General features: G+C 48.2%; 21 protein-coding genes. All 21 read left to right on the forward strand.

The features are described from left to right. Positions 1 to 114: 114 nt before the first annotated feature. The 21 genes from ACG2E4_RS15210 (at position 115) to ACG2E4_RS15310 (ending at position 43,605) form a co-directional block, all read left to right on the forward strand. Positions 115 to 1,641 (forward strand): arylsulfatase, encoded by a 1,527-nt coding sequence (locus ACG2E4_RS15210; RefSeq protein WP_395277093.1) that lies wholly within the window; start codon positions 115 to 117, stop codon positions 1,639 to 1,641. 184 nt (positions 1,642 to 1,825) lie between these two features. Beyond that, on the forward strand, positions 1,826 to 3,760 hold the full coding sequence (locus ACG2E4_RS15215; RefSeq protein ID WP_395277094.1) for a family 16 glycoside hydrolase: 1,935 nt from the start codon (positions 1,826 to 1,828) through the stop codon (positions 3,758 to 3,760). Next, positions 3,760 to 5,826, forward strand: a complete 2,067-nt coding sequence (locus tag ACG2E4_RS15220) for a plastocyanin/azurin family copper-binding protein (RefSeq protein WP_395277095.1) — start codon at positions 3,760 to 3,762, stop codon at positions 5,824 to 5,826. The genes ACG2E4_RS15215 and ACG2E4_RS15220 overlap by 1 nt, the downstream gene beginning before the upstream one ends. Positions 5,827 to 6,102: 276 nt before the next feature. Continuing rightward, complete coding sequence (locus ACG2E4_RS15225; RefSeq protein WP_395277096.1) at positions 6,103 to 7,107, forward strand: PmoA family protein; 1,005 nt, start codon at positions 6,103 to 6,105, stop codon at positions 7,105 to 7,107. Positions 7,108 to 7,126: 19 nt separating this feature from the next. Further along, positions 7,127 to 8,545: a sulfatase gene (locus tag ACG2E4_RS15230; RefSeq protein ID WP_395277097.1), complete on the forward strand. Its 1,419-nt coding sequence runs from the start codon at positions 7,127 to 7,129 to the stop codon at positions 8,543 to 8,545. Between the two features lie 12 nt (positions 8,546 to 8,557). Beyond that, positions 8,558 to 10,063 carry a sulfatase gene (locus ACG2E4_RS15235; protein WP_395277098.1) on the forward strand — a complete coding sequence of 502 codons (1,506 nt, stop codon included), beginning with the start codon at positions 8,558 to 8,560 and terminating at the stop codon, positions 10,061 to 10,063. A 139-nt stretch (positions 10,064 to 10,202) separates the two neighbouring features. Then, positions 10,203 to 12,026, forward strand: a complete 1,824-nt coding sequence (locus ACG2E4_RS15240) for an arylsulfatase (protein WP_395277099.1) — start codon at positions 10,203 to 10,205, stop codon at positions 12,024 to 12,026. A gap of 127 nt (positions 12,027 to 12,153) precedes the next feature. Beyond that, the gene (locus ACG2E4_RS15245; protein ID WP_395277100.1) at positions 12,154 to 13,701 is read left to right on the forward strand and encodes a sulfatase-like hydrolase/transferase; all 1,548 of its coding nucleotides are present in this window, start codon (positions 12,154 to 12,156) and stop codon (positions 13,699 to 13,701) included. Positions 13,702 to 14,446: 745 nt separating this feature from the next. Continuing rightward, positions 14,447 to 15,040, forward strand: a complete 594-nt coding sequence (locus tag ACG2E4_RS15250) for an RNA polymerase sigma-70 factor (protein WP_395277101.1) — start codon at positions 14,447 to 14,449, stop codon at positions 15,038 to 15,040. Between the two features lie 752 nt (positions 15,041 to 15,792). Continuing rightward, entirely contained in the window at positions 15,793 to 16,836 is a 1,044-nt protein-coding gene (locus ACG2E4_RS15255; RefSeq protein WP_395277102.1) for a FecR family protein, read from the forward strand. 37 nt (positions 16,837 to 16,873) lie between these two features. Beyond that, positions 16,874 to 20,401: a SusC/RagA family TonB-linked outer membrane protein gene (locus tag ACG2E4_RS15260; RefSeq protein ID WP_395277103.1), complete on the forward strand. Its 3,528-nt coding sequence runs from the start codon at positions 16,874 to 16,876 to the stop codon at positions 20,399 to 20,401. Positions 20,402 to 20,446: 45 nt separating this feature from the next. Further along, a complete protein-coding gene (locus ACG2E4_RS15265; RefSeq protein ID WP_395277104.1) occupies positions 20,447 to 21,922 on the forward strand; it encodes a RagB/SusD family nutrient uptake outer membrane protein in 1,476 nt (491 codons plus the stop codon). Between the two features lie 442 nt (positions 21,923 to 22,364). Then, positions 22,365 to 23,876: a sulfatase gene (locus ACG2E4_RS15270; protein ID WP_395277105.1), complete on the forward strand. Its 1,512-nt coding sequence runs from the start codon at positions 22,365 to 22,367 to the stop codon at positions 23,874 to 23,876. Between the two features lie 32 nt (positions 23,877 to 23,908). Further along, the gene (locus ACG2E4_RS15275) at positions 23,909 to 25,075 is read left to right on the forward strand and encodes an FG-GAP repeat domain-containing protein (protein ID WP_395277106.1); all 1,167 of its coding nucleotides are present in this window, start codon (positions 23,909 to 23,911) and stop codon (positions 25,073 to 25,075) included. Positions 25,076 to 25,160: 85 nt separating this feature from the next. Further along, entirely contained in the window at positions 25,161 to 26,402 is a 1,242-nt protein-coding gene (locus ACG2E4_RS15280; RefSeq protein WP_395277107.1) for an SGNH/GDSL hydrolase family protein, read from the forward strand. Between the two features lie 95 nt (positions 26,403 to 26,497). Further along, the gene (locus ACG2E4_RS15285) at positions 26,498 to 29,995 is read left to right on the forward strand and encodes a PVC-type heme-binding CxxCH protein (protein WP_395277108.1); all 3,498 of its coding nucleotides are present in this window, start codon (positions 26,498 to 26,500) and stop codon (positions 29,993 to 29,995) included. A gap of 649 nt (positions 29,996 to 30,644) precedes the next feature. Next, entirely contained in the window at positions 30,645 to 31,967 is a 1,323-nt protein-coding gene (locus ACG2E4_RS15290; protein WP_395277109.1) for a Gfo/Idh/MocA family protein, read from the forward strand. Positions 31,968 to 32,363: 396 nt separating this feature from the next. After that, positions 32,364 to 35,234: a glycosyl hydrolase gene (locus ACG2E4_RS15295; RefSeq protein ID WP_395277110.1), complete on the forward strand. Its 2,871-nt coding sequence runs from the start codon at positions 32,364 to 32,366 to the stop codon at positions 35,232 to 35,234. Between the two features lie 494 nt (positions 35,235 to 35,728). Further along, a complete protein-coding gene (locus tag ACG2E4_RS15300) occupies positions 35,729 to 39,178 on the forward strand; it encodes a ThuA domain-containing protein (RefSeq protein ID WP_395277111.1) in 3,450 nt (1,149 codons plus the stop codon). Between the two features lie 713 nt (positions 39,179 to 39,891). After that, the gene (locus ACG2E4_RS15305; RefSeq protein WP_395277112.1) at positions 39,892 to 41,304 is read left to right on the forward strand and encodes a purine-cytosine permease family protein; all 1,413 of its coding nucleotides are present in this window, start codon (positions 39,892 to 39,894) and stop codon (positions 41,302 to 41,304) included. 87 nt (positions 41,305 to 41,391) lie between these two features. Continuing rightward, the gene (locus ACG2E4_RS15310) at positions 41,392 to 43,605 is read left to right on the forward strand and encodes a bifunctional rhamnulose-1-phosphate aldolase/short-chain dehydrogenase (RefSeq protein WP_395277113.1); all 2,214 of its coding nucleotides are present in this window, start codon (positions 41,392 to 41,394) and stop codon (positions 43,603 to 43,605) included. The last annotated feature ends 111 nt before the right edge of the window (positions 43,606 to 43,716 follow it).

Here is a 43,716-nt window from a genome sequence, read left to right on the forward strand (position 1 = left end):
GTGAGAATTAACATCCCTAAGATATTGAATATCAAGCGTTTGCATGGCCTTTCTTAGTTTAAAATTGTTAAAATCCTAACCCCTAAACGCGTTAACTAATATCGGCCTAACGAAATGTCCAGAATAATTACGCTTGTCTCAGTAATTACGGTTTCTTCATTACTACTTGGAGCGCAACTTCAAGGTAGTGACAAAACAGAACAACCTAATATCGTATTTCTTATGGCTGATGATCTGGGATATGGAGATCTTGGCAGTTACGGGCAGGAAAAAATTAAGACCCCAAACCTTGATCAAATGGCAGCCGAAGGCATGCGGTTTACCCAGTTTTATGCGGGGAGTCCCGTTTGTGCCCCCTCTAGATCGGTGTTAATGACAGGACTGCACACGGGGCATACTCCTAAAAGAGGAAATGTGAGAGGAGGAGGCCCCATTGAATATTTTTCTTCTCAGGATAGCGAGGGATACCCGAAAGAGTATCCGATTCCCTATTCAGCAACAACAGTGGCTGAAGTGATGCAAAATGCGGGTTACGCTACCGGAGGATTTGGCAAATGGGGTCTGGGGTACCCGGGTTCGGAAGGCGCCCCCTCCCGGCAAGGTTTTGATCAGTTTTTTGGATTTGTTGCACAACTGCGTGCCCACTTTTTTTATCCGGAATTTTTAATGTGGGAAACCCGTATCGGAGGGGCTGAACGGGTACCGCTGCAAGGTAATAAAGTTATAGAGAAGATAATCGGTTCCGGTCCCGTACGATCTCGCGGGCAATACAGTCAAAATGTAATCACTGCGGAGGCCTTGTCTTTTATCGAAGAACACAGCGATAATCCTTTCTTCCTTTACGTTCCCTTTCAACTTCCTCATGTTGCGCTGGAGGTTCCTGCTCAGGAGAAAAATATATACCAGGATGAAGACGGTAATAGTGTTTTTCCCGAGAATAAATTTGAGTCCGATTACTGGGGTGATCAGCAACAGCCAAGGGCCACATATGCTGCCATGGTCACCCTGATGGATAAACACGTGGGGCAGATTATAGATAAACTGAAGGAGCAGGGTATTTCAGATAACACGCTGGTAATTTTCACAAGTGATAACGGAGCTGAGCTGGCCTCAGGAGGAACGGATCCTGATTTTTTCAAAAGTAATGGTCCGCTTCGGGGCTACAAGCGGGATGTTTATGAAGGGGGAATTCGAGTACCGATGATAGCCTGGTGGCCGGGGAAAATTAAAGAAGGAAGTACCAGTGATCACTTATTCGGGTTTCAGGATATGATGCCTACATTTGCTGAATTGGCAGGTGCTTCTACCCCACCCAATGTTGACGGCATCTCTATTGTCCCCACATTACTGGGCAAGCAAACGCAAGTTCGCCATGACTATTTATACTGGGAATTTAACCTGCAGGGTGGGAAACAGGCAGTCCGCAGTGGCAAGTGGAAAGCAGTACGCCTAAATGTAAGTGAGGATCCGGATGCACCAGTTCAACTATATAACTTGCACTCGGATATTGGTGAAACAAATAATATTGCAGCCAATCATCCGGAAATTGTGGAAGAGATGAGGGAGATCATGGAACAGGCCCATATTCCTTCGGAAACTTATCCTCTTTTTAAAACTGACCTGAAACCAGACTATGAATAAAAAGCCTGATATCCTGAATTTAATTAGTGACAGTTACATAAAATGTTGAGAGCAATTTTATAAGATTCAGAGGACTTAAACTCGGTGATAATACATTAATAACTTCTTTTAGACGTATGCAATTATGGTAGTAAAAACAAGTAAGGTAATTGGGCAAGTTCAGTTCAGCCTGGGGCAGGTAGTCATGCAATGCGCAGTGTGTTCGATACTGCTTGCATTGGGAATATTCGTTATACCCGGTTCACTTCACGGGCAAACCATAGAATTTAAACTGGATGACCTGAGTGAATTTGGTAGCGTGGATGCGGGCTGGCAAATAAAAAGTGATGTTTATACCAATCCGCTTGTCAAGAATGATCAATTTCATATCCGTAGTGGCAAAGGCATCATCGTGGGATCTTCCACAAATGCAAATAAGGGTAGTAAGCTAATATCAAGAGATGATTACGGTGATATAGAGCTGCAATTTGAGATGATGATGGGGCACGACGGCCTGGCTGAAATATATCTGCAGGGTAGATACGGGATCATACTTGCGGACAGCTGGGGGCGGGAAAAACTTACGCGGCGGGACAACGCAAGTCTGATTGAACCGGAGACCCCCAATTATTCCGATAACATTTATCCCAATACTGCTCGAGTGAATGTTTCCTCTGCACCGGGCGTTTGGCAGCGATTTCGCATAGTGTTCAAAGCTCCGGGATTTGACGCAGAAGGGAATAAAATAAAGCCTGCCAAGTTTGAACGGATTGTGCATAATGGGACTGTAGTCCACGAAAACAAATATGTAAGCAAGCCGTATCGGGGCGCATTATTTGAGGATGAAGCTGCAAAAGGCCCGTTAATGGTCAGGATAAAGTCGGGAAACATAGCCCTTCGTAATATTAAGATAAATAAGTTGGCAGGTGAAACCGTCAAATTAAATAATATGAGCTATGAACTTTTTAATAAGACCTTTTTTGAGAGAGAATGGCTCCTTTGGGGAGGCGATCCGGGAAGTACCGTGGAACTGCCCGATCTGGACGCAATAGCTGCCGATGAGCAGGGGAAAACCGAATACCTAACAGGAGATCTGGGAAGCGGAGGGCAATATGCCCTGCGATTTACGGGAACACTTGAAATACCTGAAGATGGCCCCTATACATTTTCTGTTCCCCCACAAAATTTTCAATCGATTTATGAGCCGGCAGACAGCCCCAGCATGGGATCCTTGTTGATTGATGGAGAGCAACTTTTTGCCTGGAACGGACTGCATCATAAGGGGTCAACGCAAAAAACAGTTGATCTGTCCAAGGGAGAGCATTCGTTTACCTTTAATCACTTTAACATTCAAAGCAGATGGAGTGATCTCGAAATTTTTGTTGAAGGCCCTTCCATCCAAAAACAGGCGCTGCATTTACAGAAAGAGGAAGACCATGCATCAAACGAGATGATCCCATTGCTGGCAAATCATAGCCCGGTTATACAGCGAAGTTATCTCAAAACGGGTCCGGAAGAAATTACGACCACGGGCCTGTCGGTAGGGTACCCGTCTCAAATAAATTATTCTGTGGATATGGCCACCGGAACGCTCTTGCAAGCCTGGAAGGGTGATTTTGCAGACGCGGTGAATATGTGGGAGGGTCGCGGGATACCACAGACGCTGGTGTCCCTCGGGGAACCGGTATTTCATGTTGATACCCCTCAGGTACTGGTTTCTTCTGACCGTTCAAAACCGGTTGATATTACTGCTGTTGAAAAAGACCAGTACCAAAGGCAGGGATATAGCCTCTCTGCTGATGGCTCACCCATATTGAATTACAGTGTGGGTCATTTTGCGATCAGAGATCAGATCAAACCAGATCAGACTAACCGTTTTCTGACCCGAAGACTGGAATTTCAATCTAAACAGATTGCAAACTCAGACTCTTATTGGTACTTGTTGATGAAAGGGAAGGATATTAATCGCACCCCCGATGGCCTCTACGTTATAAATAACAAGGAGTTCTACATCGATATTACTTCTGAAGGTGTAGATAAAACTGAGATTCTACAGCAAGAGGAGCATGAGTTATTGCTTGTACCTATTGACAACGCTGCCAAAAAGAAATCAGAATTAAGGTATTCAATTATATGGTGATGATCGCAGATAAATTCTATCAGAAAATAGTATATGGTATCTCAATCGGGATAGTATGGATATTTGTTGGGTTCTCGCTCAGTTACGGCCAACCTGAATCCCGGGGCGGAGAGGCTGATGAGAATGACTATTATAAGATGATAACGGTACCTACGCCTCAAAATGTGGCGTTTGAGATCAGCGGAATGGATCTGCAATCCAGCGGAGATTTGGTTGTGAGCACGCGCCGGGGTGAGATATGGCTGATTGAAAACCCCTATTACCAGGATATCATAGATGCGACTCCCCATTACAGGCGCATCGCCTCCGGCCTGCATACCCCTATGGGGCTGGCTTCTAAAAATGGCAACCTGTATACGGCACAACGGACCGAATTAACGGAACTAAGTGATACCAGTGGGGATGGCATAATTGATATCTACCGCACGTTTCGTGCATTACCTTCCGCGCCTAATTACAATGAGTTTATACACGGGCCGATTGTGCTGCCGAACGGGAATTTCTGGGTGAATATGAGTCTGGCCGATGTCAATTGGTTTAAAAGGATACCCCCATTTGGGGTGTTGCTTCATTTGGCTCCCTGGAAAGGATGGGCCCTGCAGATTACCCCGGACGGGGAACTGGTACCCTATGCCGCTGGTCTACGTTCCCCTGCAGGCATGGGTATTGGAGAAAACGGAGAGATGTACTATACCGAAAACCAGGGAATGTGGGTGGGAACAGGATTCCTTGCCGTGGTTGAGGAGGGGGATTTTTACGGGCACCCTTCCTCCCTTCTGTCTGCTGATCGTCCCGGCTCCCCCATCGATTTAACGCCCTCAGATATACCGATACAAGATAGTTTAATGCTGCATGAAGCCGCGGAACGAATTCCGGAGCTGACCATACCGGCCGTACGTCTTCCGCATGGCGTGCTGGGAACTTCACTCATGTGGGTGCTGGAAGATACTACAAAGGGGGCCTTCGGGCCGTTTGAGGGGCAGCTTTTTGTGGCTGATTGGGGGCAAAGTAAAATGATGCGAGTGGATCTTGAAAAGGTTAACGGCCGGTACCAGGGCGTTGCGTTTAACTTCAGAGAGGGGTTCAAAACCGGTCCGGTTCGTTCTACGTGGGGGGAAGACGGGTCCATGTTTGTAGGACTCAGTGAACGATGGGGACCTGGTCAGACAGAGTTTGGGCTACAGCGCCTGAAGTGGACGGGCAAGATACCGTTTGAAATGAAGACCGTAAGAGCCAAAGTGAACGGTTTTGAAATTGAGTTTACCAAGCCGGTTGATCTACATACCGCGAAGGATCCCTCATCCTATACGGTGCAGAGCTTTGAATATTTATACCACATGGTGTATGGGAGTCCACCGGTTGATTTGGAAGAAAGCGCAATTCGTTCCATACATGTTTCAGAAGACAAGCTAAAGGTTCGCCTGGTGCTCAATAATCTCCGGAGAGGGTATATTTATGAAATTAACGGATCCGGGATTCGCTCAGCCGTAGGCGAAAAAATACTCCATCCCGGGGCCTATTACTCGCTGAACGAAATTCCGGAAAAGGACACCGCCGATTCTGTTGTTTTGAAACAGAACGATGAAAATGCAAGGCAAAAAACTAATGAGCAAGGAAAAATAAATGACGATTTTTCAGGTAATGAAGCTAATTATAAACACCAAACTCAAATGCCTTCCAGTTGGTCGGCTGGTCCCGACCAGGTCATTAACATCGGCACGAAGCCTGGTTTGAAATTTGATACGGAACAGATTAGCGTATCCGCAGGCAGCCGCATCAAGCTTGTTTTCAGCAATACGGATGATATGCTCCACAACTTGGTGATAACAGACCCGGAAAGTGCTACCGAGGTAGGTAAACAAGCTGCTGAGATGGGTATAGCCGGTCCCAAACAAGAATACGTGCCTGATACGGAACAGGTGCTATACTACACCAGCCTGCTGCAACCCGGTACTTCTCAGACAATTTATTTTACGGCCCCCGACAAGCCGGGATCATATGAGTTTGTATGCACGTTTCCGGGGCATTACATGACGATGCGTGGTACGATAGTTGTAGAACCTTAACCCGAATTATTCACGAAAAATTATATAAACACAAATAAGCATCTGTTTTACATGTCATAGGTTAAGATGGGTGATGCTCAGAATTGAGTTACGGTATAAATGGCGGCGAAATTAGACCGTGGTCGGTGTTGAAGCTGCCATAGCGCTTTCAACGTATATAAATACGATTCAATTGCTATGGATGCTTCGCCTTGTCCACGACCAAATTTCTTGGTGAATAATCCGGGTAAAGTTATCCGCGATTTTGAATTACATTTAACAACATTTTCAGATAATATGAAAAATAGAAAAACCTTTTTATTGCTTTTGCTCGTATTTGTATCGCCCTCCCTGGTATTCGGAGTGGGTCCCCAAAACACTGGTGATAACCAACTTGAGGGGCATTTGAGCTGGGAAATACACAATGATGCACTTCAGCTTCTCATCGACGGGGAAGTGCTCTGGAAGCTTGTGTACACCCAGCGTGTGCCCAATAAGCCCTACTTCAGTGTACTCAGGACAGTGGAAGGCTACGATGTGGCTTCCCTGGTACCGCCCGACGACAGGCATCCCTGGCATCGGGGACTTTGGTTTTCATGGAAAGAAATAAATGGAACGAATTACTGGAATTGGAATAAAAACAGTGATGAGTGGATGCCTCCCGGCCGGGTGCGGGTCCACGATATTCAGGCAACACTGAATAATGACTTTTCGGCAACCGTGGATTTTTTTCTGGTGTATGCTCCCAAAGAGGGAGGAGCTGTACTGAGAGAGGACCGCACGCTGCATATATCAGCCCCCGATGAAAACGGGGATTATACCATTGATTGGGAGATGGTGTTTACGGCCGAAAAGGACCTCGTATTTGACCGTACCAAACCGCTGCATGAGGGGGGAGTTTCCTGGGGGGGATACGCTGGTTTAATTTACAGGGCAGCATATCCGGGACTTACGGGTTTCAGGTTTTATGATTCAAATGGAAATACCATTACGGAACCCAAAATGGGATATGGCAAAAAAGCAAAATGGATGGGGGTTCGTGCAGAAGTAAAGCAAGTTCCCGGTCAGCAGGTGGGCCTGACCATTTTTGATCACCCTCAAAATCCCCGTTATCCATCACCCTGGTCTATTTATTTCGAAGATGATAAGGGGGCTCAACATCATCCAGCCTTGCTCTATAATAAACCGTTAGAGTTAAAAGCTGGAGAATCTCTGAAGCTGAAGTACAGGGTGTTGGTGCATTCCGGAGAGAAGGGCAAAAATGAGCTTGAAAACGAATATTCAGAATATATCAATCAGTAACCTAAGACAGGTGGAAAACATGAAAATCTATTTAGCTGGTATACTGCTGTTATTGATGTCGTGCAATAGCAATCAAGAATATAACAACGAAGCTACTGATAGCGCGAGGGAAAAGCCGAATATCATTTTTATAATGGCCGATGATTTGGGATATGGGGATCTATCCTCCTATGGGAGCCCATCGGTGGAAACTCCCAACATCGATGCCCTGGCCGATGAAGGGATGAAATTTATGCGGTTCTATGCTGCCTCAGCGGTATGCACACCCTCCCGGGCTTCCGTGTTAACCGGGAAGTATCCCCTCCGGTTTGATATTACCCGTCATTTTATGGTTGCCAACAGGCACTTGCCAGATGGAACTCCAACGATACCTTCAGTCTTGAAAAAGGCCGGATACGGCACCGCCCACTTGGGCAAATGGCATCTGGGCGGGTTGAGAACCGAGGATGTTGAGCGGCGACAAGAAGGAAAACGTGCTGTGCCTGGTCCTCTTCAGCACGGTTTTGATCATTATTTAAGTCAAAATGAGGGAGAACCTCCTCGGTTGACCTTGATCCGAGAGCGGCAAATGTACCGTAAGGGAGGACATCATATGTTCAGAAATGATAAACAAGCCCCCAAAGATGATAACCATTGGACAGAAATAAAGATAAACGAAGCATCACGCTTGATTGCCGACTGGGATGAAAAGAACCAGCCTTTTTATCTGAATTTATGGTTTACGGTTCCTCATACGCCGTATGAACCGGCTCCGGAGCCTCACTTATCAAAATATGAAAAAATTGGGGCTACGGGAGATCAGCTCCTATTTCGCTCGATGATGTCTCACATGGATGCCCAGATTGGCCGGCTGGTGGATACTTTAAAAGCCAGGAATTTATATGAAAATACCCTCATTGTTTTCACCTCCGATAACGGGCCGGCCTACCAGGGGAGTCCGGGACCGTTTAGAGGAGGCAAAACCGATCTGCACGAAGGAGGGATCCGGGTTCCAATGATTGCCGTTTGGAAAGGCCATGTCCCTGAAAACACAACCTCCTTTCAAACCATGCACATGGTGGATCTATTGCCCACATTCGCCGAAGCGGCCGGTGTGGATCATGGCATTGAAGATCTGGATGGCATGAGCCTGCTGGATCACTTGATGGGCGGGCCCCGCCAGGAACGGGGGGTCCTTACTTGGCAAATGGATCTATATAATCATTTTCAAAATCAGGGCCCCAAGCCTGAGCCCTATGCCACCTCGGTGGCTATAAAAGGAAAATGGAAGTTATTGGCAGATAGCCTGCAACCCACCGAGCTTTTTAACTTGGAGCAGGACCACCGGGAGCTGTACAATCTGCTGGGCCAGCATCCGGAAATTGAGCAGGAACTGCTAGAAGCATTGAAAGAATTTCATGCCGCACCCCGCAACAGATGGCCGGATATTGAATATTAGCAAATTGAAAACATGGATATTAAAATGATATATAATATAAAATGCAAAATATGTTTTTGTCTGTATTTTCTGTTGCTAAGCTTGAATTCGTCTATTTTGGGGCAGACTAATAGAGAAATTAAGGATACACGTCCAAATATACTTTTTATGATAGTTGATGATTGGTCCTATCCGCATGCCAGTGCTTATGGCGATGAAGTGGTTGAGACACCCACCTTTGATCGTATAGCTGAAGAAGGAATTCTTTTTCATCATGCTTTTGTTACTGCCTCTTCTTGTACGCCCTCCCGCTCCTCGATATTAACTGGCCAGCCTATTCACAAACTGGAGGAGGGTGGAGTGTTGGCTTCATTTTTACCAAGCAAGTTCCCAAACTATGTAAATTTGCTCGAAGAGAGTGGTTATATAGCAGGTTTGAACAAGAAAGAAAAAGGATGGAGTCCGGGGATTCCCGAGAAGGGAGGATACACCAGAAATCCTGCAGGTCCAAGATACGCAATCTCTGAATTTATAGAGGAGATTAAAAATAGTGATCAGCCCTATGTTTTCTGGTTTGGAGGATCTCATGGCGACGTTCACCGACCCTATAAACCAAGTTCCGGTCAAGAAGCCGGTTTGGAGATGAACAAGGTGAATGTTCCAGAGTTTTTGCCGGATGTTCCGGAAATTCGCTCTGACCTGCTAGATTATTACTACGAAGTACAACGCTTTGATCGGGAAGCGGCTGCGTTGTTGGAAAAGCTGGAAAACATTGGGAAGCTGGAGAATACCCTGATAGTATATACCAGTGATAATGGGATGCCCTTTCCACGAGCAAAAGCCAATGTATATGACTTCGGAACCAGAATGCCGCTTGCAATTTCTTGGACTGGTAAAGTAGAGGGAGGCAGAAAAACCTCACAATTTGTAAGTTTTGCTGACTTTGCCCCTACATTTTTAGAGGTAGCAGGTTTGGATATTCCGGAATCAATGACAGGCAAGAGCCTTGTCCCCCTGTTTAAAGCTGAATCGGTTGATGATCAAACGACAAACCCGATGGCAAATCATCCCAGGGAGCAAGTGTTCATTGAACATGAGCGCCACGCCTGGGTACGCGCAGGAAACAAGGGATACCCTGTACGAGCCATACGGACAAAGGATTTTCTTTATGTTCAAAATATTAAACCGGACCGGTGGCCGGCAGGCGACCCTCATTGGGTCGCAACGCAGGGACCATACGGAGATATTGATAGCTCCCCGTCAAAAACATATTTAATGGAACATCAAAATGATTCGGAAATTACTCTATTTTTCAAATTGGCTGTTGGCAAAAGACCGCATGAAGAGCTGTATGATATATCGGAAGACCCATATCAATTGAATAATGTTGCGACCAAACCAGAATATCAGAATGAACTAAAGACTCTACAACAAAAACTGAAGAATTGGCAGTACGAAACGTCAGATCCGAGATTCATACACAAGGATTACAGAAAGTTTGAAACATATCCCTATTATATTCCACCAATGAGGCGTTAAATTTCCAATGAGATTCACACTATTGAAGAAATTGAGCCTTCTATTCCTTGGCGGATACTCGGTTAAATTATGGATTCAGGGCTCACTAAACAAATGGAGTGCCTTCAGATAAAAGATAAACTACTAAATAGAATAGGCTATGAAAGTAAGCGATTCGTTACGTGCCACTGGAACTTTACTATGCACCTTGCTCACAATACTGATAAATTCCGCGGGTCACAGTCAGTCCCCTCAAAAACCCAATGTCATCCTCATCATGACCGATGACCAGGGCTACGGGGACCTGGGTTTTCACGGGAACGAGATTATTCAAACGCCCCATCTGGATAATCTTTTCGAAGAGTCGGTACGGGTCACCAACTTCCATGTTTCCCCGACCTGTACGCCAACCCGCGGGGCATTGATGACTGGCCGGTATTCCAATCGCGTGGGCACCTGGCACACCATTGCAGGCCGCTCACTGCTCTATGAGGATGAAAAGACCCTGGCCCAGATCTTTGCGCAAAACGGTTACGCCACCGGCATGTTTGGCAAGTGGCACCTGGGGGATAATTACCCGTTCCGACCGCTGGACCGGGGATTCCAGCAGGCGGTGCGTCACGGAGGAGGTGGCGTAACGCAGGGACCCGATTACTGGGGCAATAACTACTTCGATGATACCTACTGGAAGAATGGAGAGCCTCGCACGTATGATGGATACGTCACGGACATATTTTTTGATGAGAGCATGGCCTTTATCGAGGAACATCAGGAAAGACCGTTTTTTGCTTATATAGCTACGAATGCCCCTCATTCCCCGTTTCATGTGCCCGAGGAGTACTACAATTTGTACAAGGGTGAAGACCGGTTGCTGGAAGATCAGAAGCGATTTTACGGGATGATTACGAATATTGATGATAACATAGGGCGTCTGGAGGACCATATCCGAAAGCTCGGACTCCGGGAAAATACGATACTTATATTTTTGGGTGACAACGGCACGGCAGCGGGATATCGAGTGCGCAATGGAACCGAATATGGATTCAATGCGGGATTGCGGGGTACCAAGAACAGCGAATATGACGGCGGGCACCGGGTGCCCTTTGCCCTGCGCTGGCCAGCCGGCAATATAGGAGAGGACAAAGATCTCGACCAGCTGTTGGCCCATATCGATCTACTGCCAACCCTGGCGGAACTGGCAGACCTGAGATTTGTAGAAACCAATCCCCTGGACGGGAAGAGCTTCGCCCCCCTGCTGCTTGAAGAGAATCCGGAGTGGGAAAACCGGACCCTCATAGTTGACTCCCAGCGCATACTCAATCTGGTCAAATGGCGTAAATCAGCAGTCATGGATGAGACCTGGCGGTTGGTGAATGGTCGTGAACTGTATAACATAAAAGAAGATCGAAGTCAGGAAAATGACCTTGCAAGCAAGTATCCGGAGGTGGTGGACCGCCTGAGGGAAAGTTACGAACAGTGGTGGACCTCCCTGATGGAGCAAAACGTCAATGAACGGTACGCATATATAAAAGCGGGAACACGCTACGAGAATCCAGTTCGCATCAGCTCCCATGACATGCATATATATCCCTACAAGAACGCCTGGCATCAGCACGGGGCGCTGGATGCAACAACAGGGCAGGGCATACTGAAAGTGGAACTGGGGGAACCAGGCCGATATCGCATTAGCCTTCGCCGTTATCCGCGTGAGAGCGGGCTTGCGATCAACGAAAAAGTAGAAGCAAAAAAAGAGACTCTTGAGATTAGTTCTCCCATGCCTGGCAGTAATAATGTTAAGATGACACAAGCCACGCTTTACCTGGGGGATATCGGGGAGACAAAATCTATTCAGCCGGGTGCGGAAGCGGTGCATTTTGAAGGCACCCTGTCTGCGGGCAAATATGACATGACGGCTATATTACAAGACAACGAGGGACGGGTATATCCTTCGTATTATACCTATATAGAAAAAATAGAGGAGTAGGGAATGTTGTTTGTGTTATGAAATCTTGCGGGTTGTAAGCATATGTTTTATACCGCCTAAAAAATTTCCCTTGTAGAAACCCAATAAATATAAACAGTATGAGAAGAGTAACAACCTGGGATTTGCAATGAATTTAAAAGTTGACTTAATCTTAATCCTGGTCTTTCTCATCGGTTTTTCTGGCTGCCAGCCGAAAAATCAAACGGTTGAAAAACGACCAAATATAATTTTTTTGATGGCCGATGACCAGCGATCTGATGCGTTTGGATTTATGGAAAATGAATATGTTATCACCCCGAATTTAGATAGACTGGCTGGCGATGGAATATCTTTTGACAACGCTTATCATGTAGCTCCCATTTGTCAACCCAGCCGAGCTTCTGTAATGACAGGTCAATACTTGAGTACACATAAAGCGGGTTTTGACAGACCAACTGACTATATCATTACAAAAAGTGAGTTTGAAGCAAGCTACCCGGTTCAATTGCGCAACGCTGGATATTATACCGGTTTTATCGGCAAGTTTGGATTTGCTGTGGGCGGAGAAGAAAAAGTAAAAAATGATGGATTTGAAAATCGAAGTGAGTATATGCCATCTGAGTATTTTGATCGGTGGAACGGGTTCCCGGGACAGGGCAGTTATTTTCCAAGTAACGGCAAATTCAATGGATATAAGAATATATCGGGGGCTGGACATCTCACTGAATTTATGGGAAACCAGGCTACAGACTTCTTGCGCTCAGCCCAAAATATTGACAAACCGTTTGCTTTATCGATCAGTTTTAAAGCACCTCATGCCCCATTTACTCCAGCGGAAGAGTTCAGGAATAAGTACGAAAATGTTGACATTCCACGAATGATGAACGATGATCCGAAATATCACAAGAATTTGCCTGACGTTGTCAAAGAAAAAAGTCGCAATGCCCAATGGTATTTTGGCAGAACCGAGGATTACTACGGCAAAAGCGTAGATTACAGGAAGAATTGGCATATTCAAGTAGATAGTATATACCAGGAATTCATAAAAAATTATTACGCTCTTATTACCGGAGTAGATAACGTGGTTGGAAGAATTCGCAATGAATTGGAACGGCTGGGTATCGATGATAATACCGTTATTATATATACCTCTGATAACGGCTTTTTTGCCGGTTCAAAACAGCTAATGGGCAAGGCTCTTCTGTATGAAGAATCAGCTAAAGCCCCGATGATCATATACGATCCACGAATATCGAAAGAAGAAGGAATAAAACGGGAAAAGGCCCTCATATCACATGTGGATATTGCTCCAACGCTACTGGATATAGCCGGCCTCAAAATTCCCAGTTCTTATCCTGGTAAAAGCATTATGCCGTTGATTTATTCTGAGAAAGAGGAGATCCATGAAGCCGTGTATGGAGAAAATAACTTCGATAATTTCTATCCACTACCTTCCGAGATGGATAATATAGAAGAATATCAGTCGATTCGGTCAAGATTCATCAGAACGCCGGAGTTCAAATTTATACGTTACCACGAGAATCATCCGGTTACTGAGGAATTATTTAGAATTCAAAAGGATCCCATGGAAACAAATAATATTATAGATGATCCTGATTATCAGGAGATTGCAAAAGAGTTACGTAATATGCTTGATGCGTTTGAAAGTAGAATTTCAAATAATCCAGAAACCTGAACAGGCTTCAACAGTAATCATATGTCGGTTTGTAAAATTAAGTCAGGCTTTTCCTTTCTGGGGAAGGAGTTTCAGCCCTCCAATGGTCTGAAATACTCCGATGGGAGTTCGAATCTTGGTATGCTTGATCTTTTCCGGTCTGGACTTTGTATATTGCTAAAGCGTGCTTCCCTTGCTACTTGAACGAAGTGCACGGCCCAATTTCGCAGCTATTTGTGAGGATACCCAAATTTGAGCTACCGGGTATTTCCGCCAGATATAATAATATCATTGGCTTAAGCTGTAATTTGTTCTACTTCGTGAATAATCCGGGTTAAAGCCCTCTAATGGTGAGCCTGCTGCTCAAGCAGATGTATGGGCAGGGCGACGAGAGCCTTTCGGGAGTGTAGTTGATGACCAAAAGACAGTAGATTCGCGTTTTGAACCTCTCTTTAGTACCCAACAGGAAATGTTATCTTGCTAACGGCGTATGAAGTGAAAATGTAGTTATCATAATCTTTATCTTTTTAATCAGTATAAACAACATTGTGACAATCACCGTTATTTGCCTTTATCAATTTATTTCAAAAGCATAACAAATTGTTAAGTATTCCTTCCCATTGATCGAAACGTATTGTACAATGCGTATATAATTGGAATGATATCGAACTCTAAATGGGATGCCAGCATAATTTGCAAGGTATATTAATACTGTCAAAACAAAATATTTTCGCCTATTAGTTAATACACAGATCGGGTAACATTAATGACCAACAAGGCATACAAAAAGAATACCCCGGACAATTCAGAAAATACGGGTTCGGATCAAAGGAAAGATTTTGAGTCTTTTTTTCGGTTGTTCTATACTGACCTTTGTAAATACACCTATAGGTTCACAAATAATCGTGAAATTTCTAAAGACATCGTTCAGTCTGTGTTCTTGAAAGTTTGGGAACAAAAAGACTTCTGGGATGATTTTGATAGCGCAAAGTCCTACCTCTATAAATCGGTTCGTAATGAAGCACTCAACTATAAAAAACATGTGGAAGTAGAGAGGAAAACCAGATCAGAAGTCCGGCAACGTATCAAACAGTGGAAAGAAACCAGCCGACCAGATGATAATGAAAAAAGAATGGATCTTGTCAGGGAAGGTATCAACACTCTGCCGGATAAATGCCAGGAGATTTTCAAACTAAGTCGCGATAGCGGATTAACCTACAATGAGATTGCGGAAGTGCTGGGTTTGTCTGTCAAAACCGTTGAAACCCAAATGGGACGGGCGTTCAAAAAACTGCGCTCCTATGTAAAGGTACACCAGAGTAAGATTATTCTCCTTCTTGCCTTTCTTTTATCCTCCTGATGCTAGCCACAAAAACCCGATAACCACAAACGGGATCTGCTTTGGGTTAGTGTTTGGGTGTAGACTCTTCAACTACGAATATCTAGCCTGCTTTTCTCACCAAAAAGTCTCGACAGATAGTTGCATTCAATAATAATTTAGGTTTGTGGAAGAAATGGAAGATCAATCCTCCTGTCCTCCTTCTCCAAGGAACTCAATGATGAAAAAACAGCTCTTCATGTATGGAATGAGCGACCATAAAGTCCTCTCTTGAGAAGAGGGATTTAGGGAGATTGACCACGCCTTAATTATTTAAGTGGCGTTCACCCCTTATTGGACTTTTTGGACAGCCTCTGGGCCAATCGCGGGTTTTGCGATTTGGTCGGGAGGTGCAGGTCTGACATAGAGAATAACACCCCTCCCGCCTTCGGCGAGGGAGGCTGTCCAAAAAGTATTTTGATAACATAAGACGCCTAAATAAGTAAGGTGAATATAATTTGAGGTACGGGCTATCATCCCCCAATCCCCCTTCGAAGGGGGAATAAGGGGGATGACGCTCGATAGGGAAACAAGATGCCTAAATATTTTCGGCAGCAGTTTCGTTTATTTGACTTTTTGGACAGCCTCATTAAAGGCCTGCCCCAAGAAAGTAAGAAACAATGTTAAAGCTGGAAGCTGTATCGAACTCACATTAAATAAATTTTTTGTGGGGGTACCGGTTTTCTGAGTTGTGTTAGTAGTGAAAGTTAACAACAGAGGACAGGTTCGTTGATATGGAAATACCCTGGAAAAAACTGGGAAAATATTTTTCGGGTAATTGTACTTTGCAAGAACGCAAAGAGATTAAGGCATGGATACATGAGGATGCAACACATCAAAAAATTGCAGATGAACTAGAAGAGATTTGGCAGGATTCGGCAAATAACGGTGAATGGGATATTGACGAAGGCTGGAATGAGCTTTCGAAGAAGTTAGATAGCAAGAAAGATTCACCTTTGCGATTAGTTGAATCACCATTTGAAGAATATCGCAAACTCGATCAAAGGAATCGTAAAAAAAGAAAATGGTCATTTGGTGTGCATGTAGCGGCTGCCGCAGCGGTTTTGGTAATTGCTTTGTCCACTATGATTGTATACGAACACGGGCAGCCTGCTGAACAGCAAGAGACTGTGCTTGCCATGCAGGAGGTAGTAACAGACAAGGGACAACGCAGCCAATTTAAGCTCAGTGACGGCACGCGGGTTTGGCTGAATGGAGACAGCCGGTTAGAAATTCCATCAAAATTCAATTCAGACTTTCGAGAAGTGAATTTAAAAGGGGAAGCCTTTTTTGATGTTGAATCCGATCCTGACAAACCATTCGTGATCCATGCAGGAGAATCGGTGACTCGTGTTTTGGGCACACAGTTTAATCTCCATGCGTATCCCGACGAGGATGTACACATTGTAGTTGAGGAGGGCAAAGTAGCTTTTGGGAACCGCCAGTCTCAGCGAGAGCCTGCCGAGTTAGTCAGAAATCAGATGGCCATATTGACCGATAACCATGTTTCAACCAGTAAAGTAGACGACATCTCATACTATACCGGGTGGCGGCGCGGGCAGTTGGTCTTTAAAGATACACCACTCAAAATAGCGATGAAAAAACTGGAGCGTTGGTATGATATAGAAACCAGGCTCACAGATCCATCCCTGGAATCGCGTACAATTACAGGTAGTTATGAAGAGGAATCGATGACCGAAGTGTTAAACATCATCTCACTTTCAGTAGGTATGACGTATGAAAAACACAAAAGCACGATAACATTCCATCCAAAGTGAATTTAATTACTGATAAAACTCAAAAAGGGGAAATCTTATGAACTTTAGAAGCCACAATAAAGGGAAAGCATTCTTATGGATGCTGAGCATGGTACTGGTGTTGAGCATCAGCAATAGTTCAAGAGCCTGGAGTCAGTCAGCTTCGGGAGTTGAATCAGAAAATGAAGGCCAGGAAGTAGCCAAAGCCTTCTTTGGAAATGCAGATCGGCAAGACTTAAATTCTTCAATAGTGAATAAAGTTGTGTCTCTCCAAATGGAGAATGTACAACTCCTTGATGCTCTTAAACAGGTAGCCGGCGAGCATAATCTGAAACTTACCTACAGCAAAGAAGTTTTACCATTAAATAAAACTGTAACTGTAAATCTTAAGCAAGTTACCTTCAACAAGTTGATGTATTCGCTGCTGGAGGGAACTGGATTGAAATATGCAATCTCGGACAGAGGAAACCTGGTTCTCTTTAAAAGTCAGGAACAGCTTGGAGAAGTGCCTAATCTGGAAACCGTTTCAGGACAGGTCACCGATGCCAGTACCGGAGAAACATTGCCCGGTGTCAATGTACTGGTCAAAGGAACCACGACGGGGACCTCGACCGATAGTGAAGGTGAATTTGAACTCAATGTTCCTTCTCTGCAGGATACATTGGTCTTTTCCTTTATCGGCTATCAGACTTCGGAAGTTCCAATGAATGGCCGCACTGAGATAAATGTATCCCTGCAAACCCAGGCAGTTGCTGGTGAGGAACTTGTGGTTGTCGGGTATGGTGCACAGGAGCAACGGAGGGACTTGACAGGGGCAATTTCTTCGGTTTCTTCTGAAGAGTTGACTTCGCGCCCCGTTACCGATCTGCAATCTGGCCTGCAGGGTAAAGTAGCAGGGCTGAATGTGATGCAATCATCCGGCAGTTTAGACGGGGACTTCAATGTTAATCTACGGGGGTTAAGTTCTACCTCTAATAACAATCAGCCATTGTGGGTTGTCGATGGTATTCCGATATCAGGGGAAACCAATCGAAGTGGAAATGTGGATCTGTCTTTCTTAAACCCTAATTCTATTGAATCAATTGACGTTCTGAAAGGTCCTTCGGCAACGGCTATTTATGGCTCACGCGGATCGAATGGTGTTATTCTGGTAAACACCATTTCAAGTAGCGAAGGTGTAACACGGGTAAGTTTTTCAACTGATTTTGCTGTTACAAATCCCGTAATACCGGATCAGTTTGATTTGGGAACGACGGAACAGTATTTGAGATATCGGCAACAAAGTTATCAGAATGCGGGCATACCCTTGCCTGATATGATCGCTGACGATGCTGCTATTGAGGAGACGGCGGCCTCCCGTCCAAACAATGACTGGAAAGAGCTGGCATTTCGGTCAGGTAATATTCAGAATTACAATTTAAATGTAAGTGGCGGGTCTGAGGATATTCAGTATGGATTAAGTACTTCATTCTCAGATAACAAAGGCACCTTTGTAGGAAGTGATTATCAAGATTATGGCTTGAGAATCAACGTAGATGCTCAAGTTACTGACAAGCTCCAGGTAAGTACCAGGTTAAAAGGAAATCATAACAGTTATAACCGGGGATTCCCTGATTACTCACGAGGTAATACATTCTTTTGGCAGGAAGCGTTAAATAGAATGTATTTTGTTGCCCCATTCACTCCATACAAAGACGAGAATGGAAATTTCGTGACCAAAATACCCAATGATGATCCGATCCTCAATATCAACAATGCCCTTACCTGGAATTTTCTGGGAGGTGGATTTCAGCAATGGGATCTGAAGAATACGGATTATACCTTTTTGGGAGCCTTGAATATCCAGTATGATTTCACAGATAATATCACCTATCAGTTAAACAGTGGATATGAGTATCGCACGGGCCGATTTTATGATTTCAAACCTGTAAACAGTATTGCCGAGGGCAGTAAAAGAGTTCTGACAAGTAATAGAATACAAACGAACGAAGGCTTAACCACGAACCCGTATATCAGTCAAAATTTAACTTACCAGACGGAGTTTGGTGGTGTCCATTCATTTAAAGCGATGGTGGGAATGGAAGGTCAAAAGTTTGTGAATAGAAATGACTGGCTGGTAACTCGCGGGGCAACAGATCCTGCAATTACAAGGCACGGCGGCCAACCTGATATTGTATCTGCAGGTGAAAATGAGCAAAATAACGGGTTGTTGTCATATTTTACGCGCGTAAACTATAATTATGACAGTAAATACTACGTAACAGCAACCTTCAGGCGCGATGGCTCCTCCCGGTTTTCGCCGGAAAACCAGTGGGGTAATTTCCCCTCAGCAGCAGTAAGCTGGAGGTTGTCGGAAGAGCCCTTTTTGAATAACTCTGAAGTGATCAACAATCTTAAACTTCGGGTTGAGTACGGGCTTACCGGAAACCAGTCCATCCCCTCATTCCAATATTTAGCCCTTGCCAATAGCCATGTAGTTTCGGCTAATGACGCAACAGTAGCCGCAACAAGCCCGGCAAACCCCATAAGTCCTGAAATAAAGTGGGAGGAGCAAGAGCAGATTAATGTTGGAGTTGACTTTGGCCTCATTGAAAACCGGTTCTCGGGGTCGCTTGAATACTACAACAAAAAATCAGACGATCTTCTGACACAGGTCCCCGTGCCTCGTGAAAGTGGTTTTGCCGGTGGTATCTGGAGAAATTCAGGAGCGATGGTTAACAAAGGGGTGGAATTTCAACTGAATTCGGTGATACTCTCCGGTAGAAATAGTGACTTTTTCTGGGATACGAACTTAAACATTTCGTACAACGAAAATGAGGTTACAAGGGTAGGTACCACGCCCGGCGGTGATCAGCTCCAGCTGCGCGGCGGTGTTCGCTGGTCTACGTGGAGTACCATCACCCAGGAGGGCCAGCCTATCTCAATGATCAAGGGCTATGAATGGATTGGCACTATTGATGATCCCGATTTAGCCCAGCAATACGGTGTTGAGGTAGGGGCTCTTAAGTACAAAGATCAGAATGGTGACGGTCAGATTAACGATCAAGACAGAGTCTTTCTTGACCAGGGATTCCCGAAATTCACAGGTGGTTTCAATACGACCTTCAGTTATAAAAACCTGGATCTCTCGGTTAGTTTGGCCGGGGCAGCCGGTTACTCACTCATCAATAGCATGGGTGCGGCGTTAAACGGTGGAAGGATGGAGTATAATCAGACCAAAGAGTACATGAACAATTATTATACCCCGGAAAGAAAATCCGATAAATTTCCTGCACCGTCAGAAGACCTGTTTACAGCGCTCATCTGGAATCAGTATCCCAGTACCCGGTGGACTGAAAAGGCAGATTACCTGAGGATTCAGAGCGTGGGGCTTACCTACAACGTACCACAAAATTGGATACAACAGGCAAATCTCACCTCTGCAAGCATTTCACTGATAGGTAACAATTTGCATACGTTCACCAATTTCCAGGGAATGGATCCGGAGGCTACGTATTACAGAAGTCAACCGCTTTCCCAGGGGATATCCTCAGGTCAGTATCCGCTGTCGAGAAGTTTCCACCTAAAAATAGGTCTTAATTTTTGATCGTAGTTCATGAAATTTTTGATAACCTTTAAAAATCCAATTGATATGAAAGCTCAATATCAAATATTGCTGGTAATTCTCACGATATCCTTCATAATTACTGGATGTGAGGATTCTTTTGTACAGATGGATCCGATTTCCGCCCGTCAGATGGAAGATGTGGCAAAGGATGCGGATGGTGTTACCAAGATGACGAATGCCATTTATGGCGAGCTAACAACTCCCTATAACTATGCCCTGGGCATGTTTAACGATCAAATGAGCGATGATGCCTGGAGTGAGAGAACGCCCACATGGGATGATATGGGCACCATGAATAACGGGGTTGAACAATTAGGTGTTTCTTACGAAGGCCTGATAGATGGCGTCGCGCAAGCTAATCTGCTGCTGGATCGAACATCCGAACTTATGGATACATATACGGAGTCAGAAAGAGAAATAATCGAGGTTCGCAGGGGAGAAGCTTTCTTTCTCAGGGGGCTGATTTATTTCAACCTGGTTCGCCTGTGGGGCGAGGTACCGCTGTTAACGCAGCACTATGAAGATCCGTTTGAAGCAGCACAGCCACGAAGCTCCATTGATGAAATATACTCTCAGGTTAAAAGTGATATTGACGCTGCTATCGAAAGATTGCCCGAAAAGGCCGACACCGATAACTGGAGAGCCAATCTTGCAAGTGCCTATACCCTGAAAGCCAAGGTGCACCTTACCCTGGAAGAGTGGTCAGACGTAGTGCAGGCCGCTGACAATGTTATCAATTTGGGCACCTATTCGCTGGTTCCCGGTTCCGAATATGGAACCATGTGGGGAGAAAACAGGGCGGAAAATAACAACAGCGAAAGCATCTTTGAGATTGAATATGACGGTACCAGAGCGGCAAGCAGCTCATTCAATGAGCGATGGCATAAAACCATACATGCTACCGATAATGACAATACTACCGGCTTTAAAGGATCTGCCGGTCCCCATTCATTAGTTCAGGCAGTTCAGCATGCCGACAGCATTCGCCGCTATTACGCCCTGCTGCCTAAAGATGAAATGAGTGACGGTATTGAGAAATTTGCCACCTATGAGTATGCTGGTAACCGCAAATATTACTTGGGTGACGCTACCATACAAGATCCGCAAAATCACGTCGTATTTCGGTATGCCGAGGTACTGATGATGAAAGCCGAGGCGCTAAATGAGATGGGGCAGCCAGATCCGGCGATCGATTTGTTAAATCAAATAAGAAACCGGGTTGATTTCAAAGAATATACAGGGCCTGCTGATAAAGTATCCCTCCGTCATGCCATCTGGTTTGAACGAAGACTTGAGTTTACCAGCGAGCAGAAACGATTCTTTGACTTGAACCGCTGGGGCGTTCTGCTGGATACGCTGCGAACATTTACCGGGTTTAGTGATATGAGTGATCAACACTTCGTAGAACATGATATCACCGGCAAGCAACATTTTTACCTGCCATTGCCGCAAAACGTACTGGACTTGAATGCCAGGATAGAACCGCAATATGGATATTAATCCATGATTTAAAGAGACTCTCGAACTTCCTCCCTCATATACCCCTCTTGTAATACAGGAGGGGTTTGGGAGGTTCGAAGCAGCCGTATATCGAAGGGTTCTGAAAAAAGAGTTTAAAACGTACTGGATTAACTCCAGGATGCCTTTGCAGAACCCAATGCCTGGCTGGGGGACACCGACCCCAGGGGCATTACCACTAAAAAAGTCACATAGGTAAAATGGGTACAGTTAGAATGTACAGCCAAGAATGTCCCCCTTCGAAGGGGGTTTGGGGGATGTAGTGCTCCCACTTAACTGTTCAGCTATATATCGAATTTTGTGGCACCGACCCTAGAGGCACGTTAATCAGGAGTATAACTCACTCAAAACAATTTAATTGATAGTTTGGCATATTCCTCTGAAACGTAATATGAAAATCAAAACATCAGTTTATTATTAATAGATGAAGCTTACGATTGGTTTTTTTAGCAATTTTCGAATTGGATTTTTCCTGCTGGTAGCTGGATTGGTTTTTGGGGGATGTCAGAATAATCAATCTTCCCAATCAGGAATAACGGGAAACGCAGATCAACAGCAGCCCAATATCGTTTTTATTCTGGCGGATGACCTGGGATGGGCCGATCTGCCCAGCTACGGCAATTCATTTAATGAGGCGCCGAATATTACGCGGCTGGCCAATCAGGGGATGCAGTTCAACAACGCTTATGCGGCTAACCCTGTATGCTCCCCCACCCGGGCCAGCATACAGGCCGGACAGTACCCGGCGCGGCTGGGCATCAACGACTTCATACCTGGGCACTGGCGACCGTATGAAAAAGTAACCGTCCCTACGAACGACACACAATACTTGCCCGGTGATATCACGACTATTGCCGAAGCACTCAAGGAAGCAGGCTATGCTACGGGCTATTTTGGCAAGTGGCATCTGGGAAGCGAGCAGCAGCATCAACCGTCCAGCCAGGGATATGACGACTCGCATGTATATGCCGGGGGCGGGTACTATGATTCCAATTTCAGACCGGAAATCACCCCTGAACCGGAAGGTCGCCTGTCGGAGATTCTGACTGATCGAAGCCTGGCCTTTATGGAGGCAAACAGTAATCGGCCGTTCTTCCTGTTTTTATCTCATTTTGATGTACACGTTCAACTGGATGCCGACAAGGAGCTTATAGAGAAGTATCTGGATAAAGAGAACAGCAGTACGTATCCCGGCAATGCCGTTTACGCGGCCATGATCGAGCACATAGACCAAAGTGTGGGCCGCGTGATGGATAAACTGGAGCAGCTGGGCATCGATGAAAACACGATGGTCGTATTCTTTTCTGATAATGGCGGGCTGATTTCCCGTTTTGACAAGATTCCACTGATTGCCCAAAACAGTTTATCTTATTACGAGGATAACCCGCTGCAATATGTGGCCAGCTCTAACGCTCCGCTGCGCGGAGAAAAAGGAACCATCTACGAAGGGGGAATCAGGGAACCGCTGATTGTACAGTGGCCGGGAAATATACCTGCGGGTACCACCAGTGACGCGCTGGTCAGCAGCATCGATTTTTACCCTACATTCCTGGAGCTGGCCGGGGCCGAACTGCCTGAAAACCAGGTCGTAGATGGGAAGTCGATTGTACCCGCGTTGCTTGAAAATAAATTCGATCCCCAGCGACCGATGTATTGGCATTACCCGGTGTATCATCACGATGTGCCGGCAGGGGCCGTGCGCAAAGGTGATTGGAAGCTCGTGGAGAACCAGGTTACGGGAGAAGTGAAGTTATATAATCTGGAATATGATATCAGCGAATCTACAGATATGAAGCAGTGGTATCCCGAAAAGAAAGAAGAGCTTTATGGATTATTAAAAGACTGGCAGAAAAACGTAAACGCTGACCTGCCCACTCCAAATCCTGATTTTGATCCCGAAAAAAGGTATATATGGGGAACACACCCGGATAGATAACTAATATCGATTTGAAAGTACCATTTAATCCTATGAATCATATTTATTTCATGAAGATCGTACTCCTAGTTGGTTTATTACTTATTAGTACAAGAGCATTATCCCAGGAAAGTCCAAATCCCAGTCCCCCCGTCCAGTTCGAAAAAGTACAGGTCGCCTCAGAGAGTTTTGAATCCGTCGGGGTCTTCGACGTCAATAATGATGGAGAATTGGACCTGGTCTCCGGTTCGTTCTGGTACGAAGGACCCGATTTCCCCCAAAAAAGATATATCGGTGAGGTGGAGCGGTACGGCGAATATTGGGATGACTTTGCAACGATTCCCCTGGATGTAAATGATGACGGCCACGTTGATTACGTTACGGGCGGCTGGTTTGGAAAAAGCATCCGGTGGCACGAAAATCCGGGCGATGATTCAGAGTGGAGCGAACATATCATCGACCAAACCGGAAATGTGGAGACGATCCGCAGCTGGGATGTGGACAGCGACGGATACCAGGAAATTGTACCGAACAACCCGAACGACCCGCTCAAATTTTATACGCTGGACCGGGACGACAGCGGGCAGCCGGCCGGCACCTTTACCAGGGTACCCGTCTTCGAGCGCCAGGGACACGGGCTGGGATTCGGTGATATCAACGGCGACGGAAGAGGAGACTTTATCATTAGTGAGGGCTGGCTGGAAGCCCCTGAGGATCTTGAAACTGGTGAGTGGACGCTGCATGAGGAGTTTGACCTGGATGATGCGAGTGTCCCGATACTGGTCGTGGATGTGAATAAAGATGGCAAAAACGATCTGATTGTGGGACAGGGCCATAGCTACGGGCTCGACTGGTATGAGCAGAGCGTCACCTCCGGTGGTGACAGGAGCTGGATAAAACACTCCATCGATCCGAATAACTCCCAGTTTCATACCATGGAATGGGTCGATATCGATGGGGATGGAGAATATGAGCTGGTCACCGGGAAGCGCTACCACGCCCACAACGGCAACGATCCGGGAGGCGATGACCCGATTGGCCTCTATTACTACAAGTGGAACGGAGAGGTGTTTGTTAAAAATACGATCAGTTTTGGACCGCTCGGCGAGGGCAAGGGCACCGGCATCTTTTTTGAGGTGGTGGATCTGAACGAAAATGGCCGTAAGGATATCGTGGTGGCCGGCAAAGACGGGCTCTACGTGTTTTTTAATGAGGGATGATACCATGTAGTCAAGGGCATGGGGGATAAAAAGAAGATATCCCTGAAATGATTCCGGTAAATTTACTTTTAAATCAGTTTGAAGAATGCGAAGTGCTAAAATATCCAGTTTGTCAATTCTGCTACTCCTCGTTTTTTTACAGGGCTGTGCTACGGCTGAAATCACGACATCCGAGGAGGAGAAGTCTACTCCATTTGAACTCCGGCACGGCGACCGGGTGGTCCTGCTGGGCAACTCCCTGATCCAGAACGACCTGGAGTATGGCTATATTGAATACGCGCTGACCACCCGCTGGCCGGGGCGGGACATCACGTTTCGCAACCTGGGATGGACGGGAGATACGGTGCATGGGGAGGCCCGCAGTTACTACACCACCCCGCCCGACTCCTATGAATTGCTGACCCGGCAACTGGAGGAGGTGGAGCCGACAGTTGTTTTTGTGGCGTACGGGGCCAACGAGGCCTATGCGGGGAAAGAGGGGATCTCCCGGTTTAAAGAGGGCTTGCAAAAATTACTGGATAAGATTGACGAGCTGGATGCCCGGGCGGTCCTTCTGTCTCCGATCCCCCAGTTGGCAGGGGGCCCCTCCGGGGAAGGGATAACCCAGCGCAATGAAAACCTGGCGCTGTATTCATCGGTCATCGCCCAGACGGCCGCCGAGCGGGACCTGCGATATATCAACCTGTTCGATCCCTTACAGGATATTAACAACAAGGAGCGGCTGACAACCGATGGCGTTCACCTGAACGAGAATGGATACTATTTCCTGGCGTCCGTGATGGAGGACCAGCTGGGACTTTCGTCCCGGGAATCAGCCGTTAGCATCGATCTTTCCGGGAACGTGATTGAGTCCACCGGACCCACCACAATACTGCAGAACCACTTCCAGGACGACCGCATGCAGTTTACCCTGGCCCATTCGATCCTTCCGTTGCCCCCTCCGCCTTCGGAGACGCTCACCCAAGAACATGCCATACGTTTTCAGGTCAGGGGACTCAACAATGGGTGTTATACTTTGACGGCAGATTCGGATATCGCGGCTTCCGCATCGGCGGAGCGGTGGTCGGACGGCGTCCGGGTTGACCGGGGCGTCCTCTTCCGGCAAGCCAACGAATTGCGGGAGCGTATCGTGGATAAAAACCAGTTGTTCTTTCGCAAATATCGTCCCACCAACAGAACCTACCTGGTCGGGTTCAGATCGCATGAACAGGGACAGAATGCAAAGGAGCTGGAGCAGCTGGACCTGTTCATATCAAGACTGGAAGGGCAGATATTTCAGCTGCGGAAGCCACATCCCAAACACTGCACTGTACAATCGGTTAAGTAGCAAGCGAAATTTAAAAATTTATTTGTACGGAAATGAGAAATCAGAAACCCGGTATAATGACAAATGGCAAGGGGATACATCACTGGATGGACAGGATGCATACTACGATTGGAGGCGTCAGCAGAATTCCGGTTGGCCTGCTCGGAATCGTGTTGCTGCACATGCTTTTGATCTCTCCTGTCCGGGTAGCCGCGCAGGACAACCTGCGCAATGTCCCCAACCCCTATCCGCAGTATGAGCTTGAAACCCTGAATGTGGCTGACGGATTTGAAGTCAACCTGTTTGCCGATGAACCGATGCTGGTTAAACCGATACAGATGAACTGGGATGCGCAGGGGCGGTTGTGGGTCGTCGGCAGCGAGCATTACCCGCAGCTGAAGCCGGGAGAGGTGCCCAACGACAAGATTTATGTGCTGGAAGATACCACGGGCGACGGGAAGGCGGATGTCTCGACGGTCTTTGCCGAGGGACTGCATATCCCTACCGGAGTATTGCCGGGAGATGGCGGTGCGTATGTGGCAAATGCAACGGAAATTCTGCACCTGAAGGATACCAATGGTGACGGCAAAGCCGACCAGAGGCGGAAGGTGTTGACAGGATTTGGCACCGGCGATACCCATCATCTTGTTCATACATTCCGGTGGGGACCGGCAGGGCGATTTTATTTCAACCAGTCTATCTACATACACAGCCGGGTTGAAACCCCGCACGGGGTGAAAGAGCTGAAAGGGGGAGGCGTTTGGCGCTTTCAGCCTGAAACAATGGAATTGGGTGTTTATGCGCGGGGACTGGTAAACCCGTGGGGACTGCGGTTTAACAAGTGGGGACAATCCTTTTTAACCGACGGCGCCGGACGTGAGGGAATCAACTACGCCTTTCCCGGGGCCACCTTTGTATCGGCTCCCGGGGCGGAACGAATACTCGAAGGATTGAATCCCGGTCAGCCGAAACATTCAGGGCTGGAAATTATTTCAGGCCGGCATTTCCCGGATTCGCTGGCGGGCAGCTTTATCACCAATGATTTTCGGGCAAACCGTATTAACCGGTTTGTCCTGGAGGAGCAGGGCAGCGGGTATGTTTCGAACCAGGCGGAGGACCTGCTCTGGTCCGATAACGTAGCGTTCCGCCCTGTCGATATTTCGATTGGGCCGGATGGGGCTATCTACGTTGCAGACTGGTATAATCCGATCATCCAGCACGGGGAGGTAGATTTTCGCGATCCGCGCAGGGATCATACGCATGGGCGCATTTGGCGGATAACGGCGAAAGATCGCCCCCTGGTCGATAAACCCGAACTGAAAGGAGCATCGACCGGAGAACTCCTGGATGCCCTGAAACGGCCGGAAAAGTGGACCCGCTCGCAGGCGAAGCGCCTGTTGAAAGAGCGGGGGGGTGAGGAGGTGGTACCCGAACTGAAATCATGGGTCGATGGTTTGGATGCTTCAGACTCCCGTTACGAACAGTACCTGCTGGAGGCGCTCTGGGTATTTCAGTCGGTAGATGCTGTTAATCAGTCGCTACTTGAAAAAACGCTGCATGCCGGGAATCACCAGGTGAGAGCTGCCGCTGTCAGGGTGCTGAACTACTGGTATGAGAATATTGATAACGCCGCCCGTTTGCTGGAACAGGCGGTGAGAGATGATCATGCGAAAGTGCGTCTGGAAGCGGTGATCACTCTTCGCAACCAGCAGAATGCGACAGCGGCGGCGACGGCCCTTTCTGTGCTGGATGACCCCATGGATACCTTCCTGGATTTTGCTCTCTGGCAAACCGTCCGTGAATTGGAGCCGTACTGGATGGAGAGGCTTCAAACAGATTCAACCTTCCTCCGGGATCCCCGGAAAAGAGCGTATGCATTAAAATCGGTTCCCAATCCGGAGGCGGTCGGTCATTTGCTAACGCTTTACCAGCAGGGGGAGATGCCTGAAGAATATAACGAGGACCTGTTTAACTCCGTCGCCCGGTGGGGAACGCCGGAGGATCTGGCGGTAATCCTGGATTTGGCCACAAGTGATGCCGACGTCCACCGAAAGAGGCGGGCCTCGTACCTGGCGTCGCTCGCAGAAGCGGCCCGCCAGCGCAAGGTAAAACCGGCTGAAGGTATAGATCGAATCATCGATTTTATCGACAGCGAAAATGTGGAAATTGCCCGGCATGCGGTGCGGCTCACCGGGTACTGGAATCTTGAGCATCTACGAGAGGACCTTGCCGATATTGCGAAAACAGGCAAGGAGGCGCTGAGACCGGCGGCGATTGATGCGTTGGCTTCCCTTGGTGGCGAGGAAAGCCTGAACATGTTAGCAGAGATGAGTGGATCGGGGAACCCCGACGAGTTGCGAATAATGGCCGCCGAGCAGCTTGTCAGGTTGGATTTGGAAAAAGCTGCCTCCAATGCTGTACAAATATTCCGGCAGGTATCAAGTCAGGCCGGCACAGCGGATCTTTTTTCGGCGTTCTTTTCTCAGGAAGGGGGCATTGAAATACTTGCAGAAAAGCTTTCCAGCCAGGAAATCCCCAAAGAGATTGCGCTGGAAGGGCGGAAGCTCATGGAACGACAAATTCCATTTAACAGGAGAGAAGATGAGGACGTGGAAGCCCTCAGGCAGGCTTTCGAGGCATCGGGAGGGGAACTGCCCCCGGAACGGATGCCACAGGAGTTGACCAGCCAGCAGTTCAACAGGCTCGAGCTCGATGTCAAGGCAAGTGCGGATCCCGCGCGCGGCGAAATGATTTACCGGGAGCTTAACTGCGAAAGCTGCCACGCGATAGGGGGAGCGGGGGGCCTGATGGGACCCGATTTAAGTAGCCTGGGAGCAAATGCACCCACCGATTATATTATCAATGGGATCCTCAACCCAAGTGAAGATATAAAAGATGGATATGAACTATATCGCGTTGTTCGACAAGATGGCAGCGAAGTCAGGGGATATATTGTGAATGAAACATCTTCTGAGTTGATATTGCGTGATATTTCAGGAGACGAAATATCCATACCGGTAAATCAGATCGAAAAGCAGGAGGTTGTCCCCGGATCTTTGATGCCACCGGGATTGACGGCCGGACTGGAACGGCAGGAATTTGTCGACCTGATCGGGTTCCTGTCCAAGCTCGGGGAAACAGGGGAATACCGGGTGCCGAATGAGAAACTGGTGCGGCGCTGGCGTACCCTGCCCGGCAACGAAGAGATTGTTGGACAAATCAATAAAACGGGAATTAACTTTCCGGCCCAAAACCGCACCGAGTTGAGTTGGCAGCCTGCATACAGTAAAGTCTCCGGGGATCTGCCGGTTAAAGAACTGCCCGTTATGGAGGTAGAGGGCGGGCAGGAGTACAGCTTTGTCAGGTTTGAACTCGAGGTTCTTTCCGGGGGCAACGTGGAGTTTGTGTTCAACTCAACAGAAGGGATTACCGCATGGGCCGGTGAGGAGATGATAAAGAAAGTGAACGGATCGTTTACGGCGGAGTTAACGAAAGGGACTCACGAGGTTACCCTAGCTATCAATCGCGATAATCGGGAAGAACCCGCAATCCGGATTGAAGTTCGGGAACCCGGCAGTTCACCGGCCCAAACAAGACTTATAATGGGCAGCTGATGCTGATCAAAATTCTGGTTGTCACGTCTGTATATAGCCGCATACTGTGTCAAGATTGACATTAATACAAATCTTGTGCTTTCAACAATTCAAGGGGACCTTTGCATAACCTGCTATTTTTCAGGTGGTAGTACAACTCCCTCAGAACGAAGAAGTGAGGGTTTTGCAAAGCCCTCTTCAACTAATATAAAGATGATGAATTCCGGGTCCGTATGGACGGAATTCGATTTATCCGGCAGTACCAAGTCCGGCATGCTTTTGTCTGATCCATATCGGGCCAATCTTTGTATAAGCCCTCTTTTCTTTTGGGAACGTTCTGTTTGCAACTCGACAATTATTAAGAAGGTGCTTTACTCTTTGAAATTTATGGCTTAACCTGCACGACACGAGAATGCCGGAATATCAGTTGGGATTTGGGTAAAATGATCCGCGTTTTTTATTCACAGAGTGAACCGGCGCCGGAGTAGATCTGAAATGCCCCGTATGTATATCGATCTGATGGTAATCAAGTTTTGGGATAAGCTGGGATAATTCACTATTAAACGTTCTTTATTCTTCCCAAATAGCAGTACATGTGACGAGAGAAGGTATTTCTGGCAGAATAATACTTATCGGAAATTTTAAACAGACACTGTAAAGGAGATACGATATGGCAGAAAAGTCCAGTTCCCGCCGTAATTTCATTAAGACATTAACAGCCGGTACCGCCGGGCTCACCCTGGGACTCAATGCCCGGAGTTATGGAAATATACTCGGTTCCAACGATCGCATACGGGTGGGTATAATCGGGGTCGGTCGCCAGGGGCGTGGACTCATGGGCAATTTTTTGGATGAATCTGATGCCGAAGTCGTCGCCTTGAGCGATGTGTACAAGCCAAACCTGGATTTTGCCGCTGCGCAGGTACCCGGCGCTGATACTTCCAATGATTTCCGGAATATTCTGGATCGAAATGATGTGGACGCGGTTGTCGTTGCCACCCCCGATCACTGGCATGGACCAAATACCATTTTGGCCTGCCAGGCGGGAAAGGATGTATATGTAGAGAAACCACTTTCCCGCTACATCGAGGAGGGACGAAAGATGGTGGAAGCGGCCCGTCAGAACAACCGGGTCGTGCAGGTGGGGACAATGCAGCGTTCAGGCCGCGTGTTCCAGGAGGCGGTGGAGATTGTACAGTCGGGCGATCTCGGTCCCATCAGTTTTGTGCGTACCTGGAATTACGGCAACGACTATCCTGAGGGGATCGGGAACCCGGGCAACAGTGCTCCGCCAGAGGGACTGGATTGGGATATGTGGCTGGGACCGGCCCAAAAGCGTCCGTTTAACATCAACCGTTTCGGTGTAGTGCTGAATGAGAAGATGGAATACCAGCGATGGGCCAGCTTTCGCTGGTTCTGGGATTATGCCGGCGGCATGATGACCGACTGGGGGGTGCATCTGCTGGATATTGTGAACTGGGCAATGGAGGTGGAGGCGCCGGAAACCGTAACCTCGGTCGGGGGTAAATTTTACCTGCAGGATAACCGCGAAACGCCGGATACCCTTTCTGCTTCCTACCAGTATCCCAATTTTGTCTGTACTTACGAAAATCGCGTGCTCAACAGCAAGCCGATTGATGAAAAAGGATACGGTATCCTGTTTCACGGGACCGAGGGCACGCTTTTTGTCGACAGGGGATCACTCAGGCTGACCCCGGAACCGGGCAGCAAGCTGGAAGCACTGAATATGGAGGTCGAGGAAAACGCCCGCGCCAAGCACGTACGTAACTTCCTGGACTGCATAAAATCCCGCAACAAGCCGATCTGTGATGTGGAGGTCGGTCATCATTCTACCGTAACAGCCCACCTGGGGAATATCGCATTCCGGTCAAAAGAGCGGATCGAATGGGACCGCGAACAGGAGCGGGTCACCAACAGCAAGAAAGCCAATGAACTGGTCTCGGGATTTCACCGCGAGCCGTGGACGGTGTAAAGGTTGCACGACCGGATGGGAAGCTTCAGAATCCGCAATTAAATAAAGAAAATGCGGCTGGTTTGAGGCGTGATTATTTAAGCCTGGAGGAAAATAATCCTGGTTTTGAGGTAGAAATCCACAGATTTAATTTTTAAATACCAAGGCGTTAAAATCGGGAATTTTGTTCGGAACCTGTTCCCAGGCGTTGTGGAATCCGAAATGCCTGGTTGGAAAAGGTTATACCTGCACGAACATATTGAAATTGAACAAAATGTCGATTTGACATTCTCAACCAACCGGTAACCCTGTTTAAAATTTTTGCTAAATACGGAAGTGATGATGGAGCGCTCATATTTTGGCACATCTCGTAATCTTTTTTTCATATTCCCATGCTTTCTGGTACTCTCACTGCTGATGCTTACCAGTACACCGGTGGAGGCTCAGCAGCCGCAGTGGCCGGAAATTGAGTCTGAACACAAACCGTGGACCCGCTGGTGGTGGCAGGGTAGTGCGGTTGACAAACAGAACCTTACCCGCGAACTGGAAAAACTGAAGGAAGCCAATATCGGAGGGGTTGAGATTACGCCGATATACGGGGTCGCAGGATATGAAGATCGATTCATTGACTACTTGTCGCCCCGCTGGATTGACATGCTGAAGCATACGCTTAAAGAAGGCGAACGGCTTAATCTGGGTATCGATATGGCTACGGGTACAGGCTGGCCGTTTGGCGGTCCCTGGGTAGATGAGGATCACACCTCCAAAAGGTTGTATTTCAAGCGTTTTCCACTCAAGGGGGGAGAGCAGCTGTCGAAATCGATTCAGCATACGCAGCAGCCGTACCTGCGCGCAATCGGCAACAGCGTGCAGAACCTGGATCAGCTCAACACCGGCTCAGCTCTGCCGGCCGGCAATGATCGCTTGACAATCGATGAGCTCAAGCAGCCGATAGGCCAAAATGAGCACCTGCAGTACTGGGCTCTCGAACAGGTCCGGTTTGAAAAAGAGCTGCCGCTGCTGGCCGTAGTTGGCTACTCGGCTGACGGTCGTTCGATCGATTTGACCGACCGGGTTGATCAGAATGGCGAGCTCCATTGGACCGCCCCCAACGGATACTGGATGGTTTATGCCGTATTCCGGGGATGGCACGGCAAGATGGTGGAACGGGCCGCGCCCGGGGGAGAAGGCTTCGCGATTGATCATTTTTCTAATGAGGCACTCAATCATTACCTGGCAACATTCGATTCCGCTTTTGCGGGAGAAGATATCAGCTCACTCCGCTCGTTTTTTAACGATTCCTACGAGGTGGATGATGCGGAAGGGGAAGCCAACTGGACGCCCGGGTTTTTCGACAAATTTGAACAGCAGCAGGGATATGATCTCCGTAAACATCTCCCGGCGCTGCTGGGCGGGGTTGTTACCGAGCAAAAAAGGCGCGTGTTAACCGATTACCGTGAAACGATTTCAACGTTGTTGCTGGAGGAGTTTACCCGGCGATGGGATGCGTGGGCTGACAAGCATGATGCACTCATCCGCAACCAGGCTCACGGCTCACCCGGCAACCTCCTGGACCTGTATGGCGCCAGCGATATCCCGGAGACGGAGGGGACCGATATATTACGGGCTAAAATGGCATCGTCCGCCGCAAATGTAACGGGCAAAAAACGCTCCTCTGCTGAAGCGGCAACCTGGCTGAACGAGCACTTTACCTCCTCACTGTCCGATCTCAAAAAGGCGATCGATCGATATTTTATCAGTGGTATTAACCACGTTTTTTATCACGGAACGGCCTATTCCCCCAGCGAAGAGCGATGGCCGGGATGGCTGTTTTATGCCGCGGTGCATTTCAATGACCGCAATCCTTTTTGGGATCATTTTGGAGCCTTCAACCACTACGTAGCCCGGGTGCAGTCGTTTATGCAGTCTGGCGAGCCCGATAACGATATTCTGCTCTATTTCCCCATCCAAGACCAGTGGGCCACACCCGGGTACGGCTTGCTGCGCCATTTTGAAGGAGGACTCGGAGCCCCGTTTGACGGCACCCCGTTCAAACAGGCGGCCGAGCAGATGGTGGAGCAGGGCTACGGGTTTGATTTTATTTCGGACAGCCAGCTGGCCAGGACCGGGAACGACGGACGGGACCTTCGAACAGAGGGAGCAGCTACCTACCGCACGATCGTAGTTCCGAAGAGCGAGTATATCCCCCTGTCCACCATGCGTCATTTGCAGGCGCTGGCAGAATCGGGGGCCACGCTCATCGCCTACGGGGGACTCCCGGGAAAAGTTCCGGGGCTCGGGGATCTGCAATCGCGCCAGCAGCAGCTTGAACAACTGAATCAGCAGCTTGAATTTAATGCAACAGATACGGGCGGGGTGGAAGAGGCCCGGGTAGGGAACGGCCGTATCCTGCGTGGTGAAAACCTGGATGCGCTGCTGGCACATGCCGGTATTCAGCGTGAAAAGATGGCCGACCATGAATTGATGTTTAACCGCCGAAGCCACTCCTCAGGTCACCACTATTTTATTACAAACTGGGGTGAGGAGACCGTGGACGGGTGGATCGCTCTGTCCCGCGAGGCGGAATCGGCCGCGATTTTTGATCCGGCCCGGGATGCTGCGGGATATGCCCGGGTACGGCAGGGAAGTGGAGGTGCAACGGAGCTGTATCTCCAGCTTGACCCCGGGGAGTCCATTATTGTTAAAACGTATGATGGCGGGGTCGGGGGACCGAAGTACCGCTATACGGAGGCAGCGGGCGACCCCCTGCCTCTGCAGGGACAATGGACGTTGTCGTTCCGGGACGGCGGTCCTGTTTTGCCGGATACGGTGCACTTGGATCATCTTAAGTCGTGGACCGACACCGGTACCGGCCCAGTCGATCACTTTTCGGGTACTGGCGTCTATGAACTCGCATTTGCCGCTCCCGGGAACTCCGCGGACGGGTGGATCCTGGACCTGGGAACAGTAAAACACAGTGCACGCGTATATTTAAATGGAGAGGATTTGGGGATCTTGAATGGTCCCGGCTCTTCCCTTTTTATCGAAGGGGAACAGTTACAGGAGCAGAACACGCTGAAGGTGGAGGTCTCCAACCTGATGGCGAACCGTATTGCCCGGCTGGACCAGCAGGAGGTGAACTGGAAAAAGTTCTACAATATCAATTTCCCGGCACGCCTTGGGGAGAACCGGAACCGGAGGGGGCTGTTTGACGCTTCTTCCTGGAGTCCCCGCGCATCAGGACTTTTGGGCCCGGTCATTTTACAGCCGGTACAGGTCGTGGAATAGGTCGCCTGGTGGAAGTCCGAAAAAAAACCTGCTGGATTTCGGGTTCCATGTCGCGGTAAAGCAAAATTTGAAAAAAAATGAAAAAGAGTTGAAGGCGTTGAATAAAAATTGAATATTGGGAACGTTTAAAAACAGTGATTGCCTGAAAACAGGGAAGATATTGATAAAGGGAATGCAACGGAATATAATTTAAGGGCCGAAACATACGTTTCGGTAACTGTAAATTATATGGTGGTTTCGGGGATCTCGTCCGGTAAAAGTCAGATCGTAGGGTTTCTGGAACCCGTCCGCGCAGGCACGATTTATCTGGGATATCACTACATAAGTTTTCAGGAACACCGTATTTGCATGAACAACAGTTGTATCAGAGGAAGGGTAAGAAGTGCCTCTCGGAACTTCTTACCCCTCTTTTGGTGATGGAAGGTAATATTGTCAGCTATTTTGCAAAGCAATTCAATTCCAGGAATCATCCTGAAACTTAAAATCGAATATTCATGACACGTTACGCACATTTATTGAAATACCTTTGTGTATTAGTTCCCGCCTTGTTGTTTATATCATCCTGTTCAGATAAACGATCCGGTCCGCCAAAAGTGCTGGTCTTCAGCAAAACAGCGGGCTATCACCACGCATCAATACCGGATGGCATTGCAGCTATTCAGAAATTGGGGGCGGAAAACGGCTTTGAAGTTGATACCACTACCCGCTCCGCAACATTCACCGAGGAAAACCTGAAGCAGTATTCCGCCGTTATTTTTCTGAGCACGACCGGAGATGTGCTGAATAAATACCAGGAGGCTGACTTTGAACGGTATATCCAGGCCGGGGGCGGCTATGTGGGAATTCACGCCGCAGCGGATACGGAATACCACTGGGGATGGTACGGCGATATGGTGGGCGGTTATTTTCTTGATCACCCCGGTATCAATGACCCGCATCCCAATGTGCAGGAGGGAACCTTGACGGTAGAGGATGCGACTCATCCCTCGACCGAATTTTTGCCGGATCCGTGGACGCGGACCGACGAGTGGTACAGCTACAAGGAGTTCAATGACGAGGTCAATGTTTTGTTGACGCTTGATGAGGAGAGCTACCAGGGTGGAGCCGACATGGGGTACCACCCGATTGCGTGGTACCATGACTACGACGGCGGGCGGGCCTACTATACCGGGCTGGGACATACCAGTGAGTCTTTTACCGAAGACCTGTACCTGCGGCACATATTGGCGGGCATTCAGTACGCCATCGGGGAAAATCGTGTGCTCGACTACTCCCGGGCCACAACCGAACGCGTGCCCGCAGCCAACCGTTTTTCAAAGGAGGAGCTGGTCAGGGGAGCGTTTTTTGAACCCACGGAAATGACGATTCTCCCGAACCGGGATGTGCTGATCGCCCAGCGGCGCGGCCATATATCGCTCTATAAAAACAGTGATTCTACCCTCACAGACGCCGGGTTCCTGGATGTATATCATGAGACCGATGTGGAGGGAGTAAATGCCGAGGAGGGACTGATGGGGATCAAGGCGGATCCCAATTTCGAGGAAAACAATCACGTCTTCATCTTTTATAGTCCTGTTGATACCTCCGTCAACCGGTTATCGAGATTTACATTTCAGGACGATAAGATCGTAATGGACTCGGAAGAAATTATCCTTCAATTTTATTCGCAGCGCGATATCTGCTGCCATACCGGGGGATCAATCGCTTTCGACAGTGAAGGCCTGCTGTACCTGTCCACCGGCGACAATTCAACACCGTTTAATCAGCCTGACCAAAAATATACGCTTGATGGGTACGCTCCCCTTGATGAACGCGAGGGATTTCGACAGTATAACGCGATGCGTTCTTCCGGAAATGCCAATGATCTGCGGGGTAAAATCCTGCGGATCCGGGTCAATGAAGATGGCAGTTACGACATCCCGGAGGGCAACTTGTATGAACCCGGCCGGGAAGGGACCCGTCCCGAAATATATGTGCAGGGCAACCGCAACCCCTACCGCATTTCTGTAGATCAAAAGACGGGATACCTCTATTGGGGGGAGGTCGGCCCCGATGCCAACAACGACAGCCTGGAAACAAGAGGCCCGCGCGGGTACGATGAAATCAATCAGGCGCGTGAAGCCGGCTTCTTCGGGTGGCCGATGTTTATCGGGAATAACTACGCGTATCACCGGTACGATTATGGCACGGGCGAGCCGGGTGAAGCATTTGATCCAGAAAACCCGGTGAACGATTCAAGGCTGAATGGCGGCATCAGGGAGCTTCCCAGGCCAAAGCCCGCTTTTATTTGGTATCCATATGCCGCCTCCGAAGAGTTCCCGGAAGTGGGTACCGGCGGACGAAATGCGATGGCCGGCCCGGTGTATTATACCGATATGTATCCCGAAAATACGAGGTTGCCCGACTATTTTGACGGAAAACTGTTTATATATGACTGGATTCGCGGCTGGATAAAACTGGTAACAATGGATCCTGACGGGGACTTCTCCAAAATGGAACCGTTCATGGCAGATACCGACTTCAACGCCCTGATCGATATGGAAGTGGGGCCCGAAGGCCGTGTGTATCTGTTGGAGTACGGCAGCGGATGGTTCTCTAGAAATGATGATTCCGGGTTGTCAATTATCGACTTTAATCCCGGGAACCGAAAACCGGTCGTGGAGGATATTGCGGTCAACAAGACATCAGGTACACTGCCGCTTACGCTGGAGGCCACCGTGGAAGCCAGCGATCCCGAAGAGGATGCATTAACCTATATTTGGCATCTCGGGGATGAAACGACGAAAGAAACAACAGAACCGCGCATTGAACACACCTTTAACGAGATAGGAGAATATGCGATCTCGGTGGAGGTGCGTGATGAAGGCGGGCTCACGCGCTCCAGCAATCCGGTGTCGGTGTACGCAGGCAATGCGGCCCCGGAGGTCAGCATCAATATCAAAGGCAACAGCACGTTCTACTTCCCCGGTGTCCCGGTTGAGTACGAAGTGGAGGTAGTAGACAAGGATGACCCGGAGGCTGCAGATGATCTTTCCTCGCTGGTCGTTTCGGCCGATTACATTGAAGGAAGCGATCTGGCGGAGGCCTCCCGCGGGCACCAGGTGATGACCGAAGCGATGAGAGGCCAGAGCATGATTGAGTCGCTTGATTGCCAGGCATGCCACACCCTGAACTCTTCGTCGATCGGTCCCTCCTACATGGCGATCGCCGAACGATACCAGGATTCTTCTGATGTGGTTCCCCACCTGGTGAATAAAATTATCCAGGGTGGAGGTGGAGTATGGGGCGAAACTGTAATGCCGGCCCACCTCGATATTACGGAGGCCGACGCGCGGAATATCGTCACATGGATACAGTCGCTGGCCGGAGAGGGTGAGGTGGAAGAGTCGCTGCCCCGGTCCGGAACGGTTGATCCCACACTGGGTGAAAAGCCCACGCAGAGCGGGGTACTCGTGTTGTCGGCAAGTTTCACCGACCGCGGCGGGGAAAATATTAAGCCTCTTACCGGTAACGCGAGCAAGTATCTGCGCAACAGTACCATGAATTTTGCGGAGGCCGACAACCTGGAGGGCTACTCAACAATGACCTATGACGGGAATCTGCTTATGATGGTTCCTCAGGAGGCCGGTTCATTCAGCCTGGACGAAATTGACCTGACGGGGATCAACTCCGCACGGTTGACGACCGTTACCCAGGAACCCTTGGCTTCAAATTATATATTTGAGTTTCGGCTGGGGGCGTCAGATGGAGAAAAGATCGGCGAGGCAACCTTTGAATCGAATCCTGATCCCTCGGGAGAAGGTCCCTATTTCCAGCCGCTAACGGTAACGCTCGACCCGGTTACGGATGGAGCTATGCATGATCTGTATATCGTCAGCCGTCCTGAAAATCCCAGGGATGCCGGTACCCTGATCTTGTCGATGATTGAGTTCATGGCTGATTAGCTCATATTTTATAATTGCATGATGCACGGGCAGGCGCTCGTTTTACAGGTATGACAAAAATCATACTGGTACCAGGAGGTAGTATTTATTAGGTAGGGGGGCTTTGCAAAACCCGTGGTTTTGCAAAGCCCTCTTTTAATAGATACTGCCTCTTTTTTATATTGGGGGCTTAAAATCAGTTTTGCATGGAGATTTCCCGAGGCCATGCTATCCCGGAATTTGTGATTGTGCCTTGCAAATATTCTATCCTGAAACGCTCGGTGTCTGCGTGTGAAGAAGGTGGTCTGGCTTAACCGGTTTAGTCGTTTTCAAAAATCAACTTGCACGCAGGTAAGCCGTCCGAATGGACGGTGGACAAAAAAGAAATCAACAGGTGCCTTCTGGACGTAAAGGAAATGAGTTTCGCGAAGCTCTTTTCCTGTTGAATATTAAGTTTAGAAAAACGATACTTTTATCGCCGATGCGCGGGTGCTGTAATTCCTTGGATCTAGTAGCCACATTTTTTTGACCAGGACCGATTATCCATGCTAGCAGTCCCTGATAAATCATCGCTTTTTTTCAGTAGATTGCAGGCATGACAGTCTCTTAGAACGTGAAGCTTTTACTGTAAAGCCCGAGATATTTAACCTTGTAAAAACAGGGCCGGGGCAACAGTACTCAGGTATCGGCAAATTCTTAATGTAAACCTAATTATTAAAACTAGTCCAACAAGCATGGGACAAAGTTTTTTGGAAAGACTGGATACACGGTTAGACTCAATAGACGAGTTTGAACGTGAACCGGTACCTGAAAATAAGCGCAAAGGATGGAAAGGCTTTCTCGGAATGTACGCCGGGGAACATACAGCCGGCACGGAATTCGTTATTGGACCGTTGTTTGTAGCCCACGGGGTTGCCGCCTACGATCTTATTTGGGGCCTGATTGTTGGAAACATACTTGCGGTGCTGAGCTGGGCGTTTCTTTGTGCACCGGTAGCCGTAAAAACCAAGCTTACGCTCTACTGGCAATTGAGAAAAATTTGCGGGCCAAAGCTCGCCTCCATTTACAATGTGGTGAATGCGCTGATGTTCTGTTTCCTGGCTGGCTCCATGATTGCGGTGTCAGCCACTGCGGTGGGGCTGCCGTTCGGTATTCCCATGCCGGGACTGGGAGATTGGCTGCCTACCAGCATTGGATGGGTTGTAACTGTTTTTATCGTGGGACTGATAATCACGTTGGTAGCCATTTTGGGTTATGATTATGTGGCTCGGTTTGCGAATATTGCGTTTCCCTGGATGATCCTGGTTTTTGTCGCGGCTGCGTTGGCGGTTTTGCCACAGTTGGGGGTTCATTCGGTATCTGAGTTTTGGACGGTTGCCCAGGAGAAAATATGGACCGGGACGCCCGCGGAGGGGCAGAGCAAATTTACCTTTTGGCACGTGATGTTTTTTGCCTGGTTTGCCAATATGGCCATGCATATCGGAATGTCGGATATGTCGATTCTGCGGTTTGCAAAAAAATGGCAGCATGGATTTTCGTCGGCAACAGGCATGTTTTTTGGACATTTTATCGCCTGGATGGCATCCGGTATACTTACGGCCGCGGCCGCGGGAGCTATAGCGCCGGGAATCATCGCTTATAACAGTGCCGGTGTGGCCGGCGCCATTTGCGTGGTCATTGCAGGATGGACCACCGCCAATCCAACGATTTACCGAGCGGGACTGGCTTTTCAATCGGTTACTCCCAACTGGAAGCGGTGGAAGGTGACCCTGTTTACCGGGCTGGTGACTTCAATTGCCGCATGCTTCCCGGCGCTTGTTATGCTGCTGCTCGACTTTGTAGCCCTCTATGGCCTGGTTTTGATGCCGATGGGAGCCGTAATATTCATGGATGTGATGGTGTTCCCGAAAATCGGGATGAAGAGCAATTTCGCAGAATTGGTGCAAATGGATTTTAACTGGTCGGCAGGCCTTACGTGGTTCGTCACACTGTTGCTGTGCCTGTTTATTTACCTGTATATGGGAGTGGAAATATTCTTTCTCGGTCTGCCGGGTTGGTTTATTGCGATACTGCTGTATGTGGGATTAAGCAAACTGCAGCAAGACAGGTTTCAAAAGGCAGCCAATGTAGAAATGGCCAAAACATAATCTGCATGCCGTCCGAGCCGGTTGAAGACGATTTGACTGAATTTTTAATTTTAACAAAAAGTGTAAGACTTGAATACAGGAACAGTTATGACTTCAGATAAAAAGAACAAAAGTACCGTCAAAAATTACTTCAGACAAGTTGAAAGCAAGTGGGATGATGCGGAGGTTAAAGGCAAAGATGCCCTCGACCGCCTGGTCTACCGTTCAAATTTGCTGGGAAGTGATGCCTACATCAACAATACCGGTGGAGGGAATACATCCAGTAAAGTGATGGAAGAGGATCCCATTACCGGAGAAGAAGTTGAGGTGCTGTGGGTCAAAGGTTCAGGGGGAGATCTCAGGACGGCTACACGTCCCAATTTCGCCTCCCTCTACCAGCAGAAATTACTGGATCTCCAGGAGGTCTACGCCGGTTTTGAAAATACCGGTTTGAAAACTCCTGCCGAGGATAAAATGACTGAGTATTATGCCCACTGTACCTATAATTTGAATCCGCGGGCACCATCTATCGATACCCCGCTGCACAGTTTTATTCCATACAAATTTGTTGATCATACCCACCCGGTACCTATTATTGCCATCGCCACGGCTGATAACGGGGAGGAGCTGATGAAGGAGATCTATGGTGATCGCATGGCATGGGTTGACTGGATGCGACCCGGTTTTGAACTTGGACTTAAACTGCAGGAAACCATCGAAGAAAATCCGGGTATCGACGGTATCATTCTTGGAGGTCATGGGCTGATAAATTGGTCCAATGACGACAAAGAATGCTACGAGCTTAGCCTTGAACTGATTAACCAAGCGGCAGATTACCTGTCTGAACATGAGTTGGGAGAAGAATCTTACGGTGGACAACAATATGAATCGTTGCCAAAAGAGGAGCGGCGTGAGGCGCTTTCTGAAGTTTTACCTTATATCCGGGGTCAGGTAAGCAGGGAAAATAAATTTATCGGGACGATTCAGGATGATGAGCTTACACTGCAGTTTATCAACTCAAAGGATGCACCTGAACTTGCAGAATTGGGAACCTCCTGTCCGGATCACTTCATTCGGACCAAAATAAAGCCCTTGTACGTTGAGTGGGATCCGCAGGATGAAGATATCGATCAACTGAAGGATAAGATCAGCAACGGACTGAATCAATACCGAGAGGATTATATTGAATACTACGAAAGTTGCAGTCCGGAAGATCCATTTGATATGAGGGATCCGAATCCCACTGTAATTCTTATTCCGGGTCTTGGAATGATTACCTGGGGGAAAAACAAGAGTGAATCACGGGTCACCGCCGAATTTTATACGGCTGCCATCGGGGTCATGCGAGGAGCTGAATCGGTGGGCAATTATACTGCAATTTCCAAGCAGGAAGCCTATGATATAGAGTACTGGGCTCTTGAAATTGCCAAACTGAAACGCATGCCACCGGAAGATGAGCTCTCCCGGCAGGTTATTGCGGTTGTCGGAGCCGGAAGCGGCATCGGCAAGGCACTGGTTTCGCGACTGATTGAAGAGGGAGCCACCGTAGCCGCCCTCGACCTCGATGAAAAAGCGGCCACCGGAACCGCGGATGAAGTTCTCGACCAGATCGGAATGGGAATTGGCGTTGCGGGGTCCGATATCAGCGGATCGGGCGATGTGATCGGAGTGGGCTGCGACATTACGGACCGAAGCTCTGTTCAGGACGCACTGAAAAAGCTGACCATCGCCTATGGCGGGTTAGACAATGTGGTGGTAACCGCGGGACTCTATCCCACACCAGACGATGACGGAAACCTGAGTGACAGCGCCTGGGACAAGAGCTTTGCTGTCAACGTCAAGGGAAGTTTTATCGTGGCAGATGAGGCTTCCAGGATCTGGGACAAGCAGGGGCTGCAGGGCAGCATGGTGATAACAACCAGTGCCAACGCCGTGGTAGCGAAAGCCGGAAGCTTCGCCTATGATACCAGCAAGGCGGCGGCCAACCACCTGATTCGCGAGCTTGCGATCGACCTTGCTCCCAATGTTCGTGTTAACGGCGTGGCTCCCGCCACAGTGGTGGAAGGCAGCAGCATGTTTCCCCGCAACCGTGTCAAGGCGTCACTTACGAAGTACGGCATCGACTTTAGCGATGACGAGGATACCGAAACTCTGCGGGAACGACTGGCTGAGTTTTATGCCAGCCGCACCCTTACAAAGCGACCGATCTCGCTTGAACAGCAGACCGAAGCGATCTACCAGTTACTAAGCTCAAACATGGAGAACACAACCGGTCACATCGTTCCGGTTGATGGCGGCCTGACGGAAGCTTTCCTGCGCTAATGCTCAAAGTTCTCTTTTAACGCGTTTAGGGGTTAGGATTTTAACAATTTTAAACTAAGAAAGGCCATGCAAACGCTTGATATTCAATATCTTAGGGATGTTAATTCTCAC

The sequence above is a fragment of the Halalkalibaculum sp. DA384 genome (assembly GCF_043951955.1).
Lineage (GTDB): Bacteria > Bacteroidota > Rhodothermia > Balneolales > Balneolaceae > JAMQKA01.

Coding starts and splice junctions, on each gene's coding strand:
- ACG2E4_RS15210 (WP_395277093.1), top strand. CDS start 115: ATGTCCAGAATAATTACGCTTGTCTCAGTAATTACGGTTTCTTCATTA.
- ACG2E4_RS15215 (WP_395277094.1), top strand. CDS start 1,826: ATGCAATGCGCAGTGTGTTCGATACTGCTTGCATTGGGAATATTCGTT.
- ACG2E4_RS15220 (WP_395277095.1), top strand. CDS start 3,760: ATGATCGCAGATAAATTCTATCAGAAAATAGTATATGGTATCTCAATC.
- ACG2E4_RS15225 (WP_395277096.1), top strand. CDS start 6,103: ATGAAAAATAGAAAAACCTTTTTATTGCTTTTGCTCGTATTTGTATCG.
- ACG2E4_RS15230 (WP_395277097.1), top strand. CDS start 7,127: ATGAAAATCTATTTAGCTGGTATACTGCTGTTATTGATGTCGTGCAAT.
- ACG2E4_RS15235 (WP_395277098.1), top strand. CDS start 8,558: ATGGATATTAAAATGATATATAATATAAAATGCAAAATATGTTTTTGT.
- ACG2E4_RS15240 (WP_395277099.1), top strand. CDS start 10,203: ATGAAAGTAAGCGATTCGTTACGTGCCACTGGAACTTTACTATGCACC.
- ACG2E4_RS15245 (WP_395277100.1), top strand. CDS start 12,154: ATGAATTTAAAAGTTGACTTAATCTTAATCCTGGTCTTTCTCATCGGT.
- ACG2E4_RS15250 (WP_395277101.1), top strand. CDS start 14,447: ATGACCAACAAGGCATACAAAAAGAATACCCCGGACAATTCAGAAAAT.
- ACG2E4_RS15255 (WP_395277102.1), top strand. CDS start 15,793: ATGGAAATACCCTGGAAAAAACTGGGAAAATATTTTTCGGGTAATTGT.
- ACG2E4_RS15260 (WP_395277103.1), top strand. CDS start 16,874: ATGAACTTTAGAAGCCACAATAAAGGGAAAGCATTCTTATGGATGCTG.
- ACG2E4_RS15265 (WP_395277104.1), top strand. CDS start 20,447: ATGAAAGCTCAATATCAAATATTGCTGGTAATTCTCACGATATCCTTC.
- ACG2E4_RS15270 (WP_395277105.1), top strand. CDS start 22,365: ATGAAGCTTACGATTGGTTTTTTTAGCAATTTTCGAATTGGATTTTTC.
- ACG2E4_RS15275 (WP_395277106.1), top strand. CDS start 23,909: ATGAATCATATTTATTTCATGAAGATCGTACTCCTAGTTGGTTTATTA.
- ACG2E4_RS15280 (WP_395277107.1), top strand. CDS start 25,161: ATGCGAAGTGCTAAAATATCCAGTTTGTCAATTCTGCTACTCCTCGTT.
- ACG2E4_RS15285 (WP_395277108.1), top strand. CDS start 26,498: ATGCATACTACGATTGGAGGCGTCAGCAGAATTCCGGTTGGCCTGCTC.
- ACG2E4_RS15290 (WP_395277109.1), top strand. CDS start 30,645: ATGGCAGAAAAGTCCAGTTCCCGCCGTAATTTCATTAAGACATTAACA.
- ACG2E4_RS15295 (WP_395277110.1), top strand. CDS start 32,364: ATGCTTACCAGTACACCGGTGGAGGCTCAGCAGCCGCAGTGGCCGGAA.
- ACG2E4_RS15300 (WP_395277111.1), top strand. CDS start 35,729: ATGACACGTTACGCACATTTATTGAAATACCTTTGTGTATTAGTTCCC.
- ACG2E4_RS15305 (WP_395277112.1), top strand. CDS start 39,892: ATGGGACAAAGTTTTTTGGAAAGACTGGATACACGGTTAGACTCAATA.
- ACG2E4_RS15310 (WP_395277113.1), top strand. CDS start 41,392: ATGACTTCAGATAAAAAGAACAAAAGTACCGTCAAAAATTACTTCAGA.